Genomic DNA, 56198 nt, shown 5'->3' with positions numbered 1-56198 from the left:
CGGGGAGCGTCTGGAGATGTCCTCGCTGGCGGCCGATCTCGGCGTCAACCGCGTGACGCTCTACCGCTGGGTGGGCTCCCGGGAACGGTTGCTCGTCGAGCGCGCTGCACCAGGCCGGCGGTGGCACCGACGCCGCCCGGCAGTGGACCCGCCTGGTGCGTGACACCGTCACCCTCGGCACGCCACATCTGGGCGCTCCCCTCGAACGCGGAGTCCACACCCTCACCCACACGCTGGCCCGCCTGCCGGAGACCCGCCCCCTCGCAAAGCTGCTGGCCGCGCGCAGCGTCGGCATCAAGGATCTGCGGCGGGGCACGCTGGTTGAGGGGGACTGGATCGATCAGGACCTCGACGCCCGCACGCCCGGCCGGCACACCCACGTACCGCTGCACGACGGCGCCCGGCACTTCGTCGTCCTCGCCACCCTGGCTGCCGACCCCACGGCCCGGACCGCCGACCTCCTCGGCGACCTTCTCGTCCCGCCCCGCAGCGCATGCGGCGACGCCGGTGACGGCGACCGGCTGGCCTTCCCGCCCGACCACGTGCACAGGCTCGGCCGACTGCACCACTTCGACCTGCTCAACCACCCGCAGGTCTACGCCCAGATTCGTAGTTGGCTGGAGACGCGGCCGGAAGGAGCCCATCCGTCGGCGCCCGCCGGGCCGTGACCCAGCCGGTGTGCGGCTACTCGGGGTAGTGGATCGAGGGGTGCAGGACCAGCCTGCGGAACTGGTCACGGTCGGTTCCGGTCAGCCGGGCGAGTTCGGCCGCCTCTTCGAAGTGCGTCTCGATCCCGGCCACGACCTCGTCGATGACTCGGTTCGCCTGGTCGGGATCGAGCAGGTAGTCGCGCGCGGACTCGCGGCACAGCGCCAGCCGGGAGGCTCGCCTCCCGTCGCGGGTGAGGGCCATCGCCTGGGCCGAGGTGTCGCCGCTGCGCAGGCCTGGCGCGATGTCGTAGGCGGGGGTGAGCGTGAGCCACTCGCCGTCCCAGAACGCGGAGTGGTTGCGCGCGTGGTCGTCACTGTTGGACACGCACACGTTGAACACGACCCGGCGGAACAGCTTGGTGAGCGTCGGGATCGGGTCGCGGAACCGGGCGCGGATCTGGTCGGCGAGGTGGATGTAGCTGCCGTAGCGGGCGCCGGTCAGCTCGTCGAGGCCGAGGATGGTGAGCGCGGAGACCATGAGCTTGCGCTGGCCGTCGCCGGGGCGGTCGAACCGGTCCACGAGCAGCACGTCCCTGTCCGAGCTGCGGATCAGGCGGGTGGGTGCGACGTCGATGCCGACGCGGCCGGCGAGGGTCATCGCCGCCGCCTCGAACTTCACCGACGGGTACGGGTCGGTCTGCGTCGACAGCTTCGCGATCACGGGGTGGCCGTCGGAGTCGAGCAGTGTCACCTTCGGTCGGGCGCCGCCGATGCTGGTACCGCGCAGCAGCGCGTCGGCCAGCGCGGGCGGGAGCGTCTCGCCGGCGTTGAGCCGCTCGGCCGCGTCCTGCATCTGCTCGAGCGTCGAATGGTCGGCGGAGCGGGGGATGTAGTCGGTTGCGCTGTGCCGGAAGTCCAGCCCGCCGATCCGGTCGCTGCCGGACTCCAGCAGGTAGGTGAGCGTGCTCAGCGTGCCGGTGTCGGAGCTGGCGTCGAGGTGGCCGAGGCGACGGGCGAGGATGACGCGCTGGCCCCACGCGTCCGGGCCGGCGTCGCGCAGGCAGCCGGCGATCGTGAGGCCGTCCGGCGGCTGGATGCGGCCCGGCCCCAACCGCAGCTCGGGCAGGTACAGCGGGATCGCTTCGTCGCGGGCCAGGTAGCTGCGGCCGTAGGTGAACGTGTAGGAGTCGCCGACGGAGTCGATGCGCCCGGTGACGACGGGGTCGCTGGCGCCGGGCAGCCACACCCAGACGAACGCGCTCCCCGGCGGCGCGCCGCCGCGGCGGTCAGAAGTCGTCATCGACGGCCTCGGCCCGGACCCGCTGCGGGAGCAGGGCGAGCGTGCGTCGGTTGTCCGCGGTCCGCGCGGCGGCGGCGGCCGGGCCGCCGAGCAGGTCGATCCCGAGAACGGTGGCGGCCTCGACCGCGACGCCGAGGGTGACCGAAGGTGCCCCCTTCTCGACGGCGCGGATCGTGCCGAGCGCCACCCCGACTCGCTCGGCGAGCTCGGTCTGGGACCAGCGGCGCTCGCGGCGGACCCGGGCGATCTCCGAGCCCAGAGCGGCGCAGACGTCGCGCGTCGGCGCGGAGTAGACCGTCATGCGACGGGCCATCGGACACACCTCCTGTGGTTAGCAAAGCATTGTGTCTTATGCCCTCTAAGACGCAATGAGTTGTAAGTCTTGTCCGGTTGAGCTCGCCAGACGACGGGACGGGGACGAGAACTGGGATGCAGCCGGGTGCCGTCCGACACGACGGGGTCGTGGAGCAGTCGCTGCCCATCGAGGGCGAATGCCTGTTCGGTGGACATGAGCGGGTACGTCACGGTGGTGGAGCTCCCGCAGGGAGTCACGCCAACCAAGCCGCTGGCGGCCCGCTGTGAAGACGACGAGGCGACGATCGCCGCCGTCGGTGGCTGACCGCCGCACCGGCCGCAATGTCCCACATCTCCGCCCACGTGTTGCCGTACTGGCCGGCCGGGGAGGGGGGGCATGCCCAGTGGCCTTCCGGGGGCAGTGCGGCGGAGGAGCGCCCCGTTCTCGTTCTGGAAACGGAGAGGCCCTGGTCAGCGAACTGACCAGGGCCTCCACCGCTGGGGTGAGTGACGGGGCTCGAACCCGCGACACCCAGGATCACAACCTGGTGCTCTACCAGCTGAGCTACACCCACCGTGCTTCTCCCGGGCGCAGCGGCCCGGGGGAACGCGACAACGATACCGGAGGCCGCGGGGCGACCCGCCGGGGGAGTCGCTGTGCTCAGGCGGTGCCGGCGTCCCCGGCCGCGAGCAGCCCGGCGAAGGAGCCGACCACCTGGTCGGCGGCCTGCTTGGCCTGGTCGCCGCTGGGACCGGGTGCCGGGACGAAGAGCGTGCGCCGGTAGTAGGCCAGCTCGCGCACCGACTCGATGATGTCGGCCAGCGCGCGGTGCGCCAGCCCCTTGGGCGGCTGGGCGAAGTAGACGCGGGGGAACCAGCGCCGGGCCAGCTCCTTGACCGAGGAGACGTCGACCATCCGGTAGTGCAGGTGGTCGTCGAGCTCGGGCATGTCGCGGGCGAGGAACCCGCGGTCGGTGCCGATCGAGTTGCCGCACAGGGGAGCGGTGCGCCGTTCGGGGACGAACCGCTTCACGTACGCCAGGACCTGCTGCTCGGCCTCGGCCACGGTGAGCGTGGCGGCCCGGACGGCGTCGGTCAGCCCCGACTTCGCGTGCATCTCCGCCACGAACTCGGTCATGCCGTCGAGGTCGGCGTCCTCGGCGGAGATGATCAGGTCCAGGCCCGGGTCCAGGACGTTGAGCTCGGAGTCGGTGATGAGCACCGCGACCTCGATCAGCTTGTCCTTGGTGAGGTCCAGCCCGGTCATCTCGCAGTCGATCCAGACCAGGTGCCCTGCGCTCTCCGCCACGGCGCCCGACAGTACGCACCGCGCGCCACGACCGCCCCGATCACCCCTCGTGTCGACGCGCATCCCAGCCGCTGCGACGGCGCGGCCCGAAGGGCTCGGATTCGACGCGGCCGACCGTTAGGGTCGCCCGAACGCCCGCCGTCAGGAAGCCCTCCCGTGTCCTCTGCACCCGCACCCGTCGCCACCGCCGTGCCCCAGGCGCCGGGCACGCTCCGCGCCGGCCTGGCCCACCCGATCGCCCTGGTGCGGTGGCTGTGGGCCGCGTACATGACCCCAGGACGGCCTGGGCGGCCCACCGAGCAGACCGAGCTGCGCTGGATCTACACCGCCTGGCTAGCGGCGTTCCTGCTGAAGATGCTGGGCTCCTCCTGGGACGTCTCCTGGCACTTCAAGTGGCTGCGCGACGACCTCGCGCCCCCGCACCTGCTCAACACCGTGGGCACCGCGGTCGTCGTCGCCCTGGTGCTGTTCCACAGCTACACCGGCTACGGCGTGGACCGCCGCGCGCTGCGGTGGATGCAGGTCGGCACCGCCACCTTCCTGATCGCCATCCCGGTCGACCTGGTCAACCACCGGATCAACGGGCTGGACATCACCAGCTGGAGCGCCAGCCACGCGCTGCTCTACCTGGGGACGGCGATCATGCTGGCCGGCGCGCTGCGCGGCTGGTGGCTCCACGCCGCGCCGGGGCGCACCCGCGACCTCGTCTCGCTGGGGCTCTGGCTGTTCTTCGTCGAGAACGTGCTCTTCGCCAACCAGCACCAGGAGTACGGCGTGCTGTCGCTGGAGGCGTACGAGGCCGGGCGGACGACGGCCGAGCCGTCGCTGCTGGACTTCGCGGCCTCCCAGGGCCAGTCGCCGGCGATGTTCATGCTGCCGGTGCCGTCGTGGGTGCACCCGGCGTGGCTGGTCTGCGCGGGTCTGCTGGCGCTGCTCGTCGCCCGCCGGGTCGTGGGCCTGCGCTGGACGGCGACGCTCGTCGCCGTGGGATACCTCGGCTACCGCGGGCTCATGTGGCTCGGGCTGGTGGCGCTGGGCTTCCCGCCGTCGGTGCTGCCGGTGGTGCTGATCGTGGGGGCGCTGCTGGTCGACGTCGCCGTGGACCGGCGGGTCCCCGGCTGGCTGGCCGGCCCGGTCGTCACCGCGGCGGTGTACGCCGTCGCCTACCCGCTGGCGCAGCTGGGGCTGCTGCCGCCGTGGAACTGGTGGTCGGTGCTGCCCGTGGCGGTGGCGTCCGCCGCGCTGTGGGCGGCGGTCGACGCGCTGGCCACCAGCGCCTGGCTGGCGCGCTGGCGCGCCGCGGGCGAGCCGGCCGCCACGACCGTCCCGGCCTGAACCCGGAGCCGCTCCGCGCGCCACGGAGCCGTCGCACCGATGACGTAGCGTCGTCGTCGGCTGCCCGCGGGAGCCGCCGGCGGTGGCCCGCACCGGCCCGGCCCCGACCGCAGACCCCGACCGCCCGGAGGACGACGTGCTGGTCCTGACCCCGGCGCCGCTGGAGACGGCGGGTGAGCGGGCGCTCTTCGGGGAGCTCACCCGGTGGGACACCGGCGCCTCGGTCCGCGCCGCGGTGGTGGCCTCCCTCCCGCTGGTCGACGAGCCGCTCGGCCGCCGCCAGTCCGACGCGGTGCTGCTGGTCCCCGAGGGCCTCGCGGTCATCCGCGTCGTCGAGGTGCTCCGGCAGTCCGGGACGGTGACGGCGAAGCCCGAGGGGCCCTGGACGATCGCCGGACCCGGCCCCGAGCAGGTGCTGCACCTGGCCGGTGGCGGCTCCTCGCCGCTCGACGGGCTGATGGCCGCGGGCATGGACACCGCGATGAAGCTGCGCCGGGCCGGGCTGGAGCCCGGGCGGATCGCCCGTCTCACCGTGCTGGTCGGCGAGATCACCGGGCTGGTGCCCGTCGACGGCGACCTCGGCGAGGGCGACCTGGTCGCCACGCTCGACCCCCGCTCCCTGCTGCTGGCGTTCGCGCGGGCCGCCCGGCACGCCGGCGTCGCCAACCCCCGGCTCTGGACCACCGCCGACGTGCGGGCGGCCCTGGCGGCGCTGGAGCTGCCCGGTCGCGGCCCCACGGTCGAGGAGCTGGGCGGCGAGGCCTTCCCGTACTCGCCCTACGTCCTGCGCCGTCCCCAGCTGCTGACCCCGGCGGCGATGGCCGCCTCGCCGCTGATCGTCCCGCCGGTGCCCGACCCGCCGGACGCCGGCGAGCCCGGGCCGGGTGGGAACGCGGAGGCCACGGGGCGTGAGGGCGGCGCGTTGAGCGCCACGGCCGTGGCCCGTGCGGTCGCCGCCTCGGTGGCCTCGGCGCACGCTGCCGCCGTGGCCGCGGCCGCGCCGACCGGCGCGACCCCGGGGCTCGCCGGGCAGCGCGACACCGTCGAGGTGGGTGGTGCGCCCGCCCCGCCGCGCCCCGACGCGGGCACCGAGGGGCGGACCGGCACCCCGGACCGCGACGGCGGCGACGAGCCGCCGGCCCCGTCCGGCCCCCGCACCGCGGTGCTCCCGGCCGCGTCACCCACCGCCGCGTCACCCGCCGCCGATCCACCCGCCGCCGAGCGGCTCGCGCGGCCGCCGCTCTCCCCCGCGTGGGGTGCCACCGCGTCGGGTCGCGGCGGGGACCGGACGCCGGCCGACCGCCGCCGGATCGCCGTGCTGGCCGCCGCGGTGGCGGCGGTCCTGGTCGTCTGCGTCCTCGGTGTGTGGCTGCTCGGCGACGAGCCGGCCGGCGACGGCGCGGGTGGCGACGTCGGGATCCCGTCCGACGCCGTCGTGGCCGGGCCGGTGCCGGGCGAGGTGCGCGAGGTGGACGGCACCGCCTACACCGTGGAGGCGGTGCAGGTCGACGACACGTGCGCCGGGCACGCCTACGGGGAAGTGGCCGGGTTCTTCGCCGCGCGCGACTGCGTCGGGCTCTCCCGGGTGCTGTACTCGGCGCAGGCGGAGGGTGCACCGGTCGTGGTGTCGGTGTCCCGGGTGACCATGGCCGACGACGCCGCCGCACGCGAACTGCGCGCGCTCACCGACCGCGACGGCAGCGGCAACGTCAGCGACCTGCTGCGCGAGGGCGTCACCTACGACGGTGCTCCGGCCGGGTTGCGGTCGGCGCAGTACGCCAGCGCGGTGTCCGGCTCCACCGTCACCGTCGTCGAGAGCGCGTGGGCCGGTGCGGGCGCCGGCAGCGCCGCGGCGGTGGACAAGGTCGCCTCCGACGGCCTGGCCCTGCCGGTGCCGCCTCTCAGGTGACGGCCTGGAACGGCCCGGAGGCCCGGTGCGCGCCGGCGAACGGCGAGCGGGGCCGGGTCCTCCGTCAGGTGGTGGCCGCTGCCCAGGCCATGGCGCGGAGCAGCTCCGCCATCGCGGACCGGTCGAGGCGGCCCGCGCTGTGCGGGGTGGAGTTGATCAGCCCGAAGACGGCGTGCGCGCGGGCGCGGCACGCGGCGGCCTCGGCGTCGGGGTGCACCCGCGCCAGCACCGCCACCCACACCTCGACGTAGCGGCGCTGCAGCCGCCGCACCTGGGCGGCCTCGGCCTCGGGCAGCGAGGCGAGGTCCCGGTCGTGCACGACGATCAGCGCCGGGTTGTCCAGCGCGAACTCGACCTGGAAGCCGATGAGCGCGCGCAGCTGGTCGGCCGGGTCGCTGCCCGCGGCCGCCACCCGGTCGCGCCCGCCGTCGGCGAGCCGGGCGCTGATGCGCAGCAGCATCTCGGCGAGCATCGCGTCCTTGCTCGCGAAGTGCCGGTAGATCGCCGGCCCGGTGACCCCGACCGCCGCCCCGACGTCATCGACCCCCACCGCGCGCGAGCCGCGCTCGGCGAACAGTCGGGCGGCGGCCTGCAGGATCTGCTCCCGGCGCGAGGGCCGGGCGGCGTCGGCGTGCAGCGCGCTGTCCTGGGCTGGGGAGCCCGGCTCCAGACCCGTGCCGGCCGACGTCATGCGACGGATGCTAGCCCGGCGGTGAACACCGGTTAACCCTTCGATCGGGAGGAGTGGACCGCGAGGGTGAACCACGGTTAACCTCTGCGTCGTGGATGCACCGGTGCTCTCCCACGCCTCGCCGGCCGACCCGGCGGGCGCCGCCCGCAACGCCGCGGCGCACGCCGAGCTCGTCGCCGACCTGGCCGGCCAGCTGCGCGCCGTGGCCCTCGGCGGCGGTGAGCGGGCGCGCGAACGGCACACCGCCCGGGGCAAGCTGCTGCCCCGCGAACGGGTCGACGCACTCCTGGACCCCGGCAGCCCCTTCCTCGAGCTCTCGCCGCTGGCCGCGCACGGGCTCTACGACGGCGAGGCGCCCGCGGCCGGGATCATCACCGGCATCGGCCGCATCTCGGGGCGGGAGTGCGTCGTCGTCGCCAACGACGCCACCGTCAAGGGCGGCACCTACTACCCGATGACGGTGAAGAAGCACCTGCGCGCCCAGGAGGTGGCGCTGCAGAACCGGCTGCCCTGCATCTACCTGGTCGACTCCGGCGGGGCGTTCCTGCCGATGCAGGACGAGGTCTTCCCCGACCGCGAACACTTCGGCCGGATCTTCTACAACCAGGCGAACCTCTCCAAGGCCGGGATCGCGCAGATCGCCGCCGTCCTGGGCTCCTGCACCGCCGGCGGCGCCTACGTGCCCGCGATGAGCGACGAGGCGGTGATCGTCCGCGAGCAGGGCACGATCTTCCTCGGCGGGCCGCCGCTGGTGAAGGCGGCGACCGGCGAGGTCGTCACCGCCGAGGACCTGGGCGGGGGAGACCTGCACAGCCGGGTCAGCGGGGTCACCGACCACCTGGCCGACGACGACGCGCACGCGCTGCAGATCGTCCGCCAGATCGTGTCCACGCTGGGCCCGCGCGAGCCGCGGCCGTGGGACCTCGAGCCGGCCGAGGAGCCGCTGCACACCCCGGAGTCGGTGTACGAGGTCGTGCCGCCGGACCCGCGCACGCCCTACGACGTCCGGGAGGTGATCGCCCGCCTGGTCGACGGATCCCGCTTCGCGGAGTTCAAGCCGCTCTACGGGCAGACGCTGGTCACCGGGTTCGCCCGCCTGCACGGGCACCCGGTCGGCATCATCGCCAACAACGGCGTCCTGTTCGCCGAGTCCGCGCTCAAGGGCGCCCACTTCATCGAGCTGTGCGACCGGCGGAAGATCCCGCTGCTGTTCCTGCAGAACATCACCGGCTTCATGGTCGGCCGAGACTACGAGGCCGGCGGCATCGCCAAGCACGGCGCCAAGATGGTCACCGCCGTCGCCTGCGCCCGCGTGCCGAAGCTGACCGTGGTCATCGGCGGCTCGTTCGGCGCGGGCAACTACTCGATGTGCGGCCGGGCGTACTCGCCGCGGTTCCTCTTCACCTGGCCCAGCTCCCGCATCTCGGTGATGGGCGGGGAGCAGGCGGCCTCGGTGCTGGCGACCGTCCGCAGGGACGGGATCGAGGCCCGCGGGCAGGAGTGGCCGGCCGAGGAGGAGGAGGCGTTCAAGGCGCCGATCCGCGACCGGTACGAGTCGCAGGGCCACCCCTACTACGCCACCGCCCGGCTCTGGGACGACGGCGTCATCGACCCCGCGCAGACCCGCACCGTGCTCGGCCTCGCCCTGTCCGCCTGCGCCAACGCGCCGCTCGAGGACGTCGGCTACGGCGTCTTCCGGATGTGACCGGCGTGATCCCCGGCACCGAGTCACCCAGGTCCGGCCACGCTCTGGCAGTGAGTGCACCTGCACTCAGTGCCGGAGCGCAGCCGGGAGAGCAGTGAGGCGAGGCATGTTCGACACCGTCCTGGTCGCCAACCGTGGCGAGATCGCCGTCCGCGTCATCCGCACGCTGCGCGCGATGGGCATCCGCTCGGTCGCCGTGCACAGCGAGGCCGACGCCGGCGCGCTGCACACCCGGCTGGCCGACGTCGCCGTCCCCATCGGGCCGGCCCCGGCCGCGCAGAGCTACCTCTCCATCGAGCGGGTGCTCGACGCCGCCGCCCGCACCGGCGCCCAGGCGGTCCACCCGGGCTACGGCTTCCTGTCGGAGAACGTGGAGTTCGCCCGCGCCTGCGAGGCGGCGGGCATCGTGTTCATCGGCCCGCCGGTCGCCGCGATCGAGGCGATGGCCGACAAGATCCGCGCCAAGCAGACGGTGATGGCCGCCGGGGTGCCGGTCGTCCCGGGTCGGACGGAACCCGGCATGACCGACGCCGAGGTCACCGACGCCGCCGTCGCCGTGGGCTTCCCCGTGCTGCTCAAGCCCAGCGCCGGCGGGGGTGGCAAGGGCATGCGGGTGGTGCGGTCGAAGGACGAGCTGCCCGACGCGATCGCCGGCGCGCGGCGCGAGGCGAGCGGCTCCTTCGGCGACGACACCCTGCTCGTGGAGCGCTACGTCGGCAACTCCCGGCACATCGAGGTCCAGGTGCTCGGGGACGCCCACGGCACGGTGGTCCACCTCGGCGAACGCGAGTGCAGCCTGCAGCGGCGCCACCAGAAGGTGATCGAGGAGGCGCCGTCCCCGCTGCTGGACACCGCGATGCGCGCCTCGATGGGGCGCGCCGCCGTCGAGGCCGCCCGGGCCGTCGGCTACACGGGTGCGGGCACGGTCGAGTTCATCGTCGACGCCGACCGGCCGCGCGACTTCTTCTTCCTGGAGATGAACACCCGGCTGCAGGTCGAGCACCCGGTCACCGAGATGGTCACCGGGCTCGACCTCGTGGAGCTGCAGCTGCGGGTGGCCGCGGGGGAGCCGCTGCCGATCGACCAGAGCGACGTCGCGCTCGACGGCCACGCCATCGAGGCCCGGCTCTACGCCGAGGACCCGGCCCGCGGCTTCCTGCCCCAGGCCGGCACCGTGCTCGGCCTGGTGGAGCCCACCGGCCCGGGGGTGCGCGTCGACAGCTCGCTGGCCGTCGGCGGGCGGGTGGGCACCGACTACGACCCGATGCTCGCCAAGGTCATCGCCTGGGCGCCCGACCGGGAGACCGCGCGGGCGCGCCTGGTGGGGGCGCTCGGGCACACCGCCGTCCTCGGGGTGACGACGAACGCCGCCTTCCTGCGCGCGTTGCTCGGCGACCAGGACGTCGTGGCCGGCACGCTCGACACCGGCCTCATCGAGCGGCGCGGCGAGGAGCTGACCGCGGTCGGCGAGCCGCCGGCGCACGTCTACGCGGCCGCGGCGCTCGCGCTGCTGGTGGAGTCCGAGCCGGCCGGCCCCGTCGTCGACCGCTGGGACGTGCCCGACGGCTGGCGGCTGGGCGAGCCGGCGTGGACGGTGCGGCGCCTCCAGGTGGCGGGTGCGGACCCGGTGACCGTCCTGGTGCGCGGCCGGTCCGCGGACGCCGAGGTGGCCGTGGGCGACGCGGCGCCGGAGCCGGCCCGGGCGGTCCGCGACGGCGACCGGCTGGCGGTGACGTTCGCCGGACGCTCGTCGTCCTACGCGCTGGTGCACCACGGCGGCACGGTGTGGCTGGCCGCCGAGGGCCGGGTCACCGCGCTGCGGGAGCACGAGCGGCTGGCGTCGTCCGCCGGTCAGGCCGGGGGCGACGGTGCCGTGACCTCCCCCATGCCGGGAACGGTGACGGTGGTGCGCGCGGCCGTCGGCGACGAGGTGGAGGCGGGCACCCCGCTGCTCGTCGTCGAGGCGATGAAGATGGAGCACGTGCTCACCGCCCCGCTCGCGGGCACGGTGACCGAGCTCGGCGTGGCGGCGGGCCAGACGGTCGCGCTGGACGAGCGGCTGGCCGTGGTGACCCCGGCGGCGACCGCTCCCGAGGAGCAGGAGAACTGATGCTGGACTACCGGCTGAGCGACGAGACCGAGGCGCTGCGGAAGACCGTGCAGGAGTTCGCGCGGGAGGTGATCGCCCCGCAGATCGGGGAGTTCTACGAGCGCGACGAGTTCCCGACCGGGATCGTCCGCCAGATGGGCGAGCTGGGCCTCTTCGGCCTGCCCTTTCCCGAGGAGTACGGCGGCGCCGGCGGCACCTACTTCGACCTCTGCGTGGCGCTCGAGGAGCTGGCGCGGGTGGACAGCTCGATGGCGATCACCGTCGAGGCCGGGGTCTCCCTCGGCGCGATGCCGATCTACCGGTTCGGCACCGAGGAACAGAAGCGCGAGTGGCTGCCCCGGATGTGCACCGGCGAGGCGCTGGGGGCGTTCGGGCTCACCGAGCCCGGCGGCGGGTCGGACGCCGGGGCGACGCGCACCACCGCGCGCCTGGAGGACGGCCACTGGGTGATCAACGGCTCCAAGGCGTTCATCACCAACTCCGGCACCGACCTGACGTCGCTGGTGACGGTGACCGCCGTGACCGGTACGAAGGCGGACGGCAAGAAGGAGATCTCGGCGATCATCGTGCCGTCGGGGACGCCGGGCTTCACCGTCGGCCAGCGGTACTCGAAGGTGGGCTGGAACGCCTCGGACACCCGGGAGCTCTCCTTCGACGACTGCCGCGTGCCCGAGGAGAACCTGGTGGGGGAGCGGGGCCGCGGCTACGCGCAGTTCCTCTCCATCCTCGACGAGGGCCGGATCGCGATCTCCGCGCTGTCGGTCGGGCTGGCGCAGGGCTGCGTCGACGAGTCGGTCAAGTACGCCGCGCAGCGGGAGGCGTTCGGCCAGCCCATCGGCCGCAACCAGGCGGTGCAGTTCATGATCGCCGACATGGAGGTGCGGGCCTCCACCGCGCGGCTGGCCTACTACCGGGCGGCGGAGAAGATGCTGCGCGGTGAGCCGTTCAAGCGCGAGGCCTCGATCGCCAAGCTCTACAGCTCCGAGATCGCGATGGACAACGCCCGCTACGCCACCCAGGTGCACGGCGGGTACGGGTTCATGAACGAGTTCCCGGTGGGCCGCTTCTACCGCGACGCGAAGATCCTCGAGATCGGCGAGGGCACCAGCGAGGTGCAGCGGATGCTCATCGCCCGCGACCTCGGCGTCGGCTGACCGGCGTCCCCACGCCCGGGTGTGCCGCTCACCGGGGTCATCGCGACGTGCGACGCCCCGACGAGCGCACGCAGGCAGGACACGTCTGGCCGCTTCACCGGACGTTGAGCCGCGTCACGGCGCGGCTCAACGTCCGGTGGAGCGGCTCGACCCGCGTGCCACCGGGTCGCGGCAGGCCTCGCACGGTGGACCCGATCCCGGACACGGCGGCCGCTCATGATGGGCGGGGGCTCTCCCACCCGGGGGTCACTCGCCGGGGGTCACTCGCCGGCGATCTCAGCGGCGGGCGAGCTCGGCGGCCAGCGGGTCGAGGCCCAGCTGGCCGAGCGCGAGGACGTCGCGGTGCCACTGCGCCAGGTCGAAGGCGCCGCCCGCGCGCCGCCGGGCCTCCTCCCGGCAGGTCAGGAACACCCGCTCGCCCACCTTGTAGACCGGCGCCTGCCCGGGCCAGCCGAGGTAGCGGTGCAGCTCGTCCACGCGCATGGCGTCCTCCATGCTCACGTGCCGGCGCAGGAAGGCCAGCGCCACGTCGTAGTCCCAGCGGGTGCCGGCCGCCGCACCCGCGGGGATCGGCAGGTCCAGGTGCACCCCGATGTCGAGCACCACTCGCGCCGCCCGCAGCTCCTGGGCGTCGAGCATGCCCAGCCGGTCGCCCGGGTCCTCGAGGAAGCCCAGCTCGCCCATCAGCCGCTCGGCGTAGAGGGCCCAGCCCTCGGCATTGCCCGAGCAGGAGCAGAGCAGCCGCTGCCACCGGTTGAGCCGCTCCGCGTGGTGCACCGTCTGCCCGATCTGCAGGTGGTGGCCGGGCACGCCCTCGTGGAAGACGGTCGTGGTCTCCCGCCAGGTCGTCATCTCCTCGACGCCCTCGGGCAGCGACCACCACATGCGGCCCGGGCGGCTGAAGTCCTCGCTGGGGGCGGTGTAGTAGACGCCCTCGCCCGCGGTGGGGGTGAGCCGCCCCTCGATGCGGCGCACCGGCCCCGGGATGTCGAAGTGCACGCCGTCGAGCGCGGCCACCGCGCGGTCGGCGGTCTCCTGCAGCCAGGCCTGCAGCGCCTCGCGGCCCCGGATGATCCGCGCCGGGTCGGCGTCGAGCGCGGCCATCGCGCCGGCCACCCCCGCGCCGGGCGCGATCTCCTCGGCCACCCGCTCCTTCTCGGCGACGATGCGGGCGAGCTCGGCCCAGCCCCAGTCGTAGGTCTCGTCGAGGTCCAGCCGCGCCCCGGTGTGGTAGCGGGACTCGACCAGGTACCGGTCGCGGCCCACGCCGTCGGCCGACGGCGCCAGCGGCAGCAGCACCCGCTCGAGGTGCCCGGCGAACCCGAGCAGGGCGCCCGACGCCCGCTCGGCGCCGTCGGCCAGGTCGCGGCCCAGCGCGCTGCGCGGCTCGACCGGCGCCTCGCGCGCCAGCCGGGTGAAGAAGCCGGGCCGTTCCGGCGTGCCGGCCCACTGCCGCGCCCGCTCCGCCGCCAGCCGGACCTGCCGGGCGGCGGAGATTCGCCCCCGGTCAGCGGCGTCATCGAGACCGCGGGCGTACCCGAGCAGGGCCGCGGGCATCGCCGCGAGCCGCACCGCGACGGCTGACCAGTCCTCGTCGGACTCCGTCGGCATCAGGTCGAACACCTCGCGGAAGCCCTGGAGGGGGCTGTCGACGGTGTTGAGGTCGGCCTGCGCGTAGCCGGCGTCGTAGCGGTCGAGCTCGGCGCCGAGCCGCTCGAGCATGGCGCTGCGGGCGATCTCGTCCCGCCGGTCGACCGGCTCCAGCGCCTCGGCCTGCGCCCGGGTGCGGCGCAGCAGCTCGGCGTGGGCGGCGTGCCCGTCGGTGCCGAGGTCCGGCCACCGGTCGTCGTGCCCCCGCACCCCGATGTAGGTGGCGACCACCGGCTGCGCCGCGGCGTAGCTCTCGACGAAGCCGTCGGCGAGCTGGTCCAGGGACGACGGCGGGCGCGCGGGGGAGGAGGTCACCCGGTTCACGCTATCCCGGCAGCCGCCCCGGGACCGCGGGCCGGGACGGTGCCCGCCGTGGCCGGTCGAGGGTGGTCGGCCGGCCACGGCGGAGGCGGCTCCCGACGAGGTCGACGGGAGCGCGGGGATCAGAGGCAGCCGCTCCCGGTGAGCGCGCTCTCCACGTCGTCCAGGACGATCCCGGCACCGATCGGGCCGATCCCGAGCATCCACTCGGCGTCGTCCACCTCGAACGCGCAGTCGGGGACGGCCTCCAGCAGGTCCCACACGGCGGTGACGGTGTCCTTGGTGGTGGTCGACGGGTCGCCGTACGCGGTGGAGAACACCACGTCGGCCTCGGCCTGGGTGATCAGCTCGGGGCTGATGTAGACCATCGAGTACTCGTCGTAGTCCAGCTCGGGCAGGTCGAAGCCCACGTCGGTCAGCACGCTGCCGGCGAAGGTGTCCGGCCCGTAGATGCGCGTCTCGTCGGAGAGGAAGCGCACGATCGAGGCGGTGGATCCCTCCGCGCCGATGGCCTCACCGAGCTCCCGGGCCCGGCGCTCGTACGCCGCCAGCGTCTCCTCGCCCTCCTCGCTCAGGCCCAGGGCTTCCGCGGTGGTCGAGAAGATGGCCTGCCAGCCCTCCTCGTAGTCGGTGAGGACGGTCGGGGCGATCGTGCTGAGCTCCTCGTAGATCGCCTCGTGCCGGACGGAGGAGGAGAGGATCAGATCGGGCTCCAGCGCAGCGATCGCCTCCAGCTCGGGCTCCTCGATCGTCCCCACGATCTCGATGCCCGCCGTCCGGTCGCCGAGGTACTCCGGCAGGCCGCCGGCCACGTCGGACTGGACCGACCCGACCGGGGTGACGCCCAGGGAGAGGGCGGTGTCGAGATGGGGGCTGTCGAGGGTGATCACCCGCTGGGGCTCCGCGGGGACCTCCGTCGTGCCCATGACGTGGGAGACCGGGCGGGTCTCCGTGGTGCCCGAGCCCTCCTCCGGGCTCTCGGAGGAACCGCAGGCACTCAGGGCGGTGAGAGCGACCGCGGCGGTGGCGAGCATGCGTAGGCGCACCGGGTTTCCTTTCGGCGGCCGGAGCCGCGGGGGCAGAGGTGGGCCGCCGCCTCGGCACAGGCGGTCCAGGAACGTCGCGACTCTACTTAGGGCAGCCTCACCTCACTGCGGCAGGGGTCGGTGGTCGCCGGACCGGCCGGGGTCCCCCAGGCCGGCGTCAGGTGGTGACGTCGATCAGCACCTTGCCCACGGCCCCCTCCTGCACCGCCTGGTGGGCGGCCGCGGTCTCGGCCAGCGGGTGCACGTGCAGCGGCAGGCCGGCGTCCTCACCGACCCGTATCGCGCCCTCGGCGACCGCGGTGGCGACGTCCTCGATGCCGAGCACCTTGGCCCGCTCGGGCTCGGTGTAGACGAGCACGAACTGCCAGCGGGCGTTGGGTCCCATCTGCGCGCGCACCGGCACGGTCACCTCGGCGCCGCCGTCGTCGGCGTACATGGCGACCGCGCCGTGCATCCCGATCACCTGGGCGTCGACGGCGGCGTTGACGGCGGCGGAGACCTCGACGATCGCGTCCACGCCCTTCGGCGCGATCTTGCGCACCTCGGCGACGACGTCCTGCTCCTTGTAGTCCACGACGTGGTCGGCGCCGGCCGCGGCCGCCAGCTGCGCCTTGCGCGGGCTGCTCACGGTGGCGATGACGGTCGCCTCCGCCCAGCGGGCGAGCTGGATGGCGGCGTTGCCCACCGCACCCGCGCCGCCCTGCACCAGGACCGTGTGGCCGGTGAGCGCCCCGGCACCCAGCCGGTCGGGGAGGGACTCGGCCACGGTCAGGCAGCGGTGCGCGGTGAGGAACGGGATGCCGAGCGCCGCGCCCAGCTCGAACGGCGTGTTCTCGCCCAGCAGGACGACGTGCCGCGCGGGGACGACGGTGAACTCCGCGGCGGTGCCCCAGGGCCGCTGCCACGCGGCCTCCCAGATCCACACCCGCTGGCCGAGCATCGCCGGCTCCACGCCCTGGCCGACGGCGTCGACGGTGCCCGAGCCGTCCTGGTTCGGCACCTGCCCGTCCGGGCTGGGCTGCGCGGTGCTGCGCGACTTCCAGTCGGTGGGGTTGACCCCGGAGAAGGCGACGCGGACGCGCACCTCGCCGGGGCCGGGCTCGGGCACCGGGCGGTCGGTCAGCTGCAGGACGTCGGGGCCGCCAGGTCGGGTGTAGGTGATCGCTCGCACGCACCGCCCGCTACCCCGGCTCACCGGGGGCACACCACATGGTCGGCCCTCGCGACGACGTACGGTCGGGTACCTCTGGCTGGGGAGGTCTCATGTCCGTGACCGCGAGCGAGGTCCGTCAACGTCTCTTCGCGCTGATCGAGGAGGTCAACGCCGACCAGGTCGCGGTCGAGATCGTCTCGAAGCGCGGTACCGCGTTCCTCGTCCCGGCCGACGAATACCACTCGCTGAAGGAGACGGTGCACCTCCTGCAGTCGCCGAGGAACGCCGCGCGCCTGCGGGAAAGCCTGGCGGAGGCCGCCGGTGGGAAGGCGCAGCCGCACGAGCTCGTCGAGTGAGGATCGTCGTCACGACCCATGGCTGGGAGGGCTGCACCAGCTGGGTGGGCGACCGGAAGACGCCGGCGCGGTCGACCGGCTGATCACCGAGGCTGCTCGGGACCCGGCCACGGGTACCGGGAAGCCCGATCGCCTGCGCGGTGGCCTGTCGGGCTGCTGGTCACGCCGCATCGACCAGGGACACCGCCTCGTCTGCACGGTCCAGGGCGACGACCTCGTCGTCCTGCAGGTGAGGTACCACTACTGATCCGACCGGGCGGACGATGCGTCAACCGGGCGGGGACAGGCCGCCGGGGGTCTCCGGGCCCGGTGGAGGAGATTTCTCGCACGGCGGCGGCACACCCGGGGAGCGCGGAGCATGCGCGACCGGCTCAGGGGCCGGGATGGTCGCCGAGGATCCGCGTGCCGTACGACTCCGCGAGGGCGGTCAGGCGCTCCGGATCGGCCAGCAGCCCGTCCTCGCCCTGTTCCACGACGGCCCGGAAGAACCGCTCCATTCCGGCGGGGGAGACCAGCGTCAGCATGCGCACCGGCTCGTCACCGAGCCGGCGCAGGGCGTGCGGCCGACCGCGGGGCACCAGGAGGAACGTGCCCGGCACCGCCTCCGTCTCCTCGCCCTCGAGCCACATCGCGGCCCGGCCGGAGAGGACGTAGAACGACTCCTCGGCGGCGGTGTGGCTGTGCAACGGTGTCGTCTCGGCCCAGAACTCCTCCTCGACCAGCCAGTACGCCCCGCCGGTGGTGCTCCCGTCGGCCTTGGTGGTGTACGTGGAGCCCAGGGCGGTGAGCTGCGGGCCCGCTCCCGGTCGCACGATCGTCACGGCGTCACCTCCTGCCGGAGGCACTGTCCTGTCGGACGACCCAGCGGGTCAAGGGATGAGAGTGTGCCGATTCAGCCGGCGGGCGCGTCGTCGTCCGTCGGCCACTCCGGGATCGGCAGGCCGGAGGCGGTCAACAGCCGCTCGACGGTCTGCTCCACCACCTCGTCGGTGGGCGGGACGCCGCCGGGCGAGGCCATGAGGCGCCGCACCTCCGCGGGCTCGAGCTCGGTGCCCACCGCGTCGCGCACCCACCGGGCGAAACCCTCGGCCTCGGCGTCGACGTCCACCGGCGCGGAGGCGTCGGGCTCGTCGAAGTAGACGCGGGGCTCGAAGCCGAGGAAGAAGCGGCCGCCGGAGGCATCGGCGGCGCGGTAGTCGACGGTGGCGATGTCGCTGTCGTGCACGTCGACCATCAGGAACGGCACCGCGGTCGGCCGCCCGGTGCGCCAGCGTCCCTCGCTGTAGACGAGCGTGCCGAAGTACCCCATGGCGAGGCTAACCCCCCGAAGTGTCGGGTCGATGCTCAATCGGCGCACGGCGGTACGACCACCGGATCACCGGTGCTGAGTCTCCGGCGCGAGGTCGGCGGTGAACACGGCCCCCTCGGGCGTGCCGCTGCCACGCAGTGACTCGCCGAGGATTGCTGGATCCGACACCAGCAGGTCGGCAGGGAGCGGAACTCCGACCATCGCGGTCGCCTCGGTCGGTGCGGAGGGAGTGTCGTCGCCCGACGTGGGGCCCTCGGCACGCGAGCTCTCGCTCACGCACGTCGTCCTTCTCGACGGTCGCGCGCCACTCTCCGTACCTCGGCAAGCCCTTTGCTGTCGCCTTCCGCGCTCCCCATGATTTCGGGATCCGCAGGGTAAAGCGCCGCCCAGTCGGGCTCCGATGGCGAAGGTGCCGGCGCTTGCGGGCTCCTGGTGCTTGATGTCATCTCGCTACCGCCTCAGTTCCGGATGACGTCGACCATACCGCCGACGACGACCACGGCAGCGGCGGCGAGCAGGAGGAGTGTCGCCAGCCGTAGCCGTCGAGCCTTCTGCACGAGGTGCTCTTCGTCTTTGGCGTGGAGGTCGATCCGTGTGTTGAGGAGGACCAGGCGGGTGAGCGCAGCCTGCTGCGTCAGGTAGCGATCCCTGAGTTTGCCAGGCCGGATGCCCTTGTCGACACGCGGCCACAGGGCGCCGACAGCGACTGCGCCCGCGCCGATCGCCACACCCTGAGCGAGCAACCCGGCCACGCTGGGGCGAGCGCCCACGAGCGCGACCAACACTCCTGCGCCGCTGAGGAGGATCCCCGCCTTGGTATCGATGGAGGCGGCTCGAGCCCGGTAGGAGTCCTCTTCCCGTGTGAGAGCGGACTCGATGACGTCGAAGGAAGGTATGCGAGACGGGTCGAGTCGCGGTGACGTCACGGACGGCCGCCGAAGCAAGGGAGTCGCCCAACGACGGCGGCCGGCTGGTGACCAACGGCTTCCACGGCCGCGAGGCTAATGACGAGGTCTGACGTCTTGGTCCGCACGGTCTCGCCGCTCGGAGGCTAGGTCGTCTCCGCCAGCGATCCCGGGGGCAGGTTGACGACCACCGCCTCCTGGCTGCTGCGGGCCAGGACGACGACCGCCTCCTCGTCGCCGGGGTTCTCCTCCCGGTGCGGGGTCCACGGCGGCACGAAGACGTAGTCGCCCGGCTGCGGGGTCAGCCGCACCTCCTCGCCGTCCCGGGCGAAGACGAACACCGGCCGGCCGGAGACGACGTAGATGCCGGTCTCGGAGTCGCCGTGGTGGTGGTTGGCCGACGCGGTGCCGGGCGCGACGTGCGCCTCGCCCATCCAGACCTTCTCCGCGCCGACGCTCTTCCCGGACACCGCCTCCTTGCGGGTCATGCCGCTGCTCTGGCCGGTGTCGGTCGAGAGGTCGGCCGCGCGGACGTGGCGCAGCGGGGCGTGCCAGTGGTCGGGTGCGTCGGGGTTCGGGTCCTGTGCCATGTGCGGACGCTAGCGCTGGAGCGCGACCGCGGCAGCGGGCTCACCGGTCGGCGCCGGGTCCCAGCGTGTGCGCTGCCGCGGAATTCTGCTCGCGGGAACTCCGCGCCGGCGCACACGCTCGGCACTGCGGTCAACGCGGCGTGATCGAGAGCGCCAGCCGGGCGCGGCCTTCCTCGGAGCGCGCGGTGGCGATCCGCTCCGCCGACGGCGTGCCGTACTCGGTGGTCCGCTGGCGGGCGGGCCGGCCGATCGCGGCGGCCATCGCCTCCAGCTCGGCGATGGTCTTCAGCGACCCGTTCTCGCTGCCGGCCATCCGGCTGATCGTCTCCTCCATCAGCGTGCCGCCCAGGTCGTTGGCGCCGCCCCGCAGCACCGCCTGGGTGCCGGCGTCGGCGAGCTTCACCCACGAGGTCTGGATGTTGGAGATCCGGCCGTGCAGCAGCAGCCGGGCGACCGCGTGGACCGCCCGGTTCTCCCGCACCGTCGGCCCCGGTCGGGCGACGCCGGCCAGGTAGATGGGGGAGTTGTGGTGCACGAAGGGCAGCAGCACGAACTCGGTGAAGCCCCCGGTGCGGTCCTGCAGCGCGGCCAGGGTGCGCAGGTGCCCGACCCAGTGCGCCGGGGTGTCGACGTGGCCGTACATCATCGTCGACGTCGTCGGGATGCCGACCTCATGCGCGGTGCCGATGATCTCCAGCCAGGTCGCCGTCGGCAGTTTGCCCTTGGTGAGCACCCAGCGGACGTCGTCGTCGAGGATCTCCGCAGCCGTGCCCGGGATCGAGTCGAGCCCCGCCTCCTTCAGCCCGGTGAGGAACTCGCGGAACGGCAGGCCGGTGCGCGCCGCCCCGTTGACGATCTCCATGGGGCTGAACGCGTGCAGGTGGATGCCCGGCTGGCGCTTCCTCACCTCGCGCGCGAGATCGAGGTACGCGGTGCCGGGCAGGTCGGGGTGGATGCCCCCCTGCATGCAGATCTCGGTCGCGCCGGCCGCCCACGCCTCGTCGACGCGGTCGCCGACCTGGCTCATCGACAGCGTGTAGGCGTCGGCGTCGGTGCGCCGCTGGGCGAAGGCGCAGAACCGGCAGCCGGTGTAGCAGACGTTGGTGAAGTTGATGTTCCGGTTGACGACGTAGGTGACGTCGTCACCGTTGACGTCCCGGCGCACCGCGTCGGCCAGGGCGCACAGCGCGTCGAGGTCGGCACCGTCGGCGCCGAGCAGCGCCAGGTACCCGGCGTCGGACAGCCCGGCCGGGTCCGCCTCGGCCTTCCGCAGCGCGGCGTGCACCTCGGGGTCCCCGACGGTCAGCGCGGTCGAGTGCCCGTCGCGGGCGCTCTCGGTGCGTGACCGCAGCTCCGACCAGTCGCCGTAGACGGCGTCGAAGTCGCTGCGCCGGTCCGAGGTGCGCCCGACGGTGTCGACCTCGACGTGCAGGTCGACCCGGCCCGACGAGGTCCACGCCTCGTCGGGCTCCTGCCACGGCAGGCCACTCGGGGCCCGGCCCTCGACCGCCAGGCCGTCGGGGCCGGCGAGCGCGGAGACGTGCGGCCGCACCCGCGGGTCCAGCCACGGCTCGGGCTGCAGGACGTAGGGCGGCTGGGCGGCCAGCCGCTCGCGCAGCGTGAAGCCGGCCTCGGCGGTGAGCGCCGCCAGCTTGTCGATGTTCGGCCACGGCCGCTCGGGGTTCACGTGGTCGGGCGTCAGCGGCGAGACGCCACCCCAGTCGTCCACCCCGGCACGCAGCAGCAGGCCCAGCTCGGTGGAGTCCGACAGGTTCGGCGGCGCCTGCACCCGCGCCTTCGGGCCGAGCAGCAGCCGGGTGACGGCGACGGCGGCGACGTACTCCTGCAGCTCCAGGTCGTCGTGCGCCTGCATCGCGGTGCGCGGCTTGGCCCGGAAGTTCTGGACGATGACCTCCTGCACGTGCCCGTGCCGTGCTGCAGCGGCGCGGATCGCGCCGACGGCGTCGACCCGCTCGGCGTAGTCCTCGCCGATGCCCAGCAGCACGCCGGTGGTGAACGGGACGGCGGAGCGCCCGGCGTCCTCCAGCACCCGCAGCCGCACGGCGGGCTCCTTGTCGGGGCTGCCGAAGTGCGGGCCGCCCCGCTCGGACCACAGCCGCGTCGCGGTGGTCTCCAGCATCATCCCCATCGAGGCCGAGACGGGCTTGAGCCGCTGGATCTCCTCCCACGACAGGACGCCGGGGTTGAGGTGGGGGAGCAGCCCGGTCTCCTCCAGCACCCGGATCGCCATCGCCCGCAGGTAGCCCAGCGTCGAGTCGAAGCCGTGCGCCTCCAGCCACTCGGCGGCGACCGGCCAGCGGTCCTCGGGGCGGTCGCCGAGGGTGAACAGCGCCTCCTTGCAGCCCAGCGCGGCGCCGTCCCGGGCGATCTGCAGCACCTCGTCGGGGGAGAGGTAGGGCGCCTTGCCCTCCGCGCGCAGCCGGCCCGGCGTCGTCACGAAGGTGCAGTAGTGGCAGCGGTCGCGGCACAGGTGGGTGAGCGGGATGAACACCTTGCGGCTGTAGGTGACGACGCCCGGGCGCCCGGCGCTGGTCAGGCCCGCGTCGCGGACCCGCGCGGCGGCGGTGAGCAGCCGGTCCAGCGGGTCGCCCTCGGCCAGCCCGCGGGCGTGCAGCAGGGTCTCGGCCTCGACGGCGTCGAGGGCCACCCCACGCTCGGCGCGCACCAGGGCGCGGCGGACGGCGGACTCGGACGGTGCGGGGAGCGCAGTCATAGCGCCTCCGACGCTAGCCCGCCGGGCCGACGGGCGGGCCGCCCGCCCCGTCGAACCGCCCGTGGGTGTGCGCTCACCGGGCTCTCGGCCACGTCGGAGAGCCCGATGTGCGCACATCCGCCGCGGGCCACACCGGTTGCGGTGGGGTGACGCGGCACCAGCCGTCGGAGTGCGCTGATGCGCACATCCAGGTCCCGAACTGCGCACCGGCGCACGACGTCCGGTGCCCGACCGGCGGGCGGGACGTCAGACGTCGCGGCGCTGGAAGGAGAGCGCGGTCAGCCCGAGGATCACGGCGATCCACACCGCGGCCCACGCCAGGTAGGCCGGGGTCAGCGGGGCGTCGGCCAGGAACGGGAAGCCGCCCTCCGGGCCCATCTGGATCAGCGCACCCGGGTCCTGGAAGGCGTTCATCGCGCCGCGCCACAGGCCGTCGGTGGGCAGGAGTACCCGCGACACGCTGCCCACCCGCTCGACGCCCTCGTTGCCCAGCGCCCCGCCGATGCCCCCGACCACGCCGGCGACCCAGGTGGCGCCGAAGAGGCCGACCGCGACGATGCCCGACGCCATCGGCGAGATGACGCTGGAGAGCAGCAGCGCCAGGGTGAGGAGCACGATCGTCTCGGCCCCCAGCAGGGCCAGGCCCGCCGCCGGGGACGGCGGCCAGTAGCCGACCACCCCGCGCACGACGAGCAGCTGCGCCAGGCCGGCCAGCACCACGTACCCGCAGCCGAAGGTGAGCAGGCCGAGCCACTTGCCCAGCAGGACCGACGAGCGGCGGACCGGCCGGGCGAGCACCGCCAGCGCCTGGCCCGACTCGACCTCGCCGGCGAGCGTCGGCCCGGCGAGGAAGGCGGTGCCGATCGCCGCGATCAGGCTGAAGCCGAACATGATCAGGTTGATCAGCATCGAGGCCACGAGGCGGGCTTCGCCGCTGGTCAGCGTGCCGAGCTCGGTGTCCAGGCCGATCAGCCGGGAGAACCCCCAGCCGCTGAGCGCGAGCAACACCACGGTCAGGACCAGCAGCGCCCAGACCACCTTGCGCCGGAACGCCTCGCGCAGGGTCAGCCCCGCGACGGTCAGGACGATCACGTGTTCTCCTCGGCGGCGCTCGTCGTCCACGTGACCGGCGATGCAGTGCCCATGCGTGACCTCGCGAGCTCGGTCACGGTGCCGGCTCCTCGTGGCGCAGCACGGCGAGCAACCGTTCCTCCAGGCTGATCCGCACCGGTTCGACGGCGTGCACGCGGACCCCGAGGCCGACGAGGTCGCGCACCAGGTCGGGGACGGTGACGCCGTCGTCCTCGGCCGCCAGGGCGACGGTGAACCAGTCGCCGCTGCGGGTCAGCGTGCCGGTCGCGCGCAGCCGCTCCTCGACGCGCGGGTCCACGTCGCCCAGCCGCAGCCGCACCTCGTGCTGGCCGAGCAGTTCGGAGAGGGTGCCCGAGGCCGCCACCCGGCCCCGGTCGAGGATGACCACCCGGTCGCACACCCGCTCGACCTCGCCGATCAGGTGCGAGTTCAGCAGCACGGCGACGCCGCGGGCCCGCAGCGCGAGCACGATGTCGCGGACGTCCACCCGGCCCAGCGGGTCCAGCGCGCTGGTCGGCTCGTCGAGGACGACCAGCTCGGGCCGGCCGACCAGGGCGACGGCGAGCCCGAGCCGCTGCTGCATCCCCTTGGAGAACCCGCCGACCCGGTCACCGGTCCGTTCGGCCAGACCGACGAGCGCCAGGCACTCCCGGCGCTCCTCGGCGGGGACGTCGACCCGGGAGAGCTTCACGTGCAGGTCCAGCACCTCGGCCGCGGTCAGCCACGGCTGGTAGCGGAACAGCTCGGGCAGGTACCCGACGGCGCTGCGCGAGCGGGGGTCCGACGACGGGCGGCCGAGCAGCAGCACCTCGCCGGCGTCGGGCCGCACGAGGCCGAGCAGCATCTTGATGACGCTCGTCTTCCCGGCGCCGTTGGGCCCGAGCAGGCCGACGACCTCGCCGCGGCCGACGCTGAAGGAGACGTCGTCGACGGCGGTCCGGCGTCCGTACCGCTTGCGCAGCCCGGAGCACCAGACCGCCGGGGACGGCGGCAGGCCGTCGAGCGCACCGCCCGCCGTCCCCACCGCCGTCGTGCCGGTTGCCATGCCCCGGACCGTAGCGGCGTCAGCCGAGCCCACGGGCGACCGACAGCAGCTCGTCCGCGCTGAGCGACCCGGCGACCCCGGTCATCACGCCGTCCTCCACCCACACCACGCCGGCGAAGAGCCCGTTGCGGGAGGTGAGCACGGTCGCCTCCGAGCCGTCGACGTCGGCCGTGGAGCTGGTGACCAGCTCCGCGGGCACCGGCAGCGGCAGGGTCGCGGCGTCGGTGGAGAGGTCGCGCAGCTGGTCGGCGAGCCCGTCGGGGAGCCCGGGCAGCGAGAGCAGGTAGTCGCGGACCGTCTCGAAGGGCACGCCCGAGGAGAAGACCTGGGGCGCCCCCACCCGGGCGACGACGAGGGTCGGCACGCCGGTGGGCTGCGACCACATCGCGGCCACCCCGGGCCCGGCCTGGAACCGGAGGGTGCTCCCGTCGATCCCGGGCGGCGGGGGAGGCAGGACCTCGCCCTCGGCCGCGGCGGCCTGCGCGGCCTGGTCGGCGGAGAAGGTGAAGGTGGCGCCCACGACGCCGGCGACCTGGTAGGCCGGCTCGCCGGTCACGCCCTCGGGCAGCTCGGCGACCTCCGGGACGTCCAGCCCGGTGCGCTCCCGCGCGGTGGCGGCGTCGGGCACCTGCTCCGGGTCGGGCTGCCGGGTGATCTGCAGGTCGCCGTAGGCGGAGAGGTCGGGCACCTGCACCAGGTCGGTGGCGGTGACCTCGACCGGGTCGACCCGCTCGGTCTGGAAGATCGGCAGCCAGTCGTTGGCGGCCGCGACGCCGGCGCCGGTCAGCAGCACGACCGCGCCGAGCGCGGCCACCGCGGGCCGGCGGGCGGCGGCGCCCCAGCGCCTCCGCGTCGCGGCGCGCGCCGGGCGGGATGCGGGAACGGTCGAGGACCCGGCGGCGGAGAACCGGGCCCAGGCGGCGTCGGTGTCCACGGCGCCCGACCCGCCGAGCGCCGCGCCGACGAGCTGCGCGTCGGCGCGGGCGTCGTCGAGCGCGCGCAGGCAGACCGGGCAGCCGGAGACGTGGGTGCGGTCGGCGTCGGAGACCCCGGCCGGCTCGTCGACCAGCCGGCGCAGGACGCCCTCATTCGGGTGACGCATGACGGTTCAGCTCCTCGCGAAGTGCGGACTCGGCGCGGCGGACGGTGGTGCCGACGCTGCCGGGGGACATGTCGAGCGCGGTGGCGACCTCGGCGTAGCTCAGCCCGCTGTGGCGCAGCACCAGCGCGGTCGCCTGCTTGCGGGGCAGCCGGGCGAGGGCCGCCCGGATGCGGCTGCGGTCCTCGAGGATCAGCACGGTGTCGGCCACGTCGGGGGTGACGGCCTCGACCGTGGCGGCCACCGTCTCCTCCCGGGAGGTCCGGCGGCGACCGGAGCGGATCAGGTTGAGCGCGGTGTGCGCCGCGGCGACCGACAGCCAGCCGCCGGCTTCGGCGGCGGGCACCGCCGAGCGGCCGAAGGACAGGAAGACCTCCTGGGCGACGTCCTCGGCCTGGTCGCGGGAGGCCAGCACCCGGGCGGCCACACCGACGACCCGCTGGTACTCCCGGCGGAAGACCTCCTCGAGGTCGGGCCGCACCGCACCGCGGGTCGCTGCTGCCGGCACGCCGCCCGTCCCTCCGACCCGGCGCACCGCACCGGGGAATGTCAGGACGGCCGCCGGTGCCGGCCGTCCGTGCCGTACGAGGTCCATGCCGGTGTAGCACCGCCGGGCCCGCGGATGTGACACGCGGCCCGCGGCGGGCTGCTCAACCGCGGCCTGCCGCCCCGCCCGCCTCGTCGACGAACCGGCCGCGCAGCCGCAGCAGCGGCCGGGCGCCGGGGTTCAGCACCGGCACGTCGTCCACCGCCAGCAGCGCGAGCACGTGGTCGCCGGCCTCGACCAGCCGCTCCAGCCGGCAGTCCAGGGCGGCGAGCCCGGCGGAGAGCACGATCGCGCCGCTGCCCGTTGTGCGCGTCCACGGCACCTGCTCCAGCAGGTGGCGGGCGCTGGGCCGGCCCGCGGAGGCGAACCGCGAGGCGACGATCGCGTGCTCGGCGGCGAGGACGGTCAACGCACCGGACCCGACCTCCTCCAGGACCTCGGCCGGGTAGCCGTCGGCGGCCAGCCCGACGGCGACCAGCGGGGGCGAGGCGGAGACGCTCATGACCGAGCTGACCGTCGTCCCCACGTCGTCGATGTCGTCCCGGACGGTGAGCAGGCAGACGCCGGCGGCGTGCTGGGCCAGGGCGGTGGCGAACGCGGCGGGGTCGACCGGCATGGCGGCCAGTCGACCACACCCCCAGGATGGAGCGGTGACCGAAGCCGAGCGCACGTACGACGTCGTGGTCCTGGGAGCCGGTTCGACCGGGGAGAACGTCGCCGACGTCGTCGTGCGCGGCGGGCTGTCGGCGGTGCTCGTGGAGCTCGAGCTGGTGGGCGGGGAGTGCTCCTACTGGGCCTGCATGCCCAGCAAGGCGCTGCTGCGCGGCACCGAGGTGCTCGCCGAGGCCCGGTCGGTGGACGGGGCGGCGCAGGCGGTCACCGGGGCGCAGGACGTGGCGGCCACCCTCGCCCGCCGCGACTCGTTCACCTCGCACTGGGACGACGCGGGCCAGGTGGAGTGGGTGCACGGCGCCGGCATCGACCTGCTGCGGGGCGCCGGCCGGCTCGACGGCGAGCGCACCGTCGTCGTCACGGCCGACGACGGGACGACGACCCGGCTGACCGCGCGGCACGCCGTCGCCGTCTGCACCGGGTCGTCGGCGGCGGTCCCGCCGCTCGACGGGCTGGCCGACGTCGCCCCGTGGGGGCCGCGCGAGGCCACCAGCGCCAAGGAGGCGCCGGACCGCCTGCTGGTGCTCGGCGGCGGCTACGTGGGCTGCGAGATGGCGACGGCCTGGCAGGCGCTGGGCTCCCAGGTGACGCTGCTGGAGCGCGGCGACCGGCTGCTGGCGGGGATGGAGCACCAGGCCGGCGACGCGGTCGTGGAGTCGCTCCGGAAGTCGGGCGTGGACGTGCGGCTGGGTGCGGAGGTCACCGCCGCGCGCCGGGACGGCACCGAGGTGGTGCTGACGACGGCGGACGGCGAGGTGCGCGGCGACGAGGTGCTGGTCGCGACCGGCCGCTCCGCGCGCACCGGGGAGATCGGCGCGGAGACCGTCGGCCTGGAGCCGGGGGAGTACCTCTCCGTCGACGCGACGCTGCGGGTCGAGGGCGTGCCCTGGCTGTACGGGGTGGGCGACGTCAACGGGCGCCGCCAGCTCACCCACATGGGCAAGTACCAGGCTCGCCAGGCCGGCGCGGCCATCGTGGCGCGGGCCCGCGGCGAGGAGGTCGACACCTCGGCGTGGTCGCCGTTCGTGGCCACCGCCGACGACGTCGCGACCCCCTCGGTGGTGTTCACCTCGCCGCAGGTCGCCAGCGTCGGGCGCACCGCCGCCGAGGCCGCGGAGGCCGGGCTGCCGCACCGCGTCGTGGAGTACCCGATCAGCAGCATCGCGGGCGCTGCCGTCTTCGCCGACGGCTACACCGGGACGGCGATCGCGGTCGTGGACACCGAGCGCGAGGTGCTCCTCGGGGTGACCTTCGTCGGCCCCGCGGTCGCCGAGCTGCTGCACGCGGCGACGATCGCGGTCGTCGGCGAGGTGCCGATCGCGCGGCTGTGGCACGCCGTCCCGGCCTACCCGACGATCAGCGAGATCTGGCTGCGGCTGCTGGAGGCCTACCGCGGCTGACCGCCGAACCCCGGCGACCGGGGCCCGGGCCGCCGTGCTGGAGTGAGCCGGTGCAGTTCGACCGACCCTCGCGTTCCCCCTGGCGCCGCTACATCGCCCTCGGCGACTCGTTCACCGAAGGGCTCAGCGATCCCGATCCCGAGCGTCCCGGCGAGTTCCGCGGCTGGGCCGACCGGCTGGCCGAGCACCTCGCGGCCGCCGCGTCCGGTGCCGACGTCGAGTACGCGAACCTGGCGATCCGGGGCCGGTTGCTGGCCCAGGTGCTCGCCGAGCAGGTGCCGGTGGCCCTCGACGCGAAGCCCGACCTGGTCAGCCTGGTCGCCGGCGGCAACGACCTGATGCGCCCGGGCGCCGACCCCGACGAGCTGGCCGCGCAGCTCGAGTCCGCCGTCGTCCGCTTCCGCGCCGCGGGTGCCGACGTCCTGCTGGCCACCACCGCGGACACCCGCAACACGCCCATCCTGCGCCGGCTGCGCGGCCGGATCGCCGTCTTCGACGCCAACCTGTGGTCGATCGCCGCGCGGCACGGCGCCGCCGTCCTGGACCAGTGGGGCGCGGCGTGGCTCCAGGACTTCCGGCTCTGGGACTCCGACCGCATCCACCTCACCGACGAGGGGCACCGGCGGATGGCGCTGGCCGCCGCCGCGGCGTTGGGGCTGCCTGGCGCCGACGGCGAGGACTGGCGCACCCCGCTGCCTCCGCAGCCGCCGCGGGAGCTGCGGGCGGCGCTGGCCGAGGAGGCCGCCTGGGTGCGCGGCTTCGTGGCGCCGTGGGTCGGACGCCGGCTGCGCGGCCGCTCCTCCGGCGACGGCCGGGCGGCCAAGCGGCCGGTGCCCCTGGCGCTGCCCCGCACGTGACGTGCTGGAACGGCCCGGTCCAGAGGCTCGCCACGAGCGTGCGAGTGGTGAGAGGGGCCGGGTCCTTCTTCAGTCCTCGGGGTCGGCGAGCTCGTCGAAGAGCGTCCGGGCGGACAGCCGGCCGGTGTCGGTGACGTCGTGCCCCTCGGGGGTCGACGGCGGCCGCTGGCGGGGGAGCTCGGGTGCGGGCGCGGGCGGCACGGGAAGCAGCTCGCCGGCGACGTCCTCGGCCGGGGCCTCGGTGACCTCGCCGATGAGCACCTCCGCCGGGCTGGGCAGGGGCGCCGGTCGGCCGAAGGCGTAGCCCTGCGCCATGGCGCACCCGTGGTCGAGCAGCCAGGCGGCCTGGTCGAGGTCCTCGATGCCCTCGGCGATCACCTGCAGGCCCATGCCGCGGCCGAGCTGCAGCAGGCCGTGCACCAGCGCGGCGGTCGAGGGCTGGGTGACGACGTCGGCGACGAAGGACCGGTCGATCTTCACGGTGTGGATGGGCAGCCGGTGCAGCGCGGTGATCGCGGAGTAGCCGGTGCCGAAGTCGTCCAGCGCGAGCGTGACGCCCTGGTCGGTGACGACGGCGACCGAGTGCAGCGTGGCCTCGGCCGCGAAGAGCGCCGTCGACTCGGTGATCTCCAGCTCGAGCCGGTGCGGCGGCAGACCGGACTCCTCCAGGGCGGCGGCGACCAGCTCGCTGAAGCCGTCCTCGGCCAGGTGGCGGGCGGAGATGTTGACGTGCACCCGCAGGTCGTCGGCCCAGGTGGCGGCGTCGAGGCAGGCGCGCCGCAGCACCCAGGCGCCGAGCTTCGAGGTGAGCCGGTTGTTCTCGGCGACGTCCAGGAAGACGCCGGGCGGCAGCAGGCCGCGGGTGGGGTGCTGCCAGCGGATGAGCGCCTCGTACCCGAGCAGCGTCTCGTCGGCCAGGTGCACGATCGGCTGGTAGAAGAGCCGCAGCTCGTCGTTGTCGAGCGCGTGCCGCAGCTCGGTCTCCAGCTGCAGGGCATCCACGTCGCTGCGCGACAGCGCCCCCTCGTGCACCTCGATGCGGGCGCGCTGGCCGTCGGCCTTGGCCCTGGTCAGCGCGCTCTGCGCCTGGCGCAGCAGGTCGTCGGGGGTCATGTCGGCGCCGAGCGTGAGGCCCACGCTGGCGGAGAGGGTGATCTCCCGGCCGTTCACCACGAACGGCTCGTCGAGCACGCTCAGCAGGCGGTCGGCCAGCGCGCGCAGCCCGTCGAGGTCCTCGACGTCCTCGGCGACCACCAGGAACTCGTCGGCGCCCAGGCGCACGGCGGTGTCCTCGACCCGGGTGCTCCACCGGAGCCGGTCGGCGAACTGGCTGAGCAGCAGGTCGCCGGCCTCGTGGCCCAGCGCGTCGTTGACCGCCTGGAAGCGGTCGATGTTCAGGTGCACCAGGCCGACCTGCAGGCCGCGGCGGCGGGAGAGCGCGACGGCGTGCCGCAGCCGGTCGGTGAGGGCGCGGCGGTTGGGCAGGCCGGTGAGCGGGTCCATGAACGCGCGGCGGACGGCGTCCTCCTCCGCGCGGCGGCGGTCGGTGACGTCGACCAGCGAGAGGACGACGAACTGCGGCGTCCCGTTGTTCTGCCGCACCACCTCGTGGGACTGGACCACCCACAGCTCGGTGCCGTCCGAGCGGCGCAGCCGGCGCTCTCCGTCGAGCAGCAGGTTCGGGTCCAGCGGGGGCTCGCCCGGCGCCGGCTGCAGCCCGAGATCGCCCACCGGCGGGTCGTCGGGGTGGGCCAGCAGGTCGACGTGCCGGCCGGCGAGGCCCTCGGCGGTGCGGCCGGTGAGGGCGCACATCCGCGGGTTGGCGACCAGCACGTGACCGTCGAGGTCGACGAGGGCCTTGGCGATCGGCGCGTCGAGGAACAGGGCCTGGAACAGCTGGCCCCGGTCGGCGAGCAGCGTGTCGATCGCCCGCAAGCGCTGCCCGGCGCCACCGCCGGGCGTGCCCGGGGAGCGGGGCATCTCGGGTGCGGGGAGGCTCACCGGGACAGCGTCACGCATCGCAGGCGAGAAGTGACGGAACCCGTTCACGGAGAGTCGTGATCGCCCCGTCACACTCCGTCGCAGCAGGTCACACCCGCCCCACGGGTCGCGCCCGCTCCGGGGACCTGCCATGCGCCGCGGGAATCCGGGCCGCCCTCGTCGCGCTCCTGCAGCAGACATCGACGAAAGGACCAGGCGTGGACAAGCGGATCGGGTTCCTGTCCTTCGGCCACTGGCAGCCCATCCCCGGCTCGCTGGTGCGCACCGGGCGGGATGCCCTCGTGCAGAGCGTGGAGCTGGCGGAGGCCGCCGAGGAGATGGGGCTGGACGGCGCCTACGTGCGGGTGCACCACTTCGCCCGGCAGCTGGCCTCGCCGTTCCCGCTGCTGGCCGCGATGGCGGCCCGCACCCGGCGCATCGAGCTGGGCACCGGCGTCATCGACATGCGCTACGAGAACCCGCTGTACATGGCCGAGGAGGCGGCGGCGACCGACCTGCTCGCCGACGGCCGGCTGCAGCTGGGCGTGAGCCGGGGCTCGCCGGAGACGGCGCTGCGCGGCTCGGAGGCGTTCGGCTACCTGCCCGGCGAGGGCAGCACCGACGCCGACCTGGCGCGGCAGAAGACCGCGCTGTTCCTGACCGCGATCTCCGGGCAGCCGGTGGTCGACGCCGACCCGCGGATGACCGGGGGCGCGGCCGGCAAGCTGGCGGTCCAGCCGCAGTCGCCGGGGCTGGCCGACCGCATCTGGTGGGGGTCGGGCACCCGGGCGACGGCGGAGTGGACCGCGCGGCAGGGGCTGAACCTGATGAGCTCCACGCTGCTGGTCGAGGACACCGGCGTGCCCTTCGACGAGCTGCAGGCCGAGCAGATCGCCCGCTACCGCGCCGCCTGGGCCGACGCCGGCTGGGAGCGCGAGCCGCGGGTCTCGGTGAGCCGCAGCGTGCTGCCGATCACCACCGACCAGGACCGGCAGTACTTCGGCGGCGGGCGGGACGGCGAGGACCAGGTCGGCATCCTCGAAGGCGTGCGGGCGCGGTTCGGGAAGAGCTACACCGGTGAGCCCGACGCGCTCGCCGAGGCGCTCGCCAAGGACGCCGCCGTTCGGGAGGCCGACAGCCTGCTGCTCACGGTGCCGAACATGCTGGGCGTCGAGTACAACGCCCGCCTGCTGCGGACGATCGTCGAGCACGTCGCGCCCGCGATCGGCTGGGTGCACCCGGACCGCCGCGGCGCCTGACCGACCCCGGGCATAGGAAGCTCTACCTGCGCCTTGCGGCCCCGATCCGCAGGTAGAGCTTCCTATGCCTCATCGGGGGCGGGCGCTCCAGCGCAGGTCGGGCACGGGCGCGGCCGGCGTTCACCCGCCCGGCGGAACCCGATGCGCCAGGGGTGCCCCGCCGCTCGTCGCACGTCAGGCTTCCCGGGTGCCTTCTGCCGACGACGACGCCCGCTGGGCCGAGGCGCAGCGAGTGCTCGACGGGCTCCCGTCCGAGGCGCTGGAGGCGCGGGTCCGCCGATGGCGTCGGCTCACCATCCTCCTGGTGGTGGGGCTGCTCCTGCTGTCCGTGGCCTTCGCCTTCGCGGTGGCCGCATGGACCGGCGACGAGCCGGCCGCGACGGAGGACGAGCCGCTCTGGCGGGAGATCACCGCGCTCGTCATCGCCGCGTCCGCGTTGGTGCTCGCGGCGGTCGGCATGATCGGGGGGTTGCGAGCCACCCGTCGCCTCGGCGGCCTGGGCAGCCCTCTGACGGTGCTGGGCCGTCGACGGCAGAAGCTGCTCCTGCAGGAACTGCGCGGGCGGGCGCCGCTCGATCCGGCGCACGTCCCCCTGGTCCGCCACCTGGCCGAGCGGCTGACCGCTCAGCGGTGGCTGCTGATCGTCCAGCTGGGCCTGCTGCTCATGTTCGTGGGGCAGTTCATCGGCTCGCCGTCGCCCTGGCGCCTGGGCATGGTCGTGCTGTTCGTCCTCGGCATCGCCGTCGCCGTCCCGCTGATCCTGCGCGACGAACGGCAGGCCCGCCGCTTCCTCTCCGAGCACCCCGATCCACGCGTGGCCTCGTGAGCGGACCGTTCGACGACGACGACCGGGACGCCTGGGCCCGGGCGCAGGCCGAGCTCGACCGGCTCCCGCCGGAGCCCCCGGAGCAGCGGGAGCGGTGCCGCACGGTGCAGCGGCGGCAGTGGGTCCTCGCCATCGTGCTGCTGGTGGCCGCCGTCGCCGTGTTGCTGTTCGTGGTCGTCGTCGACGGTGTCGTCACCGGGTCGGGCGAGGTCCCGCGGTGGCAGAGAGCCACCGGTCTCGCGGTGCTGGTGGCGGGTTTCGGCGCGCCGCTCCTCGCGATGGGGATCGGCGGTGCTGGGCACGACCACGCACGGCACCGGCCGGTGGAGTGGCTGACCGGCGCCCCACGGCGGGCGCTGCTGCGTGCGGCGCGCACCGGGTCGCCGCTCGAGGAGCAGCAGTTGCCCCTCGCGCGCCTCGTCGTCCGCACGCACCTGGCCGCGCAGGGCATCCGCTCGGCACAGGTGGCGGCGCTCCCGCTGGCCCTGACGGGGTCTGCCGTGACTCATCCGGAGCCGGTCGTCTTCGGTTTGGTGGTGGTGATCCTGGTCGCCTCGGTCGCCGCGCTGACCCATCTGCGGAGGGGCGCCCGCCGCTTCCAGCGCTTCCTCGACGAGCACCCTGATCTGACCAGCGGGTCGCGCTAGGTGCGCAGGTCGAAGCCCAGGTCGAGCACGGGCGCGCTGTGGGTCAGCGCCCCGACGGCGAGGTAGTCGACGCCGGTCACCGCCACCTCGGCCGCCCGCTCAAGCGAGAGGCCGCCGCTGGCCTCCAGGCGGACGCCCGTGCCCCGCACCAGCTCCACGGCGGTGCGGGTGTCGGCGAGCGAGAAGTTGTCGAGCAGCACCAGCTCCACGCCCCCCGCGATCGCCTCGCACACCTGGTCGAGGGTGTCGCACTCGACCTCGAGCGGGACGTCGGGCGCCGCCGTCCGCACCGCCTCGACCGCCGCGGTGATGCCGCCGGCCGCGGCCACGTGGTTGTCCTTCACCAGCGCGGCGTCGCCGAGGGCCATGCGGTGGTTGACGCCTCCGCCGCATCGGACGGCGTACTTCTCCAGCACCCGCAGGCCCGGGATCGTCTTGCGGGTGTCGCGGATCGCCGCGTCCGTGCCCGCCACGGCGTCGACCCAGTGCCGGGTCAGCGTGGCGACGCCGGACAGGTGCCCGACCAGGTTCAGCGCGGTGCGCTCCGCCGTCAGCAGCGACCGGGTGGGCCCGGCGACGGTGAGCACGGGCGCGTTCGTGCGGGCGGCCATGCCGTCGGCCGCGTGCAGCGTCACCTCGACGTCGTCGCCGCCCACGATGCCGAACACCGCAGCGGCCACCGGGACGCCGGCCAGCACGCCCGGCGAGCGGGGGACGACGTCACCGGTGGCGCGGGCGCCGGCCGGGACGGTGGCGGCCGTGGTGACGTCGGGCCCCAGCGCGAGGTCCTCGTCGAGGGCCCGGCGGATGACCTGCTCCACGTCCGCGGGGACCAGGCCGCCATCGCGGAGGACGTCGGCCAGCTCTGGCCGCAGCGCGTGCCACTCGGTCATGCCACTCCCTGGGTCTGGTCGACCGCGGTCAGCGGCACGGTGCGGGTGTGCAGGTGGCCGGTGCCGTCGATGTGGTGTGCGAGCCGCACCTGCCACTCGGGCCGCGTGCCGGGCGCGTCGGCCCGCCGGTGGCAGCCCCGGCTCTCCGGGCGGGCGAGCGCGGCGGTGGCCAGCAGGGTGGCGACGGTGTGCACCGCCGTGGCCTCGACCGCGGCCACGTCGAGCGGGCCGCCGGTGCGCGGAGTCGCGGCGAGCAGGCCGGTCAGCTCGGTGAGGCCGTCGACGGCGCGCAGGACACCGGCGTGCCGGCTGGTGGCGACGCCGATCGCCGCACGCGCCGCGGGGTCGACCGCCCCGGTCGGTACGGCGCGCGCGGCCACCGGCTCCGCCGGGAGGCCCGCGGGCAGCGTGGTGTCCAGCAGCGCGGCGCAGCGGCGGGCGGCGACCAGCCCCTCGGTGATCGAGTTGGAGGCCAGCCGGTTGGCCCCGTGCACGCCGGTGCAGGCGACCTCCCCGACGGCGAACAGCCCGGGGACGCCGGTGCGGCCGTCGAGGTCGGCGAGCACCCCGCCGCAGGTGTAGTGCGCGCCCGGCGCCACCGGGACGGGCTGGGTAGCCGGGTCGGTGCCGGCCTCGCGGCAGGCGCGGACGATGCCGGGGAAGCGCCGCTCCAGGAACGCGGCCCCCAGGTGGGTCGCGTCCAGGAAGACGCAGTCCGCACCGGTCGCCGCCAGGTGCGCGGCGACGGTCGCCGAGACGACGTCGCGGGGCGCGAGGTCCGCCAGCGGGTGCGCACCGGCCATGACCCGCTGGCCGGCGCCGTCGACGAGCACTGCCCCCTCGCCGCGCACCGCCTCGGAGACCAGCACCTGCTGTCCCGCGGCACCCGGCCCCTGCCAGAGCACGGTGGGGTGGAACTGCACCATCTCGACGTCGGCGACCTCGGCCCCGGCGCGCAGCGCGAGCGCCAGCCCGTCACCGGTCGTGCCCGCGGGGCTGGTCGCGGCGGCGTACGCCTGCCCGTAGCCACCGGTGGCGAGGACGACGGCGTGCGCGCGCAGGTCCCCGGCGTCGGTCAGGGTGCCGTCGTCGGCCGCCCGGGCGACGCGCAGGCCGACCACGCTCCCGCCTGCGGCGTGCAGCGCCTCCAGCGCGACGGTGCGCTCGAGCACCTCGACGCCCGCCGCGCCGAGCGCCCCGACCAGCGTGCGGGTGACCTCGGCGCCGCTGGCGTCGCCGCCGGCGTGCACGATCCGGTCGCGGCTGTGCCCGCCCTCGCGGGTGAGCGCGGGCCGGCCGTCGCCGTCCAGATCGAGCCGGGCCCCCAGGTGCTGCAGCAGCCGGACGGCGGCCGGCGCCTCGGCGACCAGGGTGGCCACGGCGGTCTCGTCGCACAGACCCGCGCCCGCGGTGAGCGTGTCCTGCAGGTGCAGCGCGGCGTCGTCGTCGGCGCCCAGGACGGCGGCCAGCCCGCCCTGCGCCCAACGCGTGCTGCCGGCGCCGAGCGCGCCCTTGGTGACGACGGTGACCCGCCGCCCGGCGTCGGCCAGCGCGAGCGCGGTCATCAGCCCGGCCGCGCCGCTGCCGACGACGACCACGTCGGTGGTGCGCCGCCACGTGGCGGCGGGCAGCGGCAGCGCAGGGACGACGGCGGGGGCCACCGGTGCGGTGCGGCGCGGCCCCGCGGTCACTCGCCGACCAGCGACGGGGTGCCGAGGGCGATCATCGCCTCGACGGCCGAGCGGGCGCGGGCGGCGACGTCCGGGTCGACGGTGACCTCGTCGCGGCCCTCGCGCAGCGCCCGCAGCAGCTTCTCCGGCGTCGACATCTTCATGTACGGGCACTCGGCGCGCGGGTTCACCGCCTCGAACGCCGCGGCCGGGTTGGCCTGGCGGAGCTGGTGCAGCATGCCGATCTCGGTGGCGACGAGCACGCGCTTCGCCGTCGTCCGCTTCGCCTGGGCGAGCATCGCGCCGGTGGAGAGGACGTGGACGCGGTCCGAGGGCAGGTCGCCCTGGCCGACCATCCACAGCGCGCTGGTGGCGCAGCCGCACTCGGGGTGGACCAAGACCTCGGCGTCGGGGGCGTCCTCGATGCTCTGCCGCAGGTCGGTGGGGGAGATGCCGGCGTGCACGTGGCACTCGCCCATCCAGATGCGCATGTTGCGCCGCCCGGTGACCCGCTGGACGTGCGCGCCCAGGAACTGGTCGGGGAGGAAGAGCACCTCGCGGTCGGCGGGGATGGACTCGACCACCTCGACGGCGTTGGACGAGGTGCAGCAGATGTCGGTCTCGGCCTTCACCTCGGCGGTGGTGTTGACGTAGGAGACGACGGCGGCACCCGGGTGTTCGGCCTTCCACGCGCGCAGCTGGTCGGCGGTGATGGTGTCGGCCAGCGAGCAACCGGCGGCGGCGTCGGGCACCAGCACGGTCTTCTCGGGAGCGAGGATCTTCGCCGTCTCGGCCATGAAGTGGACGCCGGCGAAGACGATCGTGCTCGCGGTGCTGGCGGCGGCGATGCGGGACAGGGCCAGGGAGTCGCCCACGTGGTCGGCGACGTCCTGGATCGGCGCGGCCTGGTAGTTGTGCGCCAGGACGACGGCGTCGCGCTCGGCGGCCAGCCGGCGCACCTCGTCGCGCCAGTCCTGCCACTGCTCCGGCGTCCACTGCGCGGTGGTGGGGGCGGGGAGCGTTGCGGTCACCGGGACCTCCGGAGGAGTGGGGGTTTCGTACTGGCAGGCGAAAACCTCTGGTGGAAAACCTAGCATGGAATCCGTGACGTCCGTGTGGTCCTCGCCCGAGCGACCGGCCTTCCCGCACCAGGCCCTGGCCGTGGTGCTGCAGGTCCGCGGTGCGCGCCTGCACGTGATGCTCTGGCGGCGCGCCAAGGAGCCCTTCGCCGGCGCCTGGGCGCTCCCGGGCGGGCCGCTGCGCCCCGACGAGACCCTCGGCGCCTCGGTGGGGCGGCAGCTCGCCGCCAAGGTGGAGGTCGCGCAGCTCGCGCACCTGGAGCAGCTGGAGACCCGCAGCGACCCGCACCGCGATCCGCGCAGCCGCACCGTGGCCACCGCCTACCTGGGGCTCATCCCCGGCGACCTCGACCCGGCGCTGCCCGAGGACACCGCCTGGCACCCGGTCGACGCGCTGCCGGAGACGGCGTTCGACCACGGCTCGATCGTCGGATCGGGGCTGGAGCGGCTGCGGGCGAAGCTCTCCTACACCAACGTCGCCTTCGCGCTGGCCCCGCCGACGTTCTCCATCGCCGAACTGCGCGAGGTGTACGTCGCCGCGCTCGGCTACGAGGTCACCGCGACCAACCTGCAGCGGGTGCTGCTGCGCCGCGGCGTGCTGGAGCCGACGGGGGAGGTGGCGGCGTCCGGCCGCGCCGGCGGGCGGCCCGCGGCGCTCTACCGCTTCGAGACGACGAACCTCGAGGTGACCGACCCGTTCGCCGTCCTCAAGCCGCCGTCGACCCGGAGGCGCTGAACCGGCCGACGCCCCCGGGTCGTGCGCAGCGGGTCAGGCGAACTTGGCCTTCGCGTGCTCGCTGAACTGCCGCATCGCGGCCACCGGTCCGATCTCCAGGAACGCCGTGTCCTCGTCCATGCGAGCGGTGTGCCCGGCCGGCCAGTAGTAGGCGTGCCCGGCCGGCGTGAGCTCCTCCCCGCCGTCCGCGCCGGTGAGCCGCACGGCACCCTCCAGGACCAGACCCCAGTGCGGGCTCGGGCACCGGTCGCCGGGCAGGCCCTCGAGCACCGGGCTCATGTCGGTCCCGGCAGGCACGCGCGCGAACCGCACGGCCAGGTCCCCCCACTCCGCGTACCGGGTGACGATGCCGCCCTGCCGGATCTCGATGGGGAGTTCGTCGAGTGCGCCGTTCATGGTCCCGTCCTCTCGTCGTCCTACGACCGGCCGATCGACCGGTCGTAGGAGAGGCGGGACAAACGTTGTTCCCCCGGGGAGGTCGACGGTCCGTCGACCGGCTCCGTCCGCCCCTACGCTCGGGTGGTCCGGTGGGGGAGGCGCGATGACGGCGAGTGGGCTCGGTCAGGCCCCGGCGGACGGCCGCGCGGGCGCGGCGCTGGACCGGGGGGACTTCCGGGCGGCGGTCGCCCTGCTGCGCGAGGTGGAGGAGCAGCGGCCGCTGACGCCGGCGGAGCTGGACCTGCTGGGGCGCAGCGCCTACGGAGCCGGTCAGTTCGAGGCCGCGATCACCGCGTGGGAACAGCAGAGCGCGGCGTGCCACTCGCTCGGCGACGACGTCGCCGCGGCGGAGGCGGCGACGACGGTCGCCATGTTCCTGATGATGGAGACCGGGCTGATGGCGCCGGTGCGCGGCTGGCTCGCCCGGGCGGAGCGGCTGCTGGGCGACCGGCCGGAGTCGCCGACGCACGCCCTGCTCGCGATGACGCACACCTACGAGCGGTTCATGTGCGGGGACGCGGAGGCCTCCGCCCGCTGGGCCGAGCAGGCCATCGACCTGGGGGGACGTCACGACGTCCCGCTGGCAGCTGCTCTCGGCCGGGTGGCGACCGCCCGGCTGATGATCCTGACCGGGGCGGTCGAGCCGGGGCTGTCGCTGCTCGACGAGGTGGCCGTGAGCGTGGTGTCCGGTGAGCTCGATGCCCTCGGCGCCGGGATGGTCTACTGCGAGCTGATCTGCGCCATGCAGGGGCTGGCGCAGTACGACCGGGCCGAGCAGTGGACCGAGGCCATGGAGCGCTGGCGGGTGGGCCACGCCTACGGCGGCTTCATCGGCCGCTGCCGGGTGCACCGGGCCGAGATCCTGCGGCTGCGCGGCGCGTGCTCGGCGGCCACGGAGGAAGCGCTCGAGGCCTGCCGCGAGCTGCGCCCGTGGATGCGGCGGGAGTTCGGCTGGCCGCTCACCGAGCTCGGGGCGATCCGGTTGCGGACCGGCGACCTGGTCGGTGCGGAAGCAGCCCTCCTCGAGGCGCTCGGGCACGGCTGGGAGCCCCAGCCGTGGCTGGCGCTGCTGCGGCTGGCGCAGGGCCAGGTCGGGGCGGCCGCCGCGATGATCGCCGACGCGCTCGAGCACCCGTGCACGGTGCCGTCCAAGGAGTGGCCGCCGCTCGGTGCGCTCCGACGGGCGCCCCTGCTCGTGGCCCAGGTCGAGATCTGCGCCGCCGCAGGGGATGTCGGGACGGCGCGGACGGCGACCGGTCAGCTGTCAGGGATCGCGCAGACCTACCGCAGCCGGGCGCTGTCCGCCGCGGCCGCCCTCGCGCGCGGCCGGCTGCTGCTCGCCGAGGGGGACGCCGAGGCGGCCGTCGGCGAGTGCGAGGCGGCGGTGACCGGCTGGAGCGACGTCGGGGCCCCGTACGAGGCCGCCGTCGCACAGCTCGTCCTGGCCGACGCCGAGCGGTCGCTGGGGCGGGGAGTGCACGCCGAGCTGCGGGAACGCGCCGCACGCGCGACGGCCGCCCGCATCGGAGCTGCGTTGGCGGGCGGGCACCCCACCCCTGGGACCTCGCCGCCCACCGCCTCGGAGTGCGCGTTCCGTCGCGACGGGGACGTCCGGACGGTGGCCTTCGCCGGCCGCACCGTCGTCGTGCGGGATCTCAAGGGGATGCGCTACCTGGCCCGCCTCCTGGCCGAGCCCGACCGCGAGTTCCACGTCCTGGACCTGGTCGGCGGCGAGACCGGGGAGAAGGCCCGGCCGGGCGGAGACCTGGGCCCGGTCATCGACGGTCAGGCGCGGGCGGCCTACCGGCGCCGGTTGGCCGAGATCGACGACGACATGGCACAGGCCGAGGCGCTCGGCGACGACACGCGGCTCGCCTTGGCGCAGGCCGATCGCGACTACCTGATCCGGGAACTGGCCGGCGCGTTCGGCCTCGGCGGGCGGGTCCGCGTCGCGGGATCCGCGTCCGAGCGGGCCCGTGCCAGCGTCAGCCGGTCCCTGCGCTACGCCGTCTCCCGGATCGCCGAGCACCATCCGGCGATGGCCGACCACCTGGTGCGGACGGTCCGCACCGGGACCTACTGCCGCTACGTCCCCGACCCGCGGGTGCCGACCTCCTGGGAGGTCTGACGGCCGGGTGGTCGACCGAGGAGCGGACCCGCCGCATCCGGTCGCCCACGATGGTCCAGCGCAGCGTCATCTCCTTCAGGTGACCCACCCGTTCCTGGTCCTCAGGTCTCCCTCGGTGACCCGGGGACCGGTCGCGGACCCCTGGAACGGGCCTGGTCGGGCGATCGGCGGCCGGGTCACTCGCCGGTGGCCCCGTCCAGCGCCTCCCGGAGCAGGTCGGCGTGGCCGTTGTGCCGGGCGTACTCCTCGACCAGGTGGAGCAGGATCCAGCGCAGCGAGAAGGTGTCGTCGCGGCCCCACGGCCGGTCCTCGGTGTCGAGCGGCAGCCGGTGGGCGACCTCGCCCACCGCATCGGCCGCCGCACGCCAGGTCGCCCACGCCCGGGCCACGTCGTCCGCGGTGACGGTGGCCGGGTCGACGCGCCACTGCTCGTCCCGCTCGCGGACGACGTCGGGCCACAGGTCGTGGGGGAGGCCGCCGAAGCCGACGAGCCAGCCGGTCTCCACGGCCGCGAGGTGGCGCACCATGCCCAGCAGCGTGAGCTCGGAGGTCGGGACGGCCCGCGTGGCCAGCTGCCTGGGCGTCAGCTCCGCGCACTTCCACTCCAGCGTCTGCCGGTGGTACTCCAGGAAGCCGGTCAGCAGCGTCGCCTCGGCCCCGGTCAGCGGGGGCTCGGTGCGGTGGTCGGCTGGGGTCATCGGGACCTCACCTCCGGGTCGGGGGCGCGCGGTGGGCGCCGTCGGCGGGCATCCTGCGGTACGGGTCCGACATCCGGGGGTGGGCCGTCGCGCCGCGGCAGGACCGTCACCGTTCGGCTTGCGCGGTCCGCCGCTGCTTCCGGAGAAGGAAGGCGCCCACGCCCAGGTTCGCGACGGCCAGGAGGGTGAAGACGACCGTCGCGACCATGCCGCCGGAGGAGCCCCACCCGCCGACGGCGAGCACCGTCCACATCGTCCCGAGGACGAAGTACAACGTCGGGCTCGGGCGTCTGACGGGCCTGTCCACGAGCTGTTCGTAGGTCACGAAACGGGGAAGGGCAAGGGCCGGGAACGGCCGGTCGAGAAGACCGGTGCCGAGCGGGGAGCGCTCGTCCCGGACGGTCCACCGGGCACCCCGCGCCACGGCGCATCGACGCTCGCCGCGATCTCGGTGTCCGGCGGGCGGCGGCCCTGCCCGCAGCGGCGGGTCGACGCGCCCGGCAGGTGAGCGGGACCGTTGTGGGTCACGGCGTCACGCGGGCAGCACCCCCATGCCGAACGGGTGGACGTGGCTACGGGGGTGGCCGGTGCAACCGCAGACGGCAGCCTCGCCTTCGTGGTCGCGGTAGTCGCAGCACGGCACCAGCTCAGCCGCCGTAGCTCCGCCGATCGGCTCGCGGTCGACCAGGCGGACCAGCGTGTAGCCGACGATAGCCAGGGCTCCCAGGACGGCGACGGCGATGATCAGCGTCTTGACGATCTCGATGACGACGGCGACGACGACCAGCACCGCGATCAGTCTCCACATGCAAACGATCATTCCCCCAGCACGTCGGCGTGACGACTGGGCATCGCTCTGCCTGGGGACTCCAGCACCCGGAGCCACCGATCCGGACCACGAGTAGGACCAGAGCAACGGCGCCACCCGCGGTCGGATCCTCGGGAGCGCGCCCGGCAGGACTCGAACCTGCGACCAAGTGCTTAGAAGGCACCTGCTCTATCCGCTGAGCTACGGGCGCTCGGACGCCGATCATCGCACCGCCCCGCGAGGTCGCGGCAGCGGTTGGTCACCGCGTCGTCCACAGGAGGGAGGCGCATCCACAGTTCCCGGGACGGCCTCCCGGTGAGTGGGCGCGGCGGTGAGGGTCGACGGCACACCGGCACCGCGCCGGTCGCGCCGTCCGGCGCAGCACCCTGAGGAGCACCGTGAACGACACCTTCGTCACCGTCGTCGGCAACGTCGCCGACGACCCGCGTCGCAAGACCACGCAGAACGGCGCGGTGACCAACTTCCGCCTCGCCTCCACCGCCCGCCGCTTCGACGCCGGCCTCGGGCAGTTCGTCGACTCCGGCACCTTCTGGATCGACGTCGAGTGCTGGAACGGCCTGAGCGGCAACGTCGCCGGATCGATCAGCAAGGGCGACCCGGTGATCGTCCAGGGCACCCTGACCACGCACAGCTGGGAGTCGGACAACGGGCCGCGCAGCAAGCCGCAGATCAGGGCGTACGCCGTCGGCCCGAACCTCGCCAAGGGCATGGCGGTCTTCAAGCGCGACCGGTCCGGTCGCGCGCCCGACGCGGTCGCGGGGAACGCCCCGGGTTCCGCCGCCGTCGAGCCCGGCCACGGGGCCGAGCCCGACGCTCCCACGCCCGGGTGGGACTACGAGGGGGACGACGCGACGTTGTCCTCCGTGGACGGCCCCGATCTGCCGCAGGAGTCCGCGCACGCCTAGTTGCCCGGGCTGGGAGGATCGGAGGCGAGAACGTACGGGGTGGGGCCGCGACCTGCGGCCCCGCCCCCGCTCGCGAGACGACGGAAGGCTCCGAAGCCAGTGGCTCAGTACATCTACACGATGGTCCGCGCGCGCAAGGCGCACGGCGACAAGGTGATCCTCGACGACGTCACCCTGTCGTTCCTGCCCGGCGCCAAGATCGGCGTCGTCGGCCCCAACGGCGCCGGCAAGTCGACCGTGCTGCAGATCATGGCCGGTCTGCAGCAGCCCTCCAACGGCGACGCGACGCTCGCGCCCGACGCGACGGTCGGCATCCTGCTGCAGGAGCCGCCCCTCAACGAGGAGCTCGACGTCCGCGGCAACGTGGAGGAGGCGGTGAAGCCGCTCCGCGACGCGCTGCGCCGCTTCGAGGAGGTCAGCGCGGCGATGGGCGAGCCCGACGCCGACTTCGACTCCCTCCTCGCCGAGCAGGGCGAGCTCATGGAGGTCATCGAGAACCACGACGGCTGGGAGCTCGACGCCCGCATCGAGCAGGCCATGGACGCGCTGCGCTGCCCGCCGGGCGACGCCGACGTCACCGTCCTCTCCGGTGGCGAGCGCCGCCGCGTCGCGCTGTGCCGGCTGCTGCTGGAGGCGCCGGACCTGCTGCTGCTCGACGAGCCCACCAACCACCTGGACGCCGAGAGCGTGGCGTGGCTGGAGCAGCACCTGGAGAAGTACGCCGGCACCGTCGTCGCCGTCACCCACGACCGGTACTTCCTCGACAACGTGGCCCAGTGGATCCTCGAGCTCGACCGGGGCCGGGCCTACCCCTACGAGGGCAACTACTCCACCTACCTCGAGACCAAGGCCGCGCGTCTCCAGGTCGAGGGCGCCAAGGACGCCAAGCGCCAGAAGCGCCTCAAGGAGGAGCTGGAGTGGGTCCGCTCCGGCGCCAAGGCCCGCCAGGCCAAGAGCAAGGCGCGGCTGGCCCGCTACGAGGAGATGGCCGCGGAGGCCGAGAAGTTCCGCAAGCTGGACTTCGAGGAGATCCAGATCCCGCCGGGCCCGCGCCTGGGCAGCGTCGTCGTCGAGACGCGGAACCTGACCAAGGGCTTCGGCGACCGCGTGCTCATCGACGACCTGTCCTTCACGCTGCCGCGCAACGGCATCGTCGGCGTGGTCGGCCCCAACGGCGTCGGGAAGACCACGCTGTTCAAGATGCTGGTCGGCGAGGAGAAGCCGGACGACGGCGAGATCAAGGTGGGCGAGACCGTGCAGCTCTCCTACGTCGAGCAGAGCCGCGGCGGCATCGACCCGAAGAAGACGCTGTGGGAGGTCGTCTCCGACGGCCTGGACCACATCAAGGTCGGCAACGTCGAGATGCCCTCGCGCGCCTACGTCGCCGCGTTCGGCTTCAAGGGCCCGGACCAGCAGAAGCCGGCCGGTGTGCTCTCCGGTGGTGAGCGCAACCGGCTGAACCTGGCGCTGACCCTCAAGCAGGGCGGCAACCTGCTGCTGCTCGACGAGCCCACCAACGACCTCGACACCGAGACGCTCACCAGCCTCGAGGGCGCGCTGCTGGAGTTCCCCGGCTGCGCCGTGGTCGTGAGCCACGACCGGTGGTTCCTCGACCGGGTGGCGACGCACATCCTCGCCTACGAGGGCGACTCCAAGTGGTTCTGGTTCGAGGGCAACTTCGCCGACTACGAGAAGAACAAGGTGGAGCGGCTCGGCCCGGACGCGGCCCGGCCGCACCGCGCCACCTACCGCAAGCTCACCCGCGACTGAAAGGACCCCCTCGCCCCCCGGCACTCGCGAGCTCGTGCCGGGGCCCTGCGAGGGGGCCGTTCCAGCGTCTTGCTGACGGCCGGTCCGAAGCGCTCGCTCCGGGCCGGCCGTCGGCGTCTGCGGACCGGCCCGGAGCCTTCCGGACGACGCCGGGCGTCGGCGTCCCGGGCGGTCAGCTCCCCGCGAAGCGGGCGACGAACCGGGCCTGGCCGCGGGTCTCGATCGCGTGCGGCCGGTAGTGGCTGCGCACGTAGGCGACCGCGCGGGCGGCCGGCAGGCCGTCGAGCACCGCGAGGCAGGCCAGTGCCGTCCCGGTACGGCCCGTGCCGCCGGCGCACGCCACCTCGACCCGTTCGGACCCCGCCCGCTCCAGCACCTCGCGCAGGGCGTCGCCGAGGTCGGCCGGGGAGGTGGGCAGGCGGAAGTCCGGCCAACGCACCCACCGGGTCTCCCAGGACACCGGGCACGGTGCCCGGCCGAGCAGGTAGACGCCGAACTCGGGGTCCGGGCCCTCGGCCAGGGGACGGCGCAGCCCGCGCCCGCGCAGCCCGCGCCCGCGCAACCGGCGGCCCGACGGCAGCACCAGCACACCCGGTTCGGTATCGGCCCAGGGCTCCACACCGGCACCGTAGGCCGCCCGTCCGCCGTCGGGAACGGGTACCGCGCCGGCGCGCTTCCGCGATGCGGCAGGGTGGTGCCCGTGAGGCACACCGTGCACGTCGCCATGCGCTGGTCGGACATGGACGCCTACCAGCACATCAACAACGTCGCCTTCCTCGGCTACTTCGAGATGGCGCGCGTCAACCTGTTCTTCGAGCAGCCCACGCACGACGAGCGGACCGGTCTCCGGCGCGGGCTCGTCGTCGCCTCGCACGAGATCGCCTACAAGCGGTCGGTCGTCTACGACCGGGAGCCGCTGGAGGTGCAGGTGTGGGTGTCCGGCGTCCGGGCTGCCGCGTTCACCTGCCACTACGAGCTGTTCGACCACGGGCGGCTCGCCGTCACCGGCAGCACGCTGCTCGTGCCGTTCGACTTCGCCCTGAACCGGCCGCGCCGGCTCACCGCGGAGGAGAAGGAGTTCCTGGCCCGCTGGGCCGACGAGCCGGCCGGCTGAGCCGCCGAGGGTCCCGGCGGGCAGTAGCGCTCTGCCCACCGGGGCGGGGCAGAGCGCGAGCGTCGCGGGACCTGGTGGTGGGGGCGGCTGGGGCGGCCACGAGCCGTCCGCGTGCCCGCCCGCTGGCCCGACGAGTCGGCTGGACGTGCGGGCCCGGGGGAAAAGCGGTTCCGCGATCGGGACGGGCGGAGCAAGGTGGTCCGCGCGGGGGGCGGTCGGCCCGGAGCGCGGGCCCGACCGGCAGGCGTCCGTCATCGCCGGTCGGGGTGAGGCGGGCGCCGACACCCATCGGAAGGACCTCCGCCATGACCTCCACCGAGCCCACCACCCAGCCGGCCGCTCCTGCCCCCAGGAGCTCGCAGGAACCGACCCCGGGCACCGACGCCGTCGTCGACCGGCTGTTCACGGCGGTCCTGGCCACCCTGGACGTCCAGACGGCGTACCTCGGTGACCGGCTCGGCTACTACCGGGCGCTGGCCGACGGCGGACCGCAGACGTCGGCCGAGCTGGCGGCGCGCTGCGGGACCGCCGAGCGGTACACCCGCGAGTGGCTCGAGCAGCAGGCGGTGACCGGGTTCCTCACCGCGGCGGACTCGCCGTCGGAGCCCGGGAACCCGCTGCTGCGCCGCTTCACCCTGCCCCCCGGTGCCGTCGCGCCGTTCACCGATCAGCTCAGCCCCGACCACCTGCTGCCCCTGGCCCGCTTGGTGGTGGGCGTCGGCACGCACGTGGCCGCGCTGGTCGAGGCGCACCGCACCGGTGGAGGGGTGGCGTGGGCGGACCTGGCGACGACGTCCGCGAGGCCCAGGCGGCGGCGAACCGGCCGCTGTTCCTGGGGGCTCTCGGACGGGAGCACCTGCCCTCGCTGCCCGAGGTGGACGAAGCCCTCCGCGCCGGGGGGCGCGTCGCCGACATCGGGTGCGGCGAGGGCTGGTCTGCTATCGGCATCGCCCTGGCGTACCCGGCGGCGACCGTGGACGGGTTCGACGTCGACGTCCCCTCCGTCGAGGCCGCCCGCCGGCATGCCGCCGAGGCCGGCGTCGGGGACCGGGTCCGCTTCGAGCTCGCCGACGCCGCCTCGGTCGGCCGGGACGGGGATTACGACGTCGTCACCGCGTTCGAGTGCATCCACGACCTGCCGCGGCCGGTAGCCGTCCTCTCGGCGATGCGCCGGCTGGCCGGTGAGGACGGCTACGTGCTGGTCATGGACGAACGGGTCGCCGAGACGTTCAGCGCTCCCGGGGACGACGTCGAGCGGCTCATGTACGGCTACAGCGTGATGTGCTGCCTGGCCGACGGCCTGTCCTCGCTGCCCTCCGCCGGCACCGGCACGGTGATGCGACCGGACACCCTGCGCCGGTACGCCCGCGAGGCAGGGTTCTCGGACCTGGAGGTGCTCCCCGTCGACGACGACTTCTTCCGCTTCTACCGCCTCATCGGCTGAGCGCGGCCAGGCGCCCGGCGGCTCAGCCGGCGACGTGGCGCGGCACCGGCCGGTCGGCTCCGGTCGGCGCGCCACGCCGGGCGGCCTCCTCCTCGGTCACCGGGCGCACGAGCGCACCCTCGGCGATCCCCGCGCCGCCGAACACCGCCGCGTTGATGCCGCCGCGGTGCACCATCGCCTTGACCAGCGTCAGCCCGGTCAGCCGCTCCAGGTGCGTGCACGGCGGGCACCGCTTCATCCCGAACAGCAGCGCGTCGCCCACCGCGAACCAGCGGCCCACCAGCGAGGGCAGGTCCACACCGGTGGTCACCAGGTTGCGACGGGTGTCCGAGGTCGAGAACTCGCCGCCCACCTCCGCGGCCACCGCGGCGACGTCGTCCCGGTCGATCAGCGTCAGCTGCTTCTCCAGGTCCGGGTACTGCACCCACGTCCCGCCACCGAGCGCGTAGCGGTCGCCCTCGAGCCCCACCCCGGGCAGCAACCGCGCCGAGGACAGCCGGCGCAGCGGGGCCGTCGCCTCGCGCGTCGACCAGATCTCCAGCAGCGAACCAGCGTCCATCGCGGGCCTCCGGGCTCAGGCGGCGGCGGGGGAGCGGCGCCCCCGGGCCGGGGGGACGTCGTCGGCGCCGCGGGCGTCGAGCGCCTCGCTGATCGTGTGCGCCATCTGCAGCAGCTGCACCAGCAGCGGGGTCACCGTCGTCCGGACGCCGCGGAGCCCGCGCGCGGAACCGCCGCGCGCGGCCTGGGCCTCCCGGATGCGCTCGGCTCGCTCGGCCAGCACCGGGATGAACCGCAGCGCCATCGAGACGACCAGCCCGATCCGGGCCGGCCGCACGCCCACCACGCGCAGCGGCGCGCACAACCGCTCGATCACGGCGACCATCTCCGTCACCCGCGTCGTCGCCGTGACGACGGCGGCGGCCAGCACGAGCGCGAGCAGCCGCAGCACGGTCAGCGCGGCCGTCGGCAGGTCGCTGAACAGGGCGTGGAAGACGAACAGTCCGGCCAGCCACCACCGCACCGTCCGCGCCTGCCGGGCCAGCGTGGCCGCGGGCAGGCGGGCGGCGCCGAGCCCCACCGCCAGCACCGCGAGCAGGGCGGCGCCCGTCACCGGCAGCGCGGGCACCGCGAAGAGGAGCACCGCCAGCGCCGCGAGCGCCAGCAGCTTGCCACCGGCCGGGATGCGGTGGACCAGGCTGCGCCGCGGGACGTAGAGCGCGAGGGTCATCGCCGCTCCATCAGCGCCCGGTAGGCGGCGACCGCCGGCCGGGGCGCGGCGTCCTCGACGATCCGGCCGCCGTCGACGACCAGCACGCGGTCGAAGCCGTCGAGCAGGTCGAGCTGGTGGGTGACGACGACGACCTGCTGCTCGAGCTCGTGGATGACCCGCGCGACCCGCCGCGCGTTGACCAGGTCCAGCAGCGTCGTCGGCTCGTCGAAGACGACGCGGGCGGGCCGCATGACCAGCACGCCGGCGATCGCCAGCAGCTGCTTCTGCCCGCCGGAGAGCAGGTGCGCGGGGTGGTCGGCGTGCCCGGCCAGCCCGTACCGCGCCAGCACCTCGGCGACCCGCTCGGCGCGCTCGGCCGCCGGTACGCCCTGGTTCTCCAGCCCGTACGCCGCGTCCTCGGCGACGGTGGGGTGCACGATCTGGGCGTCGGGGTCCTGGAACACGAAGCCCACGCGGCGGCGGACCTCGCGCACGGAGGTGCGGGTGTCCAGGCCGTCGACCAGCACCTGCCCGGCCGTGGGCACGACCAGCCCGTTGAGCAGCCGGGCGAGCGTGCTCTTGCCCGAGCCGTTGGCCCCCACGACGCCGATGCGCGCCTCGGTCAGGTGCAGGTCGACGTCGGCCAGCACGGGGCGGTCGCCGTAGCGGTGGGAGACCCCGCGCAGCTCGATCCCGCGCGCGGGGTCGGTGACCGCATCGGGCCGCGGCTCCGGCCGGCGGAACCTCACCGGGTGGCGACCGCCCGCTGCGGTCGCTCGATGACCGGGTAGCTGCGACGCACCTGGGCGGCGATCGCCGCGGCGATGAAGGCCTTGGCGGCGTCCCCGGGGAGGAACGGCAGGGCGCCGGAGAGGATCGCCTCGCCCAGCGACAGGTTCGCGACGGCGGCCAGCACCGGCACGCCGATCAGGTAGACGACGACCATCCCGCCGACGACGTTGAACACCATGCCCCAGGCGACGTTGTAGCGGGCCCAGAACCGCTCGGTCAGCCAGCCGGTGACGAACGCGGCCAGCGGCCAGCTGAACAGGTAGCCGGCGGTCGGGCCGGCGAACACGGCCAGACCACCCGTGCCGCTGGAGAGCAGCGGCAGGCCGATGGCGACCAGCACGAGGAACAGCAGGACCGACAGGAAGCCGCGCCGGGCACCCAGGACGCTTCCGGCCAGCATCACGCCGAGGGTCTGGGCGGTGATCGGAACGGGGCCGATGTTGACCGCCGGCAGGGTCCCCAGCACGGCGATGACGGCCGCGAAGAGGGCGATGTAGGCGAGGTCCCGGGTCTTCATGTCAGCTCCTGCGATGCGCCGGTGGTCAGGCGCCGCCAGCCCGGCGTCACCTGCGGCAAGGTACCCGAGCGCCGCGGGGCGCCCGGATACCGGCCGGTGAGGTCAGGCCTGCAGCCACACCGCCGCGTCGTCGGGCAGCTTCCCGTCGTCGACCGGCGCGCTGCTCAGCAGCACGCGGCCCTCGGGCACCGGTACCGGGGCACCCGACAGGTTGACCAGGCAGACGAGCCCACCCGGACGGCGGAAGGCGACACAACGGTCGGGTGACTGCAACCACTCGACGTCCTCCCCGCTGACCAGCGGGGACGACGCCCGCAGGGCCAGCGCGCGTCGGTACAGCGACAGCATCGAGTCGTCGTCGGCACGCTGCGCCTCGGCCGTGAGCCGACCCCACCCCTCGGGCATGGGCAGCCAGGTGCCGGCGGCCGACGAGAAGCCGTACGAGGGCTCGGTGCCCGACCACGGCACGGGGATCCGGCAGGCGTCCCGCCCGCGCTCGGTGCCGCCCGAGCGGAACCAGATGGGGTCCTGCAGCACCTCGTCGGGCAGGTCGACGTCGGGCATGCCGAGCTCGTCGCCGTTGTAGAGGTAGGCCGCGCCGGGCAGGGCCAGCTGCAGCAGCGCGGCCGCGCGGGCGCGCCGGGTGCCGAGCTCGCCGTCGCCGTAGCGGGTCACGTGCCGCGGCCGGTCGTGGTTGGACAGCACCCAGCAGGCCGGCGCAGCCGTGCCGTCGACCGCGGCGAGGGAGTGGGTGATCGCGTCGCGCAGCCCCTCGGGGGTCCACTCCGCGGTGAGCAGCTTGAAGTTGAAGGCGAGCTGGAGCTCGTCGTCGCGCAGGTACCGGGCGAGCCGGTCGTCGTCGGAGACCCACACCTCGCCGACCGCCATCGTGCCGGGGTACTGGTCGAGCACCGCCCGGATCCGGCGGTGGACCACGTGCACGCCGTCCTGGTCGAACCGGTGGTCACCGGGGCCGTGGTCGTCCAGCAGCCCCGTGTCGTCCATCGGCACCATGTCCGGCAGCCCCTCGGGCTTGGCCATGCCGTGCGCGACGTCGATGCGGAAGCCGTCCACCCCGCGGTCGAGCCAGAACCGCATCGTCTCCTCGAGATCGGCGACGACCTCGGCGTTGGCGAAGTCCAGGTCGGGCTGCTCGGGGGCGAAGATGTGCATGTACCACTGCCCGTCGGGCACCCGGGTCCAGGCCGGGCCGCCGAACACCGACGGCCAGTTGTTCGGCGGCTCGCTGCCATCGGGCCCGCGGCCGTCGCGGAACAGGTAGCGCGCCCGCTCCGGCGAGCCCGGGCCGGCGGCCAGCGCCGCCTGGAACCACTCGTGCTCGTGCGAGCTGTGGTTGGGCACCAGGTCGATGGTGACCCGCAGGCCCAGCGCATGGGCGTCGGCGAGCACCGCGTCGAACTCCGCGAGGTCGCCGAAGACGGGCTCCACGTCGCGCGGGTCGGCGACGTCGTAGCCGTGGTCGGCCATCGGGGAGGGGAAGAACGGCGTGATCCAGAGGGCGTCGACGCCGAGGTCGCGCAGGTAGGGCAACCGCGACCGCAGGCCGATCAGGTCCCCGACGCCGTCGCCGTTCCCGTCGGCGAAGCTGCGGATGTAGACCTGGTAGAAGACCGCCTCGCGCCACCAGTCGGCGCCGGGCCGCGACGTGCGGTCGGCCCCCTGCAGGGGCCCACCGCGAGCCTCGACCGGCCCCCCTGCAGGGTCCCGCCGCGAGCCTGCGAGCGGCGGGGGGCAGGGGGGTCCTTCACGGGGGGCAGGGGGTCCTTCGACGGGGCTCACCGGGCTCCTCTGGACGGGTACGTGCGGGGGTGAGGTGCGCGTTCGGATCCCGGCGAGGGGACCGGCGCGGCGCGGGGCCGGCTCGTGCGTCGTCGCTCCGAGCGGCCGGTCAAGCCTACGGCGACGTCCTCAGCGGTTCTGCATGCTCTGGGCCGCCATCTCCAGGTAGCCCCACAACGTGGCGTCCTGCTCCGGCGGCAGCCCGAGGGAGTCGACGGCGTCGCGCATGTGGGTGAGCCAGGCGTCGCGCTCGACCGGGCCGATGGCGAACGGCGCGTGGCGCATGCGCAGCCGCGGGTGCCCGCGCTGCTCGGAGTACGTGGTCGGCCCGCCCCAGTACTGCTCCAGGAAACCGCGCAGCCGCGTCTCGGCGCCCTCCCAGTCGTCCTGGGGGTACATCGGCTGCAGCACGGGGTCGGTGCGGACGGCGGCGTAGAAGCGCTGCACCAGCCGGCGGAAGGTCTCCTCGCCGCCGACCTCGTCGTAGAAGGTCCGCGCCGACGGCAGGGACCGCCTCGACTCGCTCATGCCCCGGGTGCCTCCTCGGCCTCGATCGCGGCGTCCGCCCGGTTGCGCGTCCGCCGATAGGCCCTCAGCGCCGGGGCGACCGCGATCATTCCGACGGCGCCCGAGAGGGCGACCACGACGGCGGGCCGGAGACCCTCGGCGGCCAGACCGGCGGCGAGCGCACCCACGCCCTGCACACCGGCCAGCCCGCTGGCCGCGACCCCGAACGCGCGCCCGCGGTACGCGCTGGGCACGGCCTGCACGAAGGCGACGTTGAGCGGGATCGACCAGGCCGCGCCGAGCCCGGAGAGGAACAGCATCCCGACGAGGACCCAGAACGGCACCACGCCCGGCCCGGCGACCGCCGCGACGACGCCGCCGACGAGCACCGGCGCCAGCGAGACCGCCACCAGGGGGACGACGAGCCGCTCCCGCCGCGCCGGTGGGACGAGGCGGGCGATCACCAGGCCGCCGATCGTGACCCCCAGCGGGTTCGCCGCGAGCAGGACGCCGACCGCCGTCGCCCCCTGCCCCAGCGAGTCGACCAGCGGCGCGGCGATCCCCTCGGAGGCGTAGACGAACCCGGTCGTCACCCAGAGGACGCCGACGATCGCCAGCAGGCGGGGGCTGCGCCGGATGAAACGCAGGCCCTCGGCGGTGTCCCGCCACAGCGACCCGGGGCTGCCGCCCCCCTCGGCCACCGGCGCCGGCCGGGGGTTCAGGCGCGCCCACAGCCAGATGGCGGAGACGACGAAGGTGGCCGAGTCGACCAGCAGGGCGGCGGACGGGTTGAGGACGGCGATCAGCGCACCGCCGGCCAGGAACCCGGCCACCTGGGCCAGTTGCAGCGTGATGCCGGTGAGCGAGGTGGCGACGGCGTAGCGGTCCCCGTCGAGCACGTCGGCCATGAGCGCCGACCGCGCCGACTCGAACGGGGGTGCGCACAACCCGACCACGAACAGCAGGGCGAGCAGGACCGGCAGCGGCATGCCCGGGATCGCCATGAGGGCGACGAGCACGGCGCGGGCGGCGTCGGTGGCGATCAGCACCCGGTGGCGGGGCAGCCGGTCGGCGAAGGCCGACAGGAACGGCCCGCCCAGCAGCCACGGCAGGTGGCTGATCGCGAAGGTGAGGGCGGCGAGCAGCGGCGAGGAGGTGCGGTCGTAGACCAGGACGGTCAGCGCCACCCGGGCCAGCTCGTCACCGGCCGCGGACAGCAGGTAGGTGCCGAACAGCGGCCGGAACTCGCCGACGGCGAAGACCTCGCGGAACGTGGCCTGCCGGACGGCGCCCTCGGCGGGACCGTCCGGGGCGGCGGCGCTCACCGGGGCCCCGATCCGGTGCTGGTGGGAGAGCCGGGCGACGGGACCGGACCGCGGATGCCCTCGGCCTGCGCGCACAGCCGGGAGCCGGCGCGGGCGGCGGCGTCCGGCTCGGCCGCGGCGGCGAGCACGGGCGGTGATCCGGTCATTACCGGAATCATTTCAGGCGCGACCCGCGGAGTCTGCACTGCCGACTGCGCGTGTCCATCCCGTTACCCGAAGCACCGGTCACCCGGTCAGGCCGGTGTGGGCCGCCAGGAAGGCCAGCTGGTCGGCCGCGAGCCCGACCGTGCGGCTGACCGCGCGGGCGCCGTGCCCCACCGAGGTCTCCCGGCGGAGCACGACCGGCGCCGCGGCCGAGGTCGCGTGCTGCAGCGCGGCGGCCAGCTTCCGCCCGTGCAGGGGGTCGACGCGGGTGTCGGACTCGAACGTCGTGAACAGCACCGCCGGGTACGCCGTCCCGTCGCGGACGGCGTGGTACGGCGAGTAGCCCAGCAGCCAGCCCAACTCCAGGGGGTCCTCGGCGGTGCCGTACTCGTCGTTCCAGGTGCGGCCCAGGCCGAACCGCTCGTAGCGCACCATGTCCAGCAGGGGTGCGCTGCAGACGACGGCGGCCACGAGGTCGGGGCGCTGCGTCAGCGTGGCGCCGACCAGCAGGCCGCCGTTCGACCCGCCCATGACCGCGAGCTGCCCGTGCGTCGTCCACCCCTGGGCCACCAGGTGCTCCCCGGCGGCGGCGAAGTCGTCGAACACGTTCTGCTTGCGCTCGCGCATGCCGGCGCGGTGCCACTCCTCGCCGTGCTCGGACCCGCCGCGCAGGTTGGCCACCACCCAGATGCCGCCGGCCTCCACCCACGCCAGGGCCTGCGCCGTGTAGGCGGGGGTGAGCGAGACGTTGAAGCCGCCGTAGCCGTAGAGCACCGCCGGGCGGGGCCGGTCGGGCGCCCCGGAGCCGGAGAGGACGAACAGGTGCACGGGCGTGCCGTCCGCCGACCGCGCATGGGTCTCCACGACGGTCACCGCAGGCACCTCGCCGGCGACGTCGGCGGACTCCCAGGGCACCAGGGTCCCCGGCGCCGCCGCGTCCCAGCGCAGCACCGAGGGCGGCGTCGCGTAGTCGGTGTAGCCGACCCAGGCCGCGGTGCCGCCCTCGGGCGGGGCGCTCACCCCGGAGATGCTGCCGGCGCCGGGGCGTGCGACCTCGCTGATCCGGCCGCCGCCGTCCCCCGCCCAGAGGGAGAGCCGGTCGGTGGCGTCCACGGCGTGCACCGCCAGCACCTGCAGGGCGCCGCCCGGTGCGTCGACGAGCGCCACGTCGGAGAGCACGGCGCCTTCCTGCTCCGGGACGACGTCGGTCCACGCCTCGGGCGCCCAGGTGGCCGGGTCCTCGGGGTCCGCGACCGCGAGCCGCCAGCGCGGGGCGTCGCGGTCGCTCACCAGCCACAGCCGGCCGTCGCGCGCCACCCACGCGGCGGTCTGGGCGTCGACGCCGCGCTGCAGCTCCCGCAGGCCGCCGTCCCCGGACAGGTCGGCGAGCCAGACGTCGTCGCGCGGGGCGGTGCCGGCCGACGCCGAGACGACCAGCCACCGGCCGTCGGTGCTGGTGCGGACGCCGTAGTAGTTGGTGGGGTCCAGCCCCTCCCCGTGGACCAGCACGTCGTCGTCCGGGGAGCTGCCGACGCGGTGGCGCCACACGCGGCGGTGGAACTGCTCCTCGCCCGCCGGCACCTGGTCGGGCGCCAGCCGGCGGACGTAGAAGAGCTCCTCGCCGCCGGGCAGCCAGCCGACGGGGGAGTAGCGGCACCGGTCGACCGGCCCGTCGAGCAGCTCGCCCGTGGCGACGTCGAGGACGTAGAGCCTCGACTCCTCGTCGCCGCCGGTGCTCACCTGGTAGGCCAGCCGGTCGCCCTCCCACGAGGGCGACCACGCGTCGAGGGTCGTCGTCCCCTCCGGATCGAGCGCCATCGGGTCGACGAGCACGCGCACCGTCCCGTCCGCCTCGCGCACCCGCAGCACGGCGTGCTCCTGGCCCGGGTCGCGGCGGGTGGAGAAGGCCCGCCCGCCGCGCCACACGGGCACGCCGACGGCGCCCGCCCGCACCAGCTCGCCGAGCCGCGCGGCGAACCGCTCGCGGGCCGGCAGCGCGTCCAGCACCTCGGCGGCCAGGCGGTCCTGGGCCGCCGACCACTCCTGCGTGCGCGGGTCGGCGGGATCCTCCAGCCAGCGGTAGGGGTCGGCGACGCGGTGGCCGTGGAGCTCCTCGACCAGGTCCAGGCGCGGGGCGTCCGGGTAGCGCATGCCGGGCACGCTAGGGCATGTCTCCTAACCGCTTGAGCCAGAGGGTGACCGCGCGCAGGACTGCTGCGGCCCGGTAGACGACGGCGAGCTTGTCGTAGCGGGT

At 74.8% G+C, this 56198-nt stretch carries 54 protein-coding genes and 2 tRNA genes (1 of these 56 running past the window's edge); 19 read left to right on the top strand and 37 right to left on the bottom strand.

All coding sequences use genetic code 11. The features are described from left to right. Positions 1 to 163: the 3' portion of a hypothetical protein gene (locus BMW62_RS13870; RefSeq protein WP_091931487.1), read on the top strand. The gene continues 98 nt to the left of window position 1, outside the view; 163 of the gene's 261 nt are visible here — the last part of the coding sequence; its start codon lies off the left edge, out of view; its stop codon occupies positions 161 to 163. Next, positions 156 to 668 (top strand): hypothetical protein, encoded by a 513-nt coding sequence (locus tag BMW62_RS13865; protein ID WP_091931484.1) that lies wholly within the window; start codon positions 156 to 158, stop codon positions 666 to 668. The genes BMW62_RS13870 and BMW62_RS13865 overlap by 8 nt, the downstream gene beginning before the upstream one ends. Positions 669 to 684: 16 nt before the next feature. Here BMW62_RS13865 and BMW62_RS13860 read toward each other — a convergent pair whose 3' ends face one another. The 4 genes from BMW62_RS13860 to orn form a co-directional block, all read right to left on the bottom strand. After that, a complete protein-coding gene (locus tag BMW62_RS13860; RefSeq protein ID WP_091931482.1) occupies positions 685 to 1950 on the bottom strand; it encodes a type II toxin-antitoxin system HipA family toxin in 1266 nt (421 codons plus the stop codon). Further along, positions 1937 to 2263, bottom strand: a complete 327-nt coding sequence (locus BMW62_RS13855) for a helix-turn-helix transcriptional regulator (protein ID WP_091931479.1) — start codon at positions 2261 to 2263, stop codon at positions 1937 to 1939. Before BMW62_RS13855 ends, BMW62_RS13860 begins: the two co-directional genes overlap by 14 nt. Before the next feature lie 480 nt (positions 2264 to 2743). Beyond that, a tRNA-His gene (locus tag BMW62_RS13850) sits at positions 2744 to 2819 on the bottom strand. Between the two features lie 86 nt (positions 2820 to 2905). Then, entirely contained in the window at positions 2906 to 3553 is a 648-nt protein-coding gene (orn, locus tag BMW62_RS13845; RefSeq protein ID WP_211435119.1) for an oligoribonuclease, read from the bottom strand. A 156-nt stretch (positions 3554 to 3709) separates the two neighbouring features. Here orn and BMW62_RS13840 point away from each other — a divergent pair, with 156 nt between their 5' ends. Then, entirely contained in the window at positions 3710 to 4888 is a 1179-nt protein-coding gene (locus BMW62_RS13840; RefSeq protein ID WP_091931474.1) for a hypothetical protein, read from the top strand. Between the two features lie 82 nt (positions 4889 to 4970). Next, positions 4971 to 6797 (top strand): hypothetical protein, encoded by a 1827-nt coding sequence (locus BMW62_RS13835; RefSeq protein WP_244524039.1) that lies wholly within the window; start codon positions 4971 to 4973, stop codon positions 6795 to 6797. Positions 6798 to 6861: 64 nt separating this feature from the next. Here the strand turns inward: BMW62_RS13835 and BMW62_RS13830 are convergent, their stop codons facing one another. Continuing rightward, entirely contained in the window at positions 6862 to 7488 is a 627-nt protein-coding gene (locus BMW62_RS13830) for an SACE_7040 family transcriptional regulator (protein WP_091931471.1), read from the bottom strand. A 91-nt stretch (positions 7489 to 7579) separates the two neighbouring features. Between BMW62_RS13830 and BMW62_RS13825 the strand changes: the two genes are divergently transcribed. The 3 genes from BMW62_RS13825 to BMW62_RS13815 all read left to right on the top strand — a co-directional run bounded on the left by BMW62_RS13825 (position 7580) and on the right by BMW62_RS13815 (position 12457). Continuing rightward, complete coding sequence (locus BMW62_RS13825; RefSeq protein WP_091931469.1) at positions 7580 to 9193, top strand: carboxyl transferase domain-containing protein; 1614 nt, start codon at positions 7580 to 7582, stop codon at positions 9191 to 9193. Between the two features lie 106 nt (positions 9194 to 9299). After that, positions 9300 to 11303, top strand: coding sequence for an ATP-binding protein (locus BMW62_RS13820; RefSeq protein WP_091931466.1), 2004 nt, complete (start codon positions 9300 to 9302; stop codon positions 11301 to 11303). Beyond that, the gene (locus BMW62_RS13815; RefSeq protein WP_091931463.1) at positions 11303 to 12457 is read left to right on the top strand and encodes an acyl-CoA dehydrogenase family protein; all 1155 of its coding nucleotides are present in this window, start codon (positions 11303 to 11305) and stop codon (positions 12455 to 12457) included. Before BMW62_RS13820 ends, BMW62_RS13815 begins: the two co-directional genes overlap by 1 nt. A 276-nt stretch (positions 12458 to 12733) precedes the next feature. Here the strand turns inward: BMW62_RS13815 and BMW62_RS13810 are convergent, their stop codons facing one another. The 3 genes from BMW62_RS13810 to BMW62_RS13800 all read right to left on the bottom strand — a co-directional run bounded on the left by BMW62_RS13810 (position 12734) and on the right by BMW62_RS13800 (position 16645). Further along, a complete protein-coding gene (locus BMW62_RS13810; protein WP_170852377.1) occupies positions 12734 to 14422 on the bottom strand; it encodes a DUF885 domain-containing protein in 1689 nt (562 codons plus the stop codon). 128 nt (positions 14423 to 14550) lie between these two features. Beyond that, positions 14551 to 15474: an ABC transporter substrate-binding protein gene (locus tag BMW62_RS13805; protein ID WP_091931461.1), complete on the bottom strand. Its 924-nt coding sequence runs from the start codon at positions 15472 to 15474 to the stop codon at positions 14551 to 14553. A gap of 157 nt (positions 15475 to 15631) precedes the next feature. Continuing rightward, on the bottom strand, positions 15632 to 16645 hold the full coding sequence (locus BMW62_RS13800; RefSeq protein WP_091931458.1) for an NADPH:quinone reductase: 1014 nt from the start codon (positions 16643 to 16645) through the stop codon (positions 15632 to 15634). 92 nt (positions 16646 to 16737) lie between these two features. Here BMW62_RS13800 and BMW62_RS13795 point away from each other — a divergent pair, with 92 nt between their 5' ends. Next, positions 16738 to 16983 (top strand): type II toxin-antitoxin system Phd/YefM family antitoxin, encoded by a 246-nt coding sequence (locus BMW62_RS13795; protein ID WP_091931457.1) that lies wholly within the window; start codon positions 16738 to 16740, stop codon positions 16981 to 16983. Between the two features lie 371 nt (positions 16984 to 17354). Here BMW62_RS13795 and BMW62_RS13785 read toward each other — a convergent pair whose 3' ends face one another. The 10 genes from BMW62_RS13785 to BMW62_RS13735 form a co-directional block, all read right to left on the bottom strand. Beyond that, complete coding sequence (locus tag BMW62_RS13785) at positions 17355 to 17804, bottom strand: cupin domain-containing protein (RefSeq protein WP_170852376.1); 450 nt, start codon at positions 17802 to 17804, stop codon at positions 17355 to 17357. Positions 17805 to 17875: 71 nt separating this feature from the next. Next, positions 17876 to 18292, bottom strand: coding sequence for a hypothetical protein (locus tag BMW62_RS13780; protein WP_091931454.1), 417 nt, complete (start codon positions 18290 to 18292; stop codon positions 17876 to 17878). A gap of 458 nt (positions 18293 to 18750) precedes the next feature. After that, positions 18751 to 19074, bottom strand: coding sequence for a hypothetical protein (locus BMW62_RS13770; protein ID WP_139206268.1), 324 nt, complete (start codon positions 19072 to 19074; stop codon positions 18751 to 18753). A gap of 269 nt (positions 19075 to 19343) precedes the next feature. Beyond that, positions 19344 to 19787, bottom strand: coding sequence for a cupin domain-containing protein (locus BMW62_RS13765; RefSeq protein WP_091931451.1), 444 nt, complete (start codon positions 19785 to 19787; stop codon positions 19344 to 19346). A gap of 130 nt (positions 19788 to 19917) precedes the next feature. Continuing rightward, positions 19918 to 22521, bottom strand: a complete 2604-nt coding sequence (locus tag BMW62_RS13760) for a bifunctional FO biosynthesis protein CofGH (RefSeq protein WP_091931450.1) — start codon at positions 22519 to 22521, stop codon at positions 19918 to 19920. A gap of 246 nt (positions 22522 to 22767) precedes the next feature. Then, positions 22768 to 23613: an ABC transporter permease subunit gene (locus tag BMW62_RS13755; protein WP_091931449.1), complete on the bottom strand. Its 846-nt coding sequence runs from the start codon at positions 23611 to 23613 to the stop codon at positions 22768 to 22770. A 73-nt stretch (positions 23614 to 23686) separates the two neighbouring features. Then, a complete protein-coding gene (locus BMW62_RS13750) occupies positions 23687 to 24658 on the bottom strand; it encodes an ABC transporter ATP-binding protein (RefSeq protein ID WP_091931686.1) in 972 nt (323 codons plus the stop codon). Between the two features lie 19 nt (positions 24659 to 24677). Continuing rightward, on the bottom strand, positions 24678 to 25760 hold the full coding sequence (locus BMW62_RS13745; RefSeq protein WP_091931448.1) for a hypothetical protein: 1083 nt from the start codon (positions 25758 to 25760) through the stop codon (positions 24678 to 24680). After that, positions 25744 to 26265 (bottom strand): sigma-70 family RNA polymerase sigma factor, encoded by a 522-nt coding sequence (locus BMW62_RS13740; protein ID WP_244524038.1) that lies wholly within the window; start codon positions 26263 to 26265, stop codon positions 25744 to 25746. Before BMW62_RS13740 ends, BMW62_RS13745 begins: the two co-directional genes overlap by 17 nt. Before the next feature lie 142 nt (positions 26266 to 26407). After that, positions 26408 to 26920, bottom strand: a complete 513-nt coding sequence (locus tag BMW62_RS13735; protein WP_091931446.1) for a flavin reductase family protein — start codon at positions 26918 to 26920, stop codon at positions 26408 to 26410. 34 nt (positions 26921 to 26954) lie between these two features. On the opposite strand from BMW62_RS13735, the gene BMW62_RS13730 reads away from it, so the two are divergent. Together BMW62_RS13730 and BMW62_RS13725 are read left to right on the top strand one after the other, a co-directional pair. Next, positions 26955 to 28376, top strand: a complete 1422-nt coding sequence (locus tag BMW62_RS13730) for a dihydrolipoyl dehydrogenase family protein (protein WP_244524037.1) — start codon at positions 26955 to 26957, stop codon at positions 28374 to 28376. 50 nt (positions 28377 to 28426) lie between these two features. Beyond that, positions 28427 to 29233 carry an SGNH/GDSL hydrolase family protein gene (locus tag BMW62_RS13725; RefSeq protein ID WP_091931443.1) on the top strand — a complete coding sequence of 269 codons (807 nt, stop codon included), beginning with the start codon at positions 28427 to 28429 and terminating at the stop codon, positions 29231 to 29233. Positions 29234 to 29302: 69 nt separating this feature from the next. Here the strand turns inward: BMW62_RS13725 and BMW62_RS13720 are convergent, their stop codons facing one another. Then, positions 29303 to 31234 carry a putative bifunctional diguanylate cyclase/phosphodiesterase gene (locus BMW62_RS13720; RefSeq protein ID WP_244524036.1) on the bottom strand — a complete coding sequence of 644 codons (1932 nt, stop codon included), beginning with the start codon at positions 31232 to 31234 and terminating at the stop codon, positions 29303 to 29305. Positions 31235 to 31431: 197 nt separating this feature from the next. Here BMW62_RS13720 and BMW62_RS13715 point away from each other — a divergent pair, with 197 nt between their 5' ends. The 3 genes from BMW62_RS13715 to BMW62_RS13705 all read left to right on the top strand — a co-directional run bounded on the left by BMW62_RS13715 (position 31432) and on the right by BMW62_RS13705 (position 33945). After that, entirely contained in the window at positions 31432 to 32472 is a 1041-nt protein-coding gene (locus BMW62_RS13715) for an LLM class flavin-dependent oxidoreductase (protein ID WP_091931439.1), read from the top strand. 187 nt (positions 32473 to 32659) lie between these two features. Beyond that, positions 32660 to 33298 (top strand): hypothetical protein, encoded by a 639-nt coding sequence (locus BMW62_RS13710; protein WP_139206267.1) that lies wholly within the window; start codon positions 32660 to 32662, stop codon positions 33296 to 33298. Continuing rightward, positions 33295 to 33945: a hypothetical protein gene (locus BMW62_RS13705; protein ID WP_091931435.1), complete on the top strand. Its 651-nt coding sequence runs from the start codon at positions 33295 to 33297 to the stop codon at positions 33943 to 33945. Before BMW62_RS13710 ends, BMW62_RS13705 begins: the two co-directional genes overlap by 4 nt. Here the strand turns inward: BMW62_RS13705 and nadC are convergent. From nadC to nadA, 3 genes are read right to left on the bottom strand one after another with little or no spacing between them, the layout of a single operon-like run. Continuing rightward, positions 33942 to 34838: a carboxylating nicotinate-nucleotide diphosphorylase gene (gene nadC / locus BMW62_RS13700; protein ID WP_091931434.1), complete on the bottom strand. Its 897-nt coding sequence runs from the start codon at positions 34836 to 34838 to the stop codon at positions 33942 to 33944. The two genes, BMW62_RS13705 and nadC, sit on opposite strands and share 4 nt — an antisense overlap. Beyond that, complete coding sequence (locus BMW62_RS13695) at positions 34835 to 36529, bottom strand: L-aspartate oxidase (protein ID WP_091931432.1); 1695 nt, start codon at positions 36527 to 36529, stop codon at positions 34835 to 34837. Before BMW62_RS13695 ends, nadC begins: the two co-directional genes overlap by 4 nt. Continuing rightward, positions 36526 to 37539: a quinolinate synthase NadA gene (gene nadA / locus BMW62_RS13690; protein ID WP_091931430.1), complete on the bottom strand. Its 1014-nt coding sequence runs from the start codon at positions 37537 to 37539 to the stop codon at positions 36526 to 36528. The genes BMW62_RS13695 and nadA overlap by 4 nt, the downstream gene beginning before the upstream one ends. 73 nt (positions 37540 to 37612) lie before the next feature. Between nadA and BMW62_RS13685 the strand changes: the two genes are divergently transcribed. Further along, positions 37613 to 38323, top strand: coding sequence for an NUDIX hydrolase (locus tag BMW62_RS13685; RefSeq protein ID WP_091931684.1), 711 nt, complete (start codon positions 37613 to 37615; stop codon positions 38321 to 38323). A 33-nt stretch (positions 38324 to 38356) separates the two neighbouring features. Here the strand turns inward: BMW62_RS13685 and BMW62_RS13680 are convergent, their stop codons facing one another. After that, complete coding sequence (locus BMW62_RS13680) at positions 38357 to 38719, bottom strand: cupin domain-containing protein (protein WP_091931429.1); 363 nt, start codon at positions 38717 to 38719, stop codon at positions 38357 to 38359. Positions 38720 to 38864: 145 nt separating this feature from the next. Here BMW62_RS13680 and BMW62_RS23235 point away from each other — a divergent pair, with 145 nt between their 5' ends. After that, on the top strand, positions 38865 to 40889 hold the full coding sequence (locus BMW62_RS23235) for a hypothetical protein (protein ID WP_091931427.1): 2025 nt from the start codon (positions 38865 to 38867) through the stop codon (positions 40887 to 40889). Positions 40890 to 41065: 176 nt separating this feature from the next. Here BMW62_RS23235 and BMW62_RS13670 read toward each other — a convergent pair whose 3' ends face one another. The 4 genes from BMW62_RS13670 to BMW62_RS13655 form a co-directional block, all read right to left on the bottom strand. Continuing rightward, positions 41066 to 41587, bottom strand: coding sequence for a DinB family protein (locus BMW62_RS13670; protein WP_091931426.1), 522 nt, complete (start codon positions 41585 to 41587; stop codon positions 41066 to 41068). Positions 41588 to 41693: 106 nt separating this feature from the next. Beyond that, positions 41694 to 41894, bottom strand: a complete 201-nt coding sequence (locus BMW62_RS22210; RefSeq protein ID WP_139206266.1) for a hypothetical protein — start codon at positions 41892 to 41894, stop codon at positions 41694 to 41696. 225 nt (positions 41895 to 42119) lie between these two features. After that, the gene (locus BMW62_RS13660; protein ID WP_139206265.1) at positions 42120 to 42395 is read right to left on the bottom strand and encodes a hypothetical protein; all 276 of its coding nucleotides are present in this window, start codon (positions 42393 to 42395) and stop codon (positions 42120 to 42122) included. Between the two features lie 138 nt (positions 42396 to 42533). Then, positions 42534 to 42606, bottom strand: a tRNA-Arg gene (locus tag BMW62_RS13655). 187 nt (positions 42607 to 42793) lie between these two features. On the opposite strand from BMW62_RS13655, the gene BMW62_RS13650 reads away from it, so the two are divergent. Continuing rightward, a complete protein-coding gene (locus tag BMW62_RS13650; protein ID WP_091931421.1) occupies positions 42794 to 43321 on the top strand; it encodes a single-stranded DNA-binding protein in 528 nt (175 codons plus the stop codon). Between the two features lie 99 nt (positions 43322 to 43420). Next, positions 43421 to 45091 (top strand): energy-dependent translational throttle protein EttA, encoded by a 1671-nt coding sequence (gene ettA / locus BMW62_RS13645; protein ID WP_091931420.1) that lies wholly within the window; start codon positions 43421 to 43423, stop codon positions 45089 to 45091. A 172-nt stretch (positions 45092 to 45263) separates the two neighbouring features. On the opposite strand, the gene BMW62_RS13640 is transcribed toward ettA, so the two are convergent. Further along, entirely contained in the window at positions 45264 to 45710 is a 447-nt protein-coding gene (locus BMW62_RS13640; protein WP_091931419.1) for a protein-tyrosine phosphatase family protein, read from the bottom strand. An 81-nt stretch (positions 45711 to 45791) separates the two neighbouring features. Here BMW62_RS13640 and BMW62_RS13635 point away from each other — a divergent pair, with 81 nt between their 5' ends. Further along, positions 45792 to 46205: an acyl-CoA thioesterase gene (locus BMW62_RS13635; protein WP_091931418.1), complete on the top strand. Its 414-nt coding sequence runs from the start codon at positions 45792 to 45794 to the stop codon at positions 46203 to 46205. A 772-nt stretch (positions 46206 to 46977) separates the two neighbouring features. After that, complete coding sequence (locus BMW62_RS22965; RefSeq protein ID WP_211435117.1) at positions 46978 to 47649, top strand: class I SAM-dependent methyltransferase; 672 nt, start codon at positions 46978 to 46980, stop codon at positions 47647 to 47649. A gap of 22 nt (positions 47650 to 47671) precedes the next feature. Here the strand turns inward: BMW62_RS22965 and BMW62_RS13625 are convergent, their stop codons facing one another. The 9 genes from BMW62_RS13625 to BMW62_RS13590 form a co-directional block, all read right to left on the bottom strand. Next, on the bottom strand, positions 47672 to 48208 hold the full coding sequence (locus tag BMW62_RS13625) for an MOSC domain-containing protein (protein ID WP_091931417.1): 537 nt from the start codon (positions 48206 to 48208) through the stop codon (positions 47672 to 47674). A gap of 15 nt (positions 48209 to 48223) precedes the next feature. Further along, positions 48224 to 48877, bottom strand: a complete 654-nt coding sequence (locus BMW62_RS13620; protein ID WP_091931416.1) for an energy-coupling factor transporter transmembrane component T family protein — start codon at positions 48875 to 48877, stop codon at positions 48224 to 48226. Continuing rightward, positions 48874 to 49608 (bottom strand): energy-coupling factor ABC transporter ATP-binding protein, encoded by a 735-nt coding sequence (locus BMW62_RS13615; protein WP_170852374.1) that lies wholly within the window; start codon positions 49606 to 49608, stop codon positions 48874 to 48876. Before BMW62_RS13615 ends, BMW62_RS13620 begins: the two co-directional genes overlap by 4 nt. Next, positions 49605 to 50168: a biotin transporter BioY gene (locus BMW62_RS13610; protein WP_091931415.1), complete on the bottom strand. Its 564-nt coding sequence runs from the start codon at positions 50166 to 50168 to the stop codon at positions 49605 to 49607. The genes BMW62_RS13615 and BMW62_RS13610 overlap by 4 nt, the downstream gene beginning before the upstream one ends. Positions 50169 to 50270: 102 nt before the next feature. Beyond that, a complete protein-coding gene (locus BMW62_RS13605; protein WP_244524035.1) occupies positions 50271 to 51968 on the bottom strand; it encodes a glycoside hydrolase family 13 protein in 1698 nt (565 codons plus the stop codon). 129 nt (positions 51969 to 52097) lie between these two features. Then, positions 52098 to 52496 (bottom strand): globin, encoded by a 399-nt coding sequence (locus BMW62_RS13600; RefSeq protein ID WP_091931414.1) that lies wholly within the window; start codon positions 52494 to 52496, stop codon positions 52098 to 52100. Then, complete coding sequence (locus BMW62_RS13595; protein WP_091931413.1) at positions 52493 to 53800, bottom strand: MFS transporter; 1308 nt, start codon at positions 53798 to 53800, stop codon at positions 52493 to 52495. Before BMW62_RS13595 ends, BMW62_RS13600 begins: the two co-directional genes overlap by 4 nt. Continuing rightward, positions 53797 to 53946, bottom strand: coding sequence for a hypothetical protein (locus BMW62_RS22675; RefSeq protein WP_170852373.1), 150 nt, complete (start codon positions 53944 to 53946; stop codon positions 53797 to 53799). The genes BMW62_RS13595 and BMW62_RS22675 overlap by 4 nt, the downstream gene beginning before the upstream one ends. Before the next feature lie 79 nt (positions 53947 to 54025). Next, a complete protein-coding gene (locus tag BMW62_RS13590) occupies positions 54026 to 56095 on the bottom strand; it encodes a prolyl oligopeptidase family serine peptidase (RefSeq protein ID WP_091931676.1) in 2070 nt (689 codons plus the stop codon). Between the last annotated feature and the right edge of the window lie 103 nt (positions 56096 to 56198).

This window comes from Blastococcus sp. DSM 46786 (assembly GCF_900109665.1).
Classification (GTDB): domain Bacteria; phylum Actinomycetota; class Actinomycetes; order Mycobacteriales; family Geodermatophilaceae; genus Blastococcus; species Blastococcus carthaginiensis.
This window is presented reverse-complemented; position numbering and strand designations above follow the sequence as displayed.

Excerpts from the sequence above, each read along its gene's own strand:
- BMW62_RS13610 (WP_091931415.1), bottom strand. The coding sequence starts at position 50,168 with ATGAAGACCCGGGACCTCGCCTACATCGCCCTCTTCGCGGCCGTCATC.
- nadC (WP_091931434.1), bottom strand. The coding sequence starts at position 34,838 with ATGACCGAGTGGCACGCGCTGCGGCCAGAGCTGGCCGACGTCCTCCGC.
- BMW62_RS13765 (WP_091931451.1), bottom strand. The coding sequence starts at position 19,787 with ATGGCACAGGACCCGAACCCCGACGCACCCGACCACTGGCACGCCCCG.
- BMW62_RS13820 (WP_091931466.1), top strand. The coding sequence starts at position 9,300 with ATGTTCGACACCGTCCTGGTCGCCAACCGTGGCGAGATCGCCGTCCGC.
- BMW62_RS13795 (WP_091931457.1), top strand. The coding sequence starts at position 16,738 with ATGTCCGTGACCGCGAGCGAGGTCCGTCAACGTCTCTTCGCGCTGATC.
- BMW62_RS13855 (WP_091931479.1), bottom strand. The coding sequence starts at position 2,263 with ATGGCCCGTCGCATGACGGTCTACTCCGCGCCGACGCGCGACGTCTGC.
- BMW62_RS13745 (WP_091931448.1), bottom strand. The coding sequence starts at position 25,760 with ATGCGTCACCCGAATGAGGGCGTCCTGCGCCGGCTGGTCGACGAGCCG.
- BMW62_RS13735 (WP_091931446.1), bottom strand. The coding sequence starts at position 26,920 with ATGCCGGTCGACCCCGCCGCGTTCGCCACCGCCCTGGCCCAGCACGCC.
- BMW62_RS13815 (WP_091931463.1), top strand. The coding sequence starts at position 11,303 with ATGCTGGACTACCGGCTGAGCGACGAGACCGAGGCGCTGCGGAAGACC.
- BMW62_RS23235 (WP_091931427.1), top strand. The coding sequence starts at position 38,865 with ATGACGGCGAGTGGGCTCGGTCAGGCCCCGGCGGACGGCCGCGCGGGC.
- BMW62_RS13750 (WP_091931686.1), bottom strand. The coding sequence starts at position 24,658 with ATGGCAACCGGCACGACGGCGGTGGGGACGGCGGGCGGTGCGCTCGAC.
- BMW62_RS13830 (WP_091931471.1), bottom strand. The coding sequence starts at position 7,488 with ATGACGTCGGCCGGCACGGGTCTGGAGCCGGGCTCCCCAGCCCAGGAC.
- BMW62_RS13620 (WP_091931416.1), bottom strand. The coding sequence starts at position 48,877 with ATGACCCTCGCGCTCTACGTCCCGCGGCGCAGCCTGGTCCACCGCATC.
- BMW62_RS13780 (WP_091931454.1), bottom strand. The coding sequence starts at position 18,292 with ATGGGGTACTTCGGCACGCTCGTCTACAGCGAGGGACGCTGGCGCACC.
- BMW62_RS13660 (WP_139206265.1), bottom strand. The coding sequence starts at position 42,395 with ATGTGGAGACTGATCGCGGTGCTGGTCGTCGTCGCCGTCGTCATCGAG.
- BMW62_RS13680 (WP_091931429.1), bottom strand. The coding sequence starts at position 38,719 with ATGAACGGCGCACTCGACGAACTCCCCATCGAGATCCGGCAGGGCGGC.
- BMW62_RS13590 (WP_091931676.1), bottom strand. The coding sequence starts at position 56,095 with ATGCGCTACCCGGACGCCCCGCGCCTGGACCTGGTCGAGGAGCTCCAC.
- BMW62_RS13670 (WP_091931426.1), bottom strand. The coding sequence starts at position 41,587 with ATGACCCCAGCCGACCACCGCACCGAGCCCCCGCTGACCGGGGCCGAG.
- BMW62_RS13600 (WP_091931414.1), bottom strand. The coding sequence starts at position 52,496 with ATGAGCGAGTCGAGGCGGTCCCTGCCGTCGGCGCGGACCTTCTACGAC.
- BMW62_RS13860 (WP_091931482.1), bottom strand. The coding sequence starts at position 1,950 with ATGACGACTTCTGACCGCCGCGGCGGCGCGCCGCCGGGGAGCGCGTTC.
- BMW62_RS22675 (WP_170852373.1), bottom strand. The coding sequence starts at position 53,946 with ATGACCGGATCACCGCCCGTGCTCGCCGCCGCGGCCGAGCCGGACGCC.
- BMW62_RS13625 (WP_091931417.1), bottom strand. The coding sequence starts at position 48,208 with ATGGACGCTGGTTCGCTGCTGGAGATCTGGTCGACGCGCGAGGCGACG.
- BMW62_RS13760 (WP_091931450.1), bottom strand. The coding sequence starts at position 22,521 with ATGACTGCGCTCCCCGCACCGTCCGAGTCCGCCGTCCGCCGCGCCCTG.